At 68.6% G+C, this 52725-nt stretch carries 65 protein-coding genes and 1 pseudogene (2 of these 66 running past the window's edge); 32 read left to right on the top strand and 34 right to left on the bottom strand.

The features are described 5' to 3' along the window. Positions 1-232, bottom strand: the 5' portion of a protein-coding gene (rpsK, locus tag AKJ13_RS08440; protein WP_007557606.1) for a 30S ribosomal protein S11. 158 nt of this gene lie to the left of the window's left edge; only the first 232 of its 390 coding nucleotides appear in the window; the start codon lies at positions 230-232; the stop codon falls past the left edge of the window. Between the two features lie 173 nt (positions 233-405). Further along, positions 406-774 carry a 30S ribosomal protein S13 gene (gene rpsM / locus AKJ13_RS08435; RefSeq protein ID WP_050732928.1) on the bottom strand — a complete coding sequence of 123 codons (369 nt, stop codon included), beginning with the start codon at positions 772-774 and terminating at the stop codon, positions 406-408. 251 nt (positions 775-1025) lie between these two features. Between rpsM and AKJ13_RS08430 the strand changes: the two genes are divergently transcribed. The 3 genes from AKJ13_RS08430 (at position 1026) to AKJ13_RS08420 (ending at position 2999) form a co-directional block, all read left to right on the top strand. Next, the gene (locus AKJ13_RS08430; protein ID WP_050732927.1) at positions 1026-1382 is read left to right on the top strand and encodes a hypothetical protein; all 357 of its coding nucleotides are present in this window, start codon (positions 1026-1028) and stop codon (positions 1380-1382) included. A gap of 546 nt (positions 1383-1928) precedes the next feature. Further along, positions 1929-2663 (top strand): DUF4198 domain-containing protein, encoded by a 735-nt coding sequence (locus AKJ13_RS08425; RefSeq protein WP_200905605.1) that lies wholly within the window; start codon positions 1929-1931, stop codon positions 2661-2663. Between the two features lie 72 nt (positions 2664-2735). Beyond that, positions 2736-2999 (top strand): glycosyltransferase family 61 protein, encoded by a 264-nt coding sequence (locus AKJ13_RS08420; RefSeq protein WP_144426210.1) that lies wholly within the window; start codon positions 2736-2738, stop codon positions 2997-2999. A gap of 272 nt (positions 3000-3271) precedes the next feature. Here the strand turns inward: AKJ13_RS08420 and AKJ13_RS08415 are convergent, their stop codons facing one another. From AKJ13_RS08415 to AKJ13_RS08340, 16 genes are all read right to left on the bottom strand, one after another. Next, positions 3272-3874, bottom strand: a complete 603-nt coding sequence (locus tag AKJ13_RS08415) for an adenylate kinase (RefSeq protein ID WP_050732925.1) — start codon at positions 3872-3874, stop codon at positions 3272-3274. 170 nt (positions 3875-4044) lie between these two features. Beyond that, entirely contained in the window at positions 4045-5391 is a 1347-nt protein-coding gene (gene secY, locus AKJ13_RS08410; protein WP_050732924.1) for a preprotein translocase subunit SecY, read from the bottom strand. A 154-nt stretch (positions 5392-5545) separates the two neighbouring features. Beyond that, positions 5546-6052, bottom strand: coding sequence for a 50S ribosomal protein L15 (gene rplO, locus AKJ13_RS08405; RefSeq protein ID WP_050732923.1), 507 nt, complete (start codon positions 6050-6052; stop codon positions 5546-5548). 10 nt (positions 6053-6062) lie between these two features. Further along, a complete protein-coding gene (gene rpmD / locus AKJ13_RS08400) occupies positions 6063-6254 on the bottom strand; it encodes a 50S ribosomal protein L30 (RefSeq protein WP_007557591.1) in 192 nt (63 codons plus the stop codon). A gap of 12 nt (positions 6255-6266) precedes the next feature. Further along, positions 6267-6854: a 30S ribosomal protein S5 gene (rpsE, locus tag AKJ13_RS08395; protein ID WP_007557588.1), complete on the bottom strand. Its 588-nt coding sequence runs from the start codon at positions 6852-6854 to the stop codon at positions 6267-6269. Positions 6855-6966: 112 nt separating this feature from the next. Continuing rightward, complete coding sequence (gene rplR, locus AKJ13_RS08390) at positions 6967-7329, bottom strand: 50S ribosomal protein L18 (protein ID WP_007557587.1); 363 nt, start codon at positions 7327-7329, stop codon at positions 6967-6969. 10 nt (positions 7330-7339) lie between these two features. Beyond that, positions 7340-7873 (bottom strand): 50S ribosomal protein L6, encoded by a 534-nt coding sequence (gene rplF, locus AKJ13_RS08385; protein ID WP_007557586.1) that lies wholly within the window; start codon positions 7871-7873, stop codon positions 7340-7342. Positions 7874-7895: 22 nt separating this feature from the next. Beyond that, positions 7896-8291, bottom strand: a complete 396-nt coding sequence (rpsH, locus tag AKJ13_RS08380; RefSeq protein ID WP_007557585.1) for a 30S ribosomal protein S8 — start codon at positions 8289-8291, stop codon at positions 7896-7898. 10 nt (positions 8292-8301) lie between these two features. Continuing rightward, positions 8302-8607 (bottom strand): 30S ribosomal protein S14, encoded by a 306-nt coding sequence (rpsN, locus tag AKJ13_RS08375; protein ID WP_007557584.1) that lies wholly within the window; start codon positions 8605-8607, stop codon positions 8302-8304. 40 nt (positions 8608-8647) lie between these two features. After that, positions 8648-9214: a 50S ribosomal protein L5 gene (gene rplE, locus AKJ13_RS08370; RefSeq protein WP_007557583.1), complete on the bottom strand. Its 567-nt coding sequence runs from the start codon at positions 9212-9214 to the stop codon at positions 8648-8650. After that, on the bottom strand, positions 9207-9521 hold the full coding sequence (rplX, locus tag AKJ13_RS08365; RefSeq protein ID WP_007557581.1) for a 50S ribosomal protein L24: 315 nt from the start codon (positions 9519-9521) through the stop codon (positions 9207-9209). The genes rplE and rplX overlap by 8 nt, the downstream gene beginning before the upstream one ends. Beyond that, positions 9521-9889, bottom strand: coding sequence for a 50S ribosomal protein L14 (gene rplN / locus AKJ13_RS08360; RefSeq protein WP_007557579.1), 369 nt, complete (start codon positions 9887-9889; stop codon positions 9521-9523). Before rplN ends, rplX begins: the two co-directional genes overlap by 1 nt. A gap of 447 nt (positions 9890-10336) precedes the next feature. Further along, the gene (locus AKJ13_RS08355; protein WP_007557577.1) at positions 10337-10714 is read right to left on the bottom strand and encodes a hypothetical protein; all 378 of its coding nucleotides are present in this window, start codon (positions 10712-10714) and stop codon (positions 10337-10339) included. A gap of 211 nt (positions 10715-10925) precedes the next feature. Continuing rightward, entirely contained in the window at positions 10926-11621 is a 696-nt protein-coding gene (locus AKJ13_RS08350; RefSeq protein ID WP_050732922.1) for an amino acid ABC transporter permease, read from the bottom strand. Further along, positions 11618-12352, bottom strand: a complete 735-nt coding sequence (locus AKJ13_RS08345; RefSeq protein ID WP_050732921.1) for an amino acid ABC transporter permease — start codon at positions 12350-12352, stop codon at positions 11618-11620. Before AKJ13_RS08345 ends, AKJ13_RS08350 begins: the two co-directional genes overlap by 4 nt. Before the next feature lie 7 nt (positions 12353-12359). After that, entirely contained in the window at positions 12360-13163 is an 804-nt protein-coding gene (locus AKJ13_RS08340; RefSeq protein WP_050732920.1) for an ABC transporter substrate-binding protein, read from the bottom strand. Between the two features lie 953 nt (positions 13164-14116). Between AKJ13_RS08340 and AKJ13_RS08335 the strand changes: the two genes are divergently transcribed. The 17 genes from AKJ13_RS08335 (at position 14117) to rpsQ (ending at position 24573) form a co-directional block, all read left to right on the top strand. After that, positions 14117-14377, top strand: coding sequence for a hypothetical protein (locus tag AKJ13_RS08335; RefSeq protein ID WP_050732919.1), 261 nt, complete (start codon positions 14117-14119; stop codon positions 14375-14377). A 57-nt stretch (positions 14378-14434) separates the two neighbouring features. Then, complete coding sequence (locus AKJ13_RS31855) at positions 14435-14575, top strand: hypothetical protein (RefSeq protein WP_160320597.1); 141 nt, start codon at positions 14435-14437, stop codon at positions 14573-14575. A gap of 358 nt (positions 14576-14933) precedes the next feature. Continuing rightward, a complete protein-coding gene (gene rpsL / locus AKJ13_RS08330) occupies positions 14934-15305 on the top strand; it encodes a 30S ribosomal protein S12 (protein ID WP_007557568.1) in 372 nt (123 codons plus the stop codon). Between the two features lie 133 nt (positions 15306-15438). Further along, positions 15439-15909: a 30S ribosomal protein S7 gene (rpsG, locus tag AKJ13_RS08325; RefSeq protein ID WP_007557567.1), complete on the top strand. Its 471-nt coding sequence runs from the start codon at positions 15439-15441 to the stop codon at positions 15907-15909. A 30-nt stretch (positions 15910-15939) separates the two neighbouring features. Further along, positions 15940-18015 carry an elongation factor G gene (gene fusA, locus AKJ13_RS08320; RefSeq protein ID WP_050732918.1) on the top strand — a complete coding sequence of 692 codons (2076 nt, stop codon included), beginning with the start codon at positions 15940-15942 and terminating at the stop codon, positions 18013-18015. 58 nt (positions 18016-18073) lie between these two features. Next, a complete protein-coding gene (gene tuf, locus AKJ13_RS08315) occupies positions 18074-19264 on the top strand; it encodes an elongation factor Tu (RefSeq protein ID WP_050732917.1) in 1191 nt (396 codons plus the stop codon). Positions 19265-19343: 79 nt separating this feature from the next. Next, a complete protein-coding gene (gene rpsJ / locus AKJ13_RS08310) occupies positions 19344-19652 on the top strand; it encodes a 30S ribosomal protein S10 (RefSeq protein WP_007569268.1) in 309 nt (102 codons plus the stop codon). A 50-nt stretch (positions 19653-19702) separates the two neighbouring features. Beyond that, positions 19703-20428, top strand: a complete 726-nt coding sequence (gene rplC, locus AKJ13_RS08305) for a 50S ribosomal protein L3 (RefSeq protein ID WP_007569270.1) — start codon at positions 19703-19705, stop codon at positions 20426-20428. Further along, a complete protein-coding gene (gene rplD, locus AKJ13_RS08300) occupies positions 20428-21048 on the top strand; it encodes a 50S ribosomal protein L4 (protein WP_007569271.1) in 621 nt (206 codons plus the stop codon). Before rplC ends, rplD begins: the two co-directional genes overlap by 1 nt. Next, complete coding sequence (locus AKJ13_RS08295) at positions 21045-21341, top strand: 50S ribosomal protein L23 (RefSeq protein ID WP_007569272.1); 297 nt, start codon at positions 21045-21047, stop codon at positions 21339-21341. The genes rplD and AKJ13_RS08295 overlap by 4 nt, the downstream gene beginning before the upstream one ends. Positions 21342-21366: 25 nt before the next feature. After that, entirely contained in the window at positions 21367-22203 is an 837-nt protein-coding gene (rplB, locus tag AKJ13_RS08290; RefSeq protein WP_050732916.1) for a 50S ribosomal protein L2, read from the top strand. Between the two features lie 5 nt (positions 22204-22208). Next, a complete protein-coding gene (gene rpsS, locus AKJ13_RS08285; protein WP_007569276.1) occupies positions 22209-22487 on the top strand; it encodes a 30S ribosomal protein S19 in 279 nt (92 codons plus the stop codon). Between the two features lies 1 nt (position 22488). Next, entirely contained in the window at positions 22489-22875 is a 387-nt protein-coding gene (gene rplV / locus AKJ13_RS08280) for a 50S ribosomal protein L22 (RefSeq protein WP_007569277.1), read from the top strand. A 10-nt stretch (positions 22876-22885) separates the two neighbouring features. Then, positions 22886-23632, top strand: a complete 747-nt coding sequence (gene rpsC, locus AKJ13_RS08275) for a 30S ribosomal protein S3 (RefSeq protein ID WP_007569278.1) — start codon at positions 22886-22888, stop codon at positions 23630-23632. Between the two features lie 11 nt (positions 23633-23643). Next, complete coding sequence (rplP, locus tag AKJ13_RS08270) at positions 23644-24057, top strand: 50S ribosomal protein L16 (RefSeq protein WP_007569280.1); 414 nt, start codon at positions 23644-23646, stop codon at positions 24055-24057. Between the two features lie 12 nt (positions 24058-24069). Then, positions 24070-24285: a 50S ribosomal protein L29 gene (gene rpmC, locus AKJ13_RS08265; RefSeq protein WP_050732915.1), complete on the top strand. Its 216-nt coding sequence runs from the start codon at positions 24070-24072 to the stop codon at positions 24283-24285. A gap of 21 nt (positions 24286-24306) precedes the next feature. After that, positions 24307-24573, top strand: coding sequence for a 30S ribosomal protein S17 (gene rpsQ / locus AKJ13_RS08260; RefSeq protein ID WP_007569283.1), 267 nt, complete (start codon positions 24307-24309; stop codon positions 24571-24573). A gap of 369 nt (positions 24574-24942) precedes the next feature. On the opposite strand, the gene recA is transcribed toward rpsQ, so the two are convergent. The 8 genes from recA to flgB all read right to left on the bottom strand — a co-directional run bounded on the left by recA (position 24943) and on the right by flgB (position 32568). Next, positions 24943-26034: a recombinase RecA gene (gene recA / locus AKJ13_RS08255; protein WP_007569285.1), complete on the bottom strand. Its 1092-nt coding sequence runs from the start codon at positions 26032-26034 to the stop codon at positions 24943-24945. 162 nt (positions 26035-26196) lie between these two features. Continuing rightward, complete coding sequence (locus AKJ13_RS08250) at positions 26197-28923, bottom strand: PAS domain-containing sensor histidine kinase (RefSeq protein WP_050732950.1); 2727 nt, start codon at positions 28921-28923, stop codon at positions 26197-26199. Between the two features lie 191 nt (positions 28924-29114). Then, positions 29115-30182, bottom strand: coding sequence for a flagellar biosynthesis protein FlhB (flhB, locus tag AKJ13_RS08245; protein ID WP_050732914.1), 1068 nt, complete (start codon positions 30180-30182; stop codon positions 29115-29117). A 32-nt stretch (positions 30183-30214) separates the two neighbouring features. Beyond that, complete coding sequence (gene fliR, locus AKJ13_RS08240) at positions 30215-30976, bottom strand: flagellar biosynthetic protein FliR (protein ID WP_007569290.1); 762 nt, start codon at positions 30974-30976, stop codon at positions 30215-30217. A gap of 51 nt (positions 30977-31027) precedes the next feature. Then, positions 31028-31294, bottom strand: a complete 267-nt coding sequence (gene fliQ, locus AKJ13_RS08235; protein ID WP_007569292.1) for a flagellar biosynthesis protein FliQ — start codon at positions 31292-31294, stop codon at positions 31028-31030. 56 nt (positions 31295-31350) lie between these two features. Then, the gene (fliE, locus tag AKJ13_RS08230; protein WP_050732913.1) at positions 31351-31665 is read right to left on the bottom strand and encodes a flagellar hook-basal body complex protein FliE; all 315 of its coding nucleotides are present in this window, start codon (positions 31663-31665) and stop codon (positions 31351-31353) included. Between the two features lie 32 nt (positions 31666-31697). Further along, positions 31698-32105, bottom strand: coding sequence for a flagellar basal body rod protein FlgC (flgC, locus tag AKJ13_RS08225; protein ID WP_007569295.1), 408 nt, complete (start codon positions 32103-32105; stop codon positions 31698-31700). A gap of 58 nt (positions 32106-32163) precedes the next feature. Beyond that, complete coding sequence (gene flgB / locus AKJ13_RS08220; protein ID WP_050732912.1) at positions 32164-32568, bottom strand: flagellar basal body rod protein FlgB; 405 nt, start codon at positions 32566-32568, stop codon at positions 32164-32166. 330 nt (positions 32569-32898) lie between these two features. On the opposite strand from flgB, the gene AKJ13_RS08215 reads away from it, so the two are divergent. Then, complete coding sequence (locus AKJ13_RS08215) at positions 32899-34182, top strand: hypothetical protein (protein WP_244471545.1); 1284 nt, start codon at positions 32899-32901, stop codon at positions 34180-34182. 62 nt (positions 34183-34244) lie between these two features. Next, complete coding sequence (locus tag AKJ13_RS08210; protein ID WP_007562590.1) at positions 34245-34466, top strand: hypothetical protein; 222 nt, start codon at positions 34245-34247, stop codon at positions 34464-34466. Positions 34467-34493: 27 nt separating this feature from the next. On the opposite strand, the gene AKJ13_RS08205 is transcribed toward AKJ13_RS08210, so the two are convergent. Then, entirely contained in the window at positions 34494-35804 is a 1311-nt protein-coding gene (locus AKJ13_RS08205; protein ID WP_050732910.1) for an MFS transporter, read from the bottom strand. A gap of 222 nt (positions 35805-36026) precedes the next feature. Between AKJ13_RS08205 and dnaN the strand changes: the two genes are divergently transcribed. The 3 genes and pseudogenes from dnaN to recF all read left to right on the top strand — a co-directional run bounded on the left by dnaN (position 36027) and on the right by recF (position 38825). After that, positions 36027-37148 carry a DNA polymerase III subunit beta gene (dnaN, locus tag AKJ13_RS08200; RefSeq protein WP_050732909.1) on the top strand — a complete coding sequence of 374 codons (1122 nt, stop codon included), beginning with the start codon at positions 36027-36029 and terminating at the stop codon, positions 37146-37148. Between the two features lie 74 nt (positions 37149-37222). Then, positions 37223-37402: pseudogene (locus tag AKJ13_RS31325) on the top strand (type II toxin-antitoxin system ParD family antitoxin); the annotation flags it as partial. A 286-nt stretch (positions 37403-37688) separates the two neighbouring features. Beyond that, entirely contained in the window at positions 37689-38825 is a 1137-nt protein-coding gene (gene recF, locus AKJ13_RS08195) for a DNA replication/repair protein RecF (protein ID WP_050732908.1), read from the top strand. 55 nt (positions 38826-38880) lie between these two features. On the opposite strand, the gene AKJ13_RS08190 is transcribed toward recF, so the two are convergent. Next, entirely contained in the window at positions 38881-39999 is a 1119-nt protein-coding gene (locus tag AKJ13_RS08190) for a metallophosphoesterase (RefSeq protein WP_050732907.1), read from the bottom strand. A 243-nt stretch (positions 40000-40242) separates the two neighbouring features. Between AKJ13_RS08190 and AKJ13_RS08185 the strand changes: the two genes are divergently transcribed. Beyond that, complete coding sequence (locus AKJ13_RS08185) at positions 40243-40953, top strand: L,D-transpeptidase (RefSeq protein WP_050732949.1); 711 nt, start codon at positions 40243-40245, stop codon at positions 40951-40953. 42 nt (positions 40954-40995) lie between these two features. On the opposite strand, the gene AKJ13_RS08180 is transcribed toward AKJ13_RS08185, so the two are convergent. Then, positions 40996-42681 (bottom strand): HAMP domain-containing methyl-accepting chemotaxis protein, encoded by a 1686-nt coding sequence (locus tag AKJ13_RS08180; RefSeq protein ID WP_050732906.1) that lies wholly within the window; start codon positions 42679-42681, stop codon positions 40996-40998. Positions 42682-43133: 452 nt separating this feature from the next. On the opposite strand from AKJ13_RS08180, the gene AKJ13_RS08175 reads away from it, so the two are divergent. After that, a complete protein-coding gene (locus tag AKJ13_RS08175; protein WP_007562573.1) occupies positions 43134-43529 on the top strand; it encodes a VOC family protein in 396 nt (131 codons plus the stop codon). 38 nt (positions 43530-43567) lie between these two features. Then, positions 43568-44155 carry a histidine phosphatase family protein gene (locus AKJ13_RS08170; protein WP_050732905.1) on the top strand — a complete coding sequence of 196 codons (588 nt, stop codon included), beginning with the start codon at positions 43568-43570 and terminating at the stop codon, positions 44153-44155. Here AKJ13_RS08170 and AKJ13_RS08165 read toward each other — a convergent pair whose 3' ends face one another. The 5 genes from AKJ13_RS08165 to AKJ13_RS08145 form a co-directional block, all read right to left on the bottom strand. Next, the gene (locus tag AKJ13_RS08165) at positions 44156-44872 is read right to left on the bottom strand and encodes a hypothetical protein (protein WP_050732904.1); all 717 of its coding nucleotides are present in this window, start codon (positions 44870-44872) and stop codon (positions 44156-44158) included. Positions 44873-45008: 136 nt separating this feature from the next. After that, positions 45009-45998 (bottom strand): nickel/cobalt transporter, encoded by a 990-nt coding sequence (locus AKJ13_RS08160; protein WP_050732903.1) that lies wholly within the window; start codon positions 45996-45998, stop codon positions 45009-45011. Next, positions 45989-46663, bottom strand: coding sequence for a DUF1007 family protein (locus AKJ13_RS08155; protein ID WP_050732902.1), 675 nt, complete (start codon positions 46661-46663; stop codon positions 45989-45991). Before AKJ13_RS08155 ends, AKJ13_RS08160 begins: the two co-directional genes overlap by 10 nt. Before the next feature lie 111 nt (positions 46664-46774). Next, positions 46775-47701, bottom strand: a complete 927-nt coding sequence (locus AKJ13_RS08150; protein WP_050732901.1) for an amino acid ABC transporter substrate-binding protein — start codon at positions 47699-47701, stop codon at positions 46775-46777. A gap of 30 nt (positions 47702-47731) precedes the next feature. Beyond that, positions 47732-49012, bottom strand: coding sequence for a dicarboxylate/amino acid:cation symporter (locus AKJ13_RS08145; RefSeq protein ID WP_050732900.1), 1281 nt, complete (start codon positions 49010-49012; stop codon positions 47732-47734). Positions 49013-49256: 244 nt separating this feature from the next. On the opposite strand from AKJ13_RS08145, the gene AKJ13_RS08140 reads away from it, so the two are divergent. The 4 genes in view from AKJ13_RS08140 to AKJ13_RS08125 are tightly spaced (each overlapping or abutting the next) and all read left to right on the top strand, a layout consistent with a single transcriptional unit that may run on beyond the window. After that, positions 49257-50174, top strand: a complete 918-nt coding sequence (locus AKJ13_RS08140) for a branched-chain amino acid ABC transporter permease (protein WP_050732899.1) — start codon at positions 49257-49259, stop codon at positions 50172-50174. Next, positions 50174-51580: a high-affinity branched-chain amino acid ABC transporter permease LivM gene (livM, locus tag AKJ13_RS08135; RefSeq protein WP_050732898.1), complete on the top strand. Its 1407-nt coding sequence runs from the start codon at positions 50174-50176 to the stop codon at positions 51578-51580. The genes AKJ13_RS08140 and livM overlap by 1 nt, the downstream gene beginning before the upstream one ends. After that, positions 51580-52515 (top strand): ABC transporter ATP-binding protein, encoded by a 936-nt coding sequence (locus AKJ13_RS08130; protein ID WP_050732897.1) that lies wholly within the window; start codon positions 51580-51582, stop codon positions 52513-52515. The genes livM and AKJ13_RS08130 overlap by 1 nt, the downstream gene beginning before the upstream one ends. Next, positions 52512-52725, top strand: the beginning of a protein-coding gene (locus AKJ13_RS08125) for an ABC transporter ATP-binding protein (RefSeq protein WP_050732896.1). It continues 584 nt past the right edge of the window; only the first 214 of its 798 coding nucleotides appear in the window; it begins with the start codon at positions 52512-52514; its stop codon lies beyond the right edge, outside the window. The genes AKJ13_RS08130 and AKJ13_RS08125 overlap by 4 nt, the downstream gene beginning before the upstream one ends.

Genomic DNA, 52725 nt, shown 5'->3' with positions numbered 1-52725 from the left:
CGTGCTCGGAGGCCTTGCGGGCAGCGTCCTCGGCAGCCACCTGGGCGGCGTACGGGGTCGACTTGCGCGAGCCCTTGAAGCCCATGGCGCCGGCGGACGACCACGAGATCGTGTTGCCCTGCGCGTCCGTGATGGTGATCATCGTGTTGTTGAACGAGGCGTTCACGTGGGCGACGCCCGACACGATGTTCTTGCGTTCGCGACGGCGGACGCGTTGGGGTTCCTTGGCCATTCGGGTCTCACTCTTCCTTCAAGCGCGCCCGTAATTCCAGGCGCTCGGGACTCTTCTTGGGACTTGGCCGGCGCGCCCGTGCGGGGCGGTCGAGCCTGCGCCGGGACCCTCGCGGGACACCCGGCGCGACGAACAGAAGGCCGAGCGGAGCACGGCCTTCCAACGGCAAAAAGTTACTTCTTTTTGCCGGCGATCGGCTTCGCCTTGCCCTTGCGGGTGCGGGCGTTGGTGTGGGTGCGCTGGCCGCGGACCGGCAGCTGCTTGCGGTGACGCAGGCCGCGATAGGCGCCGAGATCCATCAGGCGCTTGATGTTCATCGAGACTTCGCGGCGCAGGTCGCCCTCGACGATGTAGTCGCGGTCGATCGTCTCGCGGATCGAGAGAACCTCGGCGTCGGTCAGCTGGTTGACCCGACGCTCGGCGGGAATGTTCACCTTCTGGGTGATCTCTTCTGCCTTCTTGGCGCCGATGCCGTGGATGTACTGGAGCGCGATGACGACGCGCTTGTTGGTCGGGATGTTGACGCCTGCGATACGGGCCATAATCACGCTCCATATGAGGCCCGGAAACCCGGGCAGTTGCCGCGCGCGTCCGGTGGAGGCCGGCCCCTGCGCGCGCCAAACGACAACGTGGCCCGGGGGCGGCCCTGGACAGGGCACCTCGGACCAGCGATCGATTGGACGAAGGACGGCCTGCTAGCGTGCGTGGGCCCAGATGTCAACGACCGGTGAACGATCGGCCGTGCCGCCATGCGTCGCGTGCGGACCAGACACGGCGCCCCGAGGGAACATAGATGTCGGTTCTGACCAGCGACGGCGCCACCCTGCGGGCCTTCGCCGATTCGGTCCTGCGGGCGGCGGAGGAGAATGCCGAAGAGGTCGTCCCGGTGATCCTGGCCGTGACCGGCGGGATCCTCACCGAGGCCGAGCCCGGCTCGATCGCCCTCCAGGACGCGGAGGACGGCCCCGGCCTGCTCTGGGCCACCTTTGCGGATCGCCGCATGGTGTTCCGCTACAACAGCATGACCGCGATGGTCGAGCTGCGCGACGGCCGCACCGATGGCAACCCGTTCCGCCTGTTCGGTCGCCGGGCGCTGCCGATGGACATCGTCAATTTCTTCGGGGGCCTGCGGGCGGAGCGACGCCGGTGACGCGTCTTCGTGGGGCCGCTCAACGGTCCCCGCATGCCGGTTGGGCGGTGAACCGGGCGGGGGCGTCGCCTTCGGCAAGCGAGCCTCCGGGGCGCCTGCTTCTGGTTACGCAGGTTGGACGATTCATCTTCCGAAGAGCGAGGCCCAGGTCCTGATACCCCGCGCGGTCGTTCCGAGATGCCGCCGGCGAGCCCGGGGGCCCGGAGGGGACGCCGATGGCGGCAATCCGGAACCGCTGTCGGTGGCAGAGTTTGACAGGTCGGCGGCTCTGGATCCCGGGCTCCGCTGAGCGGCCCCAGGATGACGCTGCCTGGCTGCATCGGTCGAGCCTTCGATCAAAGAGCAAGCCTGCGCTTTCCGCGGCGAGGCGAGCTGCGAATCCAAACCTGTGTAACCCGTCGGGGCGGGGCCGAGAGGACCGGGCGGCCAAATCCGGCGGTTTGCGGCCCTCGCCTGGTCCGCAACGGGTGAGGCTCCATCATCCGCTTTGAAAAACGAGCGGTTACCAGGTTAGGCTGCCCCTACGCCACCGGAGGACCTGTAACGATGATCCGTATCGCCCTTCTCGCCGCCGCATCCGTCGCCCTCGCCGGACCGGCCGCCGCCCACGATCTGTGGCTCTCGCCCGGTCCGGGCAGCGTGATGGTCCAGTATGGGCATCCGCACGAGCCCGAGATGCCGGCGGCCCGTAAGCTCACCGGCCTCATCGCCTATGAGCCGTCTCGGACGGTCGGGCTCACCGTGCAGGCGGAGCCGGGGGCGGTGCCGGTTCTGCGCGCGACCTTGAGCGGCGACGCGTTGGTCGCGGCGGCCTACGACAACGGCTACTGGGTCCGCTTGGCGGATGGCAGCTATCGCAATGCCAGCAAGCGCATGGTGCCGGAGGGCGAAAAGAGCCAGTGGTCGGTCAAGTACGCCAAGGCGGCGGTTGGCCCGACCGCCCCGTGGGATCGGGTCGTCGGCCAGCCACTGGAGATCGTGCCGCTGGAAGCGCCGAATGCCGCCAAGGGCGCGATCCGGGTCCGTGTCCTGTTCGCGGGGCGCCCGCTCTCCGGGGCTGACGTCGTCGCTACCGACGGTGCGACCTTCAAGAGCGAGGCGGATCAGGCTCGGGCTGCGACGAACGCCGTCGGGGAAGCGACGGTCCCGCTGCGGGCGGCTGGCCCGCAGGTGCTGGCAGTCAATCACCGCGTCGCCCCCTCGCAGACCCCCGCGCTGGCCGACACGGACACCTATTCGGCCACCTTCGCGTTCACGGTCGCCGATCCGAAGACGAACTGATCACGGACGCGCCTCCGAGCTGCCGCCGCGTTCGGCGCGGCTCGGAGGCTGCCTGAGCCGGAGCGGAATCCTATGAGCCGTATGAGCGCCGCGATGGTGAACAGGCTGTTCGGCCGACCGGGCACGCGGATCCTCTATCTCGCTCCGGAAACCTTCACCGATTCGTATTACCTCGACCTCGCGGCGGCGCGCGGTGATCGCTACGGCGTCTGCTACGGCAGGGCCCTCGATCCGACGCGTCCAGCGCAATCGGATTACGTTCTCGATCCCGACCACCTCGCCCGCGCCCTGGCCTGGCTCGACGGGGACCGGGCGATCCGCCGGCAAGCCGCCTGACGCATCCGGCCGACGATGCGACGAGCGCGCCGCTCTTCGCGCCACCGTCAATCAAGCCCGGATAGTCTTTCACGGCTGGCGCGAACGCGGAGGTGCGGACGGCCCGACTCGTCGATGAATGGGCTCGTCCTCGCGGGCCGGCAGCGCCGAGAGCGCCGTTCATCGCGGCTCACCGGCAGCCTGAGGTCTAGGCAACCGAAGGTATGTCCAAACCCATCGAACCCGAGCGAAAAACCGGCGGGCCGCCGTAGCGCGGCCGGCCGGCGATCGCGTCAGGAAGCGACGCGTTCCGCGTGCGGCTCCAGCACCGTCATGATCTCGGCGGTCACGGTATCGATCGGCTGCATGCCGTCGACCGTGTGGAGCAGGCCGGTCTTGGCGTAATAGGCCGAGAGCGGTGCGGTCTGGGCCCGGTAGGCCTCCAGGCGCTGCTTGAACACCTCGGGGGTGTCGTCCTTGCGCACCGCCTCGCCGCGGGCCTGCGTCTCGGCCGCGCGCTTCTGGATCCGCCCGACCAGCGCATCCTCGTCGACCTTGAACTCGATGACCGCGGAGAGGCTCAGCCCCTTGCCGGACAGCATGGTGTTGAGCGCCTCGGCCTGGGCCACGGTGCGGGGGAAACCGTCGAGGATGAAGCCGCGCTTCGCGTCCGGCTCCTCGATCCGGTCGGCGACGATGCCGACCACGATCCGGTCGGAGACCAGGCCGCCCGATTCCATCACGGCCTTGGCCTCGAGGCCGACCGGCGTGCCGGCGGCGACCGCGGCGCGCAACATGTCACCCGTAGACAGCTGCGGGATGCCGAAGCGCTGTACGATCCGCTCGGATTGCGTCCCCTTCCCCGCGCCGGGGGGGCCGAGCAGAATGATGCGCATGGCGTTGTCCTCGTCCGGCCCGACTCTCTACGGGCCCAAGCGGCGGGTGGCGAAGCCTCCCCGGCATCGCCCGTCTCGTGTTTTTCTAGCCGGTCCGGGGCCTGGAGGCACCCGAACCTTTGGGTCAGAGGCGGGGTCGTCGGTGGCTTCGTCCCGCTTCTGTAGCAGGGTCAGCGGCGGCGTTGCGTGGTCGAGGCGCCACGCAGCTTGGCCTTCTTCACGAGGCCTTCGTATTGATGCGCCATCAGGTGCCCGTGGATCTGCGCCACCGTGTCCATGGTCACCGAGACCACGATCAGCAGCGAGGTGCCGCCGAAGCCCAGGCTCGCCGAGGCGTAGGACGACAGGATCTCCGGGCACAGGCAAACCAGCGTCAGGTACAGGGCGCCGATCACCGTGATGCGGGTCAGCACCTTGTCGATGAAGGCCGCGGTGCGCTCGCCCGGACGGATGCCCGGGATGAAGCCGCCATGCTTCTTCAGATTGTCCGCCGTCTCCTGCGGGTTGAACACAACCGCGGTGTAGAAGAACGTGAAGAAGATGATCAGAGCCGCGTAGAGCGCCATGAACAGCGGCGTTCCGTGGCCCAGATAGGCGGTGACGGTACCGAGCCAGCCGGTGCTGCCGCCATTGGCCGAGAAGCTCGCCGCGGTGGCCGGCAGGAGCAGCAGCGACGAGGCGAAGATCGGCGGGATGACGCCCGAGGTGTTGAGCTTCAGCGGCAGGAACGAGGTCTGGCCCTCGTACATCCGGTTGCCGACCTGCCGCTTCGGGTAGTTGATCAGGAGGCGGCGCTGGGCGCGCTCCATGAACACGATGAAGTAGACCAGCACCACGGCGGCCACGGCGACGCCCAGGATGATCACCGGCGAGAGCGCGCCGGTGCGGCCCAGCTCCAGCGCGCCCGCGATCGCCACCGGCAGGTGGGCGACGATGCCCGCGAAGATGATCAGCGACGAGCCGTTGCCGATGCCGCGCGAGGTGATCTGCTCGCCGACCCACATCAGGAACAGGGTGCCGCCGGTCAGCGTGATGACCGTCGAGGCCAGGAAGAACGAGCCGGGATCGATCGCGGCCGAGGAGCTCTGCAGCCCGATCGCGATGCCCCAGGACTGCACCAGCGCCAGCACCACCGTTAGGTAGCGGGTGTACTGGTTGATGACCTTGCGCCCGGACTCGCCCTCCTTCTTCAGCGCCTCCAAGCTCGGGATCACCGAGGTGAGCAGCTGAACGATGATCGAGGCCGAGATGTACGGCATGATGTTGAGGGCGAAGATCGCCATGCGCTCGACGGCACCGCCGGAGAACATGTTGAACAGCCCGAGCACGCCGCCAGCCTGCTGCTGGAAGTTGCGGGCGAACTGCTCCGGATCGATGCCGGGGATCGGGATGTAGGTGCCCAGCCGGAACACCACGAGGGCGCCCAGGGTGAACCAGATGCGCTTCTTCAGCTCATCGGCCTTGGCGATCGCCCCGAAGTTGAGGTTGGCGGCAAGCTGCTCGGCTGCTGAGGCCATAAGCGTCGCGTCCTGGGAGTGTCGCCGGGCCAAGCATGCCCGGATGAAATGAAAACGGCGGCCCGCGTGGTCGCAGGGCCGCCGCTCGGAGGATCGGCTTAAAGGGTCCGCGGAGACCGTGCAACGGGTCCCAGCGTCGCCCCTAGACCGGCCGTCAGGCCGTGGCCTCGGCGGTGGAACCGCCGCGGTGGGACACGCCCGTCGCGAACGCGACCGTGACCGAACCGCCGGCCTTCTCGACCGCCTCGATGGCGGACTTGGAGGCCCGGGTGACCTCGAAGCTGAGCTTCGCGGTCAGCTCGCCGACGCCGAGCAGCTTCACGCCGTCGCGGGGACGGGCGATGATGCCGGCCGCGACGAGGCTCTCGATCGTCACGGTCGCGGCCTTGTCGAGCTTGCCGGCGTCCACCGCCTCCTGGATCCGACCGAGATTCACCTCGTTCAGGTCCTGGGCGTAGAGGTTGTTGAAGCCGCGCTTCGGCAGGCGACGATGCAGCGGCATCTGACCGCCCTCGAAGCCCTTGATGGACACGCCGGTCCGGGCCTTCTGACCCTTCACGCCGCGGCCGGCGGTCTTGCCTTTGCCGGAGCCGATGCCCCGGCCGACACGCATCCGATTCTTGGTTGCGCCGGGATTGTCGCTGATCTCGTTGAGCTTCATCGGAACCTCCTCACGCCACGTCGCCGTGGACGCGCACGAGGTGCGCAACCTTGCGGATCATGCCGCGCACGGAGGGGGTATCCTCCAGCTCGGACACGCGGTGGAGCTTGTTGAGCTTGAGGCCGATCAGCGTCTGGCGCTGGCTGGCCTCCTGGCGGATCGGCGAGCCGATCTGTTCGATACGGACGGTCTTCTGTGCCATCGGACCCTCCCCTTACGCGACCGCAGCTTCGGACTGGTCGGCCGGATCGGCGTCGCGGCGACGGGCCTGGAGACTCGACACCTTGATGCCGCGGCGGGCCGCCACGGAGCGCGGGCTGTCCTCGTTCTTGAGCGCCTCGAAGGTGGCGCGCACGAGGTTGTAGGGGTTCGAGGAGCCGAGCGACTTGGCGACGACGTCCTGCATGCCGAGGGTCTCGAACACGGCGCGCATCGGGCCGCCGGCGATGATGCCGGTACCCTGCGGAGCCGCGCGGAGGATCACCTTGCCGGCGCCGTGACGACCGTTGACGTCGTGGTGGAGGGTCCGGCCCTCACGCAGCGACACCCGGATCAGGCCGCGCTTGGCCGCCTCGGTCGCCTTGCGGATTGCCTCAGGCACCTCACGGGCCTTGCCGTGGCCGAAGCCGACGCGGCCCTTCTGGTCGCCGACGACGACGAGGGCCGCGAAGCCGAAGCGACGGCCGCCCTTCACCACCTTGGCGACGCGGTTGATGTGGACCAGCTTGTCCACGAATTCGCTGTCGCGCTCCTCGCGCTCATCGCGGCGGCCGCGGCCCCCGCCTTCCCGTTCACGTGCCATGTTGCCTAACCTATCTCACTAGCGCGGATCGGACGACCCGCTCGCTCGATTCCCCTCACCGGAAACGGGAGAGGATGGCCGCGCGGGTCTTACGCCGCGCGGAAGGAGTTCCTCAGAACTCCAGGCCGCCCTCGCGGGCAGCTTCGGCCACGGCCTTGACCCGGCCGTGATAGATGTAGCCGGAGCGGTCGAAGATCACCTTCGTGACACCCGCGGCCTTGGCGCGCTCGGCGACGAGCTTGCCGACCGCGGTGGCGGCGGCGACGTCGGCGCCGGTCTTGAGATCACCCTTGAGCGCCTTGTCGATCGACGAGGCGGCGGCCAGCGTCTTGCCGGCGACGTCGTCGATGACCTGCACGTAGATCTGCTTCGACGAGCGGAACACCGAGAGCCGCGGACGGCCGTTGGCGGCCGCCCGCAGCGCGCGACGGACGCGCGCCTTGCGGCGATCGAGGGCTTCGAGCTTGCGAGACATGATGCCCTCCTTACTTCTTCTTGCCTTCCTTGCGGAAGATGAACTCGCCCGCGTACTTCACGCCCTTGCCCTTGTAGGGCTCGGGTCCGCGGTATTCGCGGATCTCGGCGGCGACCTGACCGACCTGCTGGCGGTTGATCCCGGAGATCGTGATCTCGGTGGGCTTCGGGGTAACGATCGTGATCCCGGCGGGGATCGCGTATTCGATGTCGTGGCTGTAGCCGAGCGACAGCTTGAGGGCTTTGCCGGCCATCGCCGCACGATAGCCGACGCCGGTGATCTCGAGCTTCTTCTCGAAGCCCTTCGACACGCCCTCGGCGATGTTGGCGATCTGAGCCCGCGACGTGCCCCAGAGGGAGCGCGCCGGCTTGGACTGGTTGATCGGCTGGACCTCGATGGCGCCGTCCTTCATCGCCACGCTGACCAGCGCGGGAACGTCGAACTGCAGCTCGCCCTTCGAGCCCTTCATCTTCACCGTCTGGCCGGTGACGGTGGCGGTGACGCCGGCCGGCACGGGAACGGGCTTCTTGCCTACGCGAGACATGGGATAACCTCCTCCGTCCCGATCAGAATACGGTGCAGAGCACTTCACCGCCGACGTTGCGCTCGCGCGCCTCGTGATCGGCCATGACGCCCTGCGGGGTGGAGACGATGGTGACGCCGAGGCCGTCGGCCACGTGCGGCAGATCGCCGACGGACGAGTAGACCCGACGGCCGGGCTTCGACACGCGCTTGATCTCGCGGATCACCGGGCGACCGTCGTAGTACTTGAGCTCGATGGCGAACTCGGTGCGGCCGTTGCCCAGGTCGGTCGCCGCGTAATCGCGGATGTAACCCTCGGACTTCAGCACGTTCAGGACGTTGGCGCGCAGGCGCGAGCCGGGCGTCTGAACGACGTTGCGACGGCGCAGCTGGCCGTTGCGGATGCGGGTGAGCATGTCGCCCACGGGATCGTTGACCATGGGGACCTCCTTACCAGCTCGACTTGACCAGGCCGGGGATCAGGCCCCGGTTGCCAAGCTCCCGCAGCGCGATGCGCGAGATGCCCATCTTGCGGTAGAACGCGCGCGGGCGGCCGGTCATGCCGCAGCGGTTGCGGATGCGGGTGGCCGACGAGTTGCGCGGCAGTTCCGCGAGCTTGAGGCGCGCCTCGAAGCGCTCCTCCATCTCGAGGGCGTCGTTGTTGGCGATCTCGAGGAGCGCCTTCCGCTTGGCCGCGAAACGCTTCACCAGCGTCTTGCGGGCCTCATTCTTCTCGACTGAGCTTTTCTTCGACATGTGGTCTATCTCCGGTGTCCGCGTATGAGGCGCGAGGGCCTCACTGCCGGAACGGGAACTGGAAGGCGGCGAGCAGAGCCTTGGCCTCGGCATCGGTCTTGGCGCTGGTCGCCACGACGATGTCCATGCCCCACATCTGCTCGGCCTTGTCGTAGGAGATCTCCGGGAACACGAGGTGCTCCTTGAGACCGAGAGCGTAGTTGCCCCGCCCGTCGAACGAGCGCGGGTTCAGGCCGCGGAAATCGCGGACGCGCGGCAGCGCGATCGTGATCAGGCGATCCATGAACTCGTACATGCGCTGCTTGCGCAGGGTCACCTTGCAGCCGATCGGCATGCCCTCGCGGACCTTGAAGGTCGCGATGGCCTTGCGGGCCCGGGTGATCACCGGCTTCTGACCGGCGATGAGCGCGAGGTCGCCGGCCGCCACGGTCGCCTTCTTGGAGTCCGCGGTGGACTCGCCGACGCCCATGTTGATGACGATCTTCTCGATCTGCGGGACCTGCATCGGGTTCTTATACCCGAATTCCTCGATCAGCTTCTGGCGCACCACTTCGTCGTAGTGCTTGCGCAGGCGCGGGGTGTAGGCGTTCTTGTCGGCCTCAGCCATCGATCTGATCCCCCGTGCTCTTGGCGAATCGGACCTTGCGCCCGTCTTCGAGGATGCGGAAACCCACGCGGGTCGGCTTGCCGTTGGCGTCGGCGACCGCGATGTTCGAGAGTTGGATGGCGGCCTCCTTGGAGATGATTCCGCCTTCCTGGTTCTGCGTCTGCTTCTGGTGCTTCTTGACCAGATTGATGCCGCGCACGAAAGCCCGGCCTTCCTTCGGCAGAACCTGAATGACCTCGCCCGAGCGACCCGAGTCGCGGCCGGTGAGTACGACGACCTTGTCGCCCTTCTTGATCTTGGCGGCCATTACAGCACCTCCGGCGCCAGAGAGATGATCTTCATGTGGTTGCGCGCGCGCAGCTCGCGCGGCACCGGTCCGAAGATGCGGGTGCCGATCGGCTCTTTCTGATTGTTGATCAGGACCGCAGCGTTCTTGTCGAAGCGGATCACCGACCCGTCGACGCGCTTCACGGCCTTGGCCGTGCGAACGACGACCGCCTTCATGACGTCGCCCTTCTTGACGCGACCGCGCGGGATCGCCTCCTTGACCGACACGACGATGACATCGCCAACGCCGGCATATTTGCGCTTCGACCCGCCGAGAACCTTGATGCACATCACACGGCGTGCACCAGAGTTGTCGGCGACGTCCAGATTCGTCTGCATCTGGATCACGTGCGTGACTCCTTGTTTCAGGCGGGTTTCCGCACGCGGGCGGTATTGCCCGGCGGACGACGCCTGATGGGGATCTGATGTCCCCGGCTCATGGTATAGACCGCGCTTGCGGCGTCAGAGACGCCGGCGCGGTCACCGCGTTCACAGGGTGCGAGCACCCATGGAAAATGTCGCGAAGGCCGGGCGGATACTACGGGTGGGCTGCGATGGCAAGCCGATCGCTGCAAAATCGCCGGGCCGGCCGAGCGTTGCCGGGGCGATCCGGGCTCGGGCGCCGCGCCCCGTTCGGTCGCTGCCTGTCAACGGCTTAGCGCCGGGCGCCAGCCGAGTCGATGGCTCGGGCCATCTCTATTCCTCGGCAGCCGCTCGATCATACGGCAGCGGGGCAACGGCGATATCCACCGCGCGCGCACGCGCGGCGGGCGAGTCGGGTGGGGACCGGGCGACTCAGAACGGCTGGCCGGCCGATTCGAACAGGAAATCGTCAAGGCTCGGGATCGTCACCGCGCCGCCGAAGGCCGGCTTCGACAGGCGCCAGGGGCGCTCGGACCGGGCGCGAATCGCCTCGGACGGGCGCAGACGCCGCATCCCGCCATCCTCGGTGACCTCCTCGATCGTCAGGAAGCCGTAGACCTGCAGGCGCGAGGCGGTGAGCTTGATCTCGCGATCCTCGGCGGCGACGATCATGCTGCCGGTGGCGTAGACCGCATCCATCAGCGCGCGCTGCTCGCTGCGACGGCGGTTGCGCGCATCCCGCTCGCCTGCCGCGGAGGCGGGGGCGATCCGCCGGAAGGGGACGACGTTGCTGACCGCGACGCAACCCATACGCAACATCCTCGATACGCACTGAGGCAGCCCGCGGGCCGCCCGACGACCGGGACATTTCGACGGTTCGTTTTAATCTTCCGTAGACCGTGATGCCGGGCCCCTGCCCCGATCCGGCACGCTGCGGGCTCGGCACGTCCTCGGCGGCGGTCGCGCTGCGCCCGCGGCGGCGCATCCGAATCGCGCGGAGACGAGGAGGTGAGGTTCGCTGTCAGGCCCTGCCCGCGCGCGGTAGGCGACGCCTCCTCGTCAGCAGCGCGGCGAGCCGGTCGACCAGCAGGCAGAGGCATCCGTAGACGGCGCCGACAAACAGGAAAATCTCGGTGGGATAGACCATGGCGCGGTTGTTCACCTGCGTCGCCACCAAGGCGAGTTCGGGCACGCCGACCACGTAGGCGAGCGCGGTGTCCTTGATCAGGGCGGTCCACTGATTGACGAAGGACGGTGCCATGGCCGGCAGCGCCCGGGGCAGGATGAGGTACCGCAGGACCTGCCACCGGCCGAAACCCAGCGCCAGCCCGGCCTCCCACTGGCCGCGCCCGATGCTCTCGATACCCGCCGCCACCGCGTAGGACAGGTAGGCACCGCCCACGAGCGACAGGGCGGTGACCACGGTCCCGGTCTCCGGGATCGACACGCCGAACAGGATCGGCAGCAGGAAGTAGCTCCAGAAGATCAGCATCACGATCGGGACGGCCCGGAACAGCCCGAGCCCCAGGGTCAGTGCCCGCCGCGTCCGGCCGCGGCTCATCGCCAGGGCGATCCCCAGGACGAGCCCCAGCATGGCCGAAGCGAGGCCCGACTCGGCGGAGAGAATCAGAGTCAGCATCAGGCCGCCCACCGGGCCGTCCGGCCAGGCGCCGGCCAGCAGGTAGCCGAGATTGTCGGTGATGACGGCGCGATTCACCGGCGGGCGGTTCCCGCCGGGTCGCGGCGCGCGACGGCATGGCCGGCCGCCTCGACCGCCGCCACGGCCCCGACATAGAGGAGCGTCGCGATGCCGAAGGCCTGGAAGGCCAGGAAGGTCTCGGTCTCCACCTCCCGCGTGGCGTAGGACAGCTCGGCGAGGCCAATGGTCATGGTCAGCGACGTGTTCTTGATCGTGTTAAGGTACTGGCCGACCACCGGCAGCCAGGCGATGCGCAGGGCCTGCGGCAGGGCGAGGTGGCGGAAGACCTGGAGATCGGTCAGGCCGAGGGCCAAGCCGGCCTCCCGCTGGGCGGGCCGGACGCCGTTGAGGCCGGCGCGGCACTCCTCGGCGATGTGGGCGGCGGCGTAGAGCGTCAGCCCGAGGAACCCCGCCAGGGTCTCGTAGGCGGGCCATGTCAGGGCCGCCGGCCCCAGGTGCAGGCTGTGCGGGCTGTTCAGCCAGGCGGTGAGCCAGGCCGGCATCAGCGCGGCCGTGCCGAAGTACCAGAAGAACAGCTGCACCAGGAGCGGCGTGTTCCGGACGAGGCCCACGAAGCCCGCAATTCCCGCCCCGGCGAGCCGGCCCCCCGTCTCGCGCAGGCAGCAGAGGGCGAGGCCGAGCCCGGTCCCGGCGACGCAGACCGCGGCCGACAGGGCCAGGGTGACCCCGAAACCCTGCAGCAGCCAGATCAGGTAGCGCGGCGCCAGGAGATCGCCGAAGAGGCTCACCGGGCGGCTAGCTGTGGTCGCCGATCCGGAACAGGCGCGGCAGCGGCTGGGTCGTGTTCGGGCCGAACCAGCGATCGTAGATCGCCGCCGCCTTGCCGCTGGCCTCCAGCTCCCGGAGGGTCTCGTTCACGACATCGCGGAGACGGGTCTCATCCTTCGGGAGGCCGGCGCCGATATAGTCGTTCGAGATCGAGAAGGCCGGAACCTCGTAATTCTCCTTATCCGGGACCTTGGCGAGCAGGCCGACGAGCTTGGGCCCATCTTGCGTGATCGCCTGGACGTTGCCGTTGCGCAGGGCCGCGAAGGCGAAGGGCGTGTCGTCGAACGCCACCACGGTCGCCTTCGGGAAGTCGCGGCGTAGGACGATCTCGTTGGTGGTGCCCTTGTCGGCGCCGATGCGCAGGCCGTTCAGCTGCTCGGCCGCGGTGAGCGTGCCCTTCTTGGCCAGGAATTGCTGACCGGAGGCGAAATACGGGATGCTGAAATCGAGCTGCTTGGCCCGCTCCTCCGTGATGGTGAAGTTCGCTAGCACCAGATCGACCTTGCCGGAGGTCAGGAGCGGAATGCGGTTGGCCGGGTTGGTCGGCCGGAGATCCAGCTTCACGCCGATCTTGTCGGCGATCGCCTGGGCGTAATCGACATCGAGCCCGGCCAGCCGCTTCGTGTTCGGGTCGACGAAGCCGAAAGGCGGGTTGCTGTCGAAGGTGGCGACGCGCAGCACGCCCGCCTTCTTGATGTCGTCGAGGCGGTCGGCCTGTGCGGCGCCGACCGAGAGGAGTGTTGCAAGGGCAAAGGTGAGCAAGCGACGCATGGATGTCTCCGGGTGAAGGGAATTCCGCGCCGGCCAGGGCCGAATCGGGCGCGTTCAGGATCTGGCGGTCGCGTGGCGAAGCCGGTGGCCCCGCCGGAGCCGAGCGATTCGCGCCCCGGACACGGCGCGCCGGTGCGCCCCGTTCCCGCCGGCTTTTCGCGTGGAGCTATGCCGGTGCCGGATCGCCGCGCGCGTGTCTCATCGGGGCGGCCGGCATCCCGATCGCCGCCCGGTCATCCGCCGGGCGGAACGACGCGGCCAGGACATCGAACGAAGAAGGGATCGGTGCGGGTCATGATCGGAAGCAGTTGCGCCATCGAGACGCGTTGCGCCGATGAAGATCCGCCGGACGAACCGGAAAATCAACAGCCGATCATTCTCTTGATTCTGTCGTTTTGAGGATGAAAGCGCAGGAATGTCCCGAACGAAGTGATGAATTTTTTCGGTGGACCGATGAGGTCTTGCGGCCCTTCGCGCCGCTGCTCCGTGATGCAGTCGAGCCTCCAATTGAGCGGCCGTCGCGGCGAGGGCGAGGTCTTCCGTCGCGTGCCAGGTGCCGGATCACGGGTGCAGGTCGTGGATCGCTCCGCGAATATCTTTCATTATTAAAAGATCCGCCTCCCGGCACCGATTATGAGGCTGAACACATCAAGTCGGATCGATTGGGATCTGGGCGTACGCTCGCCAATAGTCCCCTTGGCATAGGCGACCGCCAATCTTCCCCCGGGACATCTTTCGGGTTCCTGCGTCCCGATCGCACCGGGCGCGCGAATGGGAGAGATGGTGGATGCGCGGAAAGGTTTTGGCGGCGCCCGGGGCGAAAGCGCCGGGCGTGATCGCGGGAGACGACGGACAGCGCAATCGCTGCGCCGCCCCGGACCTGGGGGGATCGGCGCTACGCGTCGGGTAGGCGGTCGATTCCGTGGCGGAACAGGGAAACGCGCGCCAGATCTATGCCGTCCCAGGCGCCGAGCGGATTCTCGTTCCCCCTCGCGCAGCTGTCGACCGAGCGGGATTGGCTCGCCTTCCATCTCAGCCCGGAGGGCCGGATCGGGCGCCGCAACGACTGGCTGTTCGGCTTCCTCGTGCTCCTGGTCGTCAATCTGTTCTTGCGCGCCCTCACGCTCATCAACATGATCGGGCCCGTGGCCATCCTGTGGTGCAGCCTCGCTCTGGCGATCGAGTGCTGCCACGACGTGGACCTGTCCAGGTGATGGCACCTCATATTCCTGGCGCGGCTGCCGACCGCGCTGATCGGGATGGTTGCGGGGATGACGTCGGGCATCGCGTTGCTCGCCGCCTGCCGCCTCGCAAAATTCGCGCACTGGATCCGGTTCGTCGCCGTGCTCGCCCGCCGAGGCGATACCGGCCCGAATCGATTCTGGCTGCCCTCAGTCGACGAGACCACCTGACCGAATTGCGCTAAGCTTCGCCGCAGGCTGCAAGATATCAGGCGCGCCGATCGCAAGAATATCGCGCCGGACGCATTGACCTGCGCGTTAACCGAGGCTAGAAGCGCGCCACTTCGGACGGCCATTGGCTGCCGACGGCCCTTGGGTATGACCCCGGGCGCCGCCATCGCCCCGAGCGATCCGAAGGCTCAAATCGCCTGACGCTCTAAGTCAGATCCGTAGGTACGAGCGCGTTCGTTTCGGGCGTGCTCCTCTGCCCACACCGCGCCGAGGGTCTGTGACAGGACCTCCGGCGCATATTCGTTTTGCGGACTGCTCAACGCAGTCCGACCAAGGTGACCGAGGAAGAGGGCACAGGATGCCGACGATCAACCAGCTGATCGCCCAGCCGCGGAAGATCCAGCGGAGCCGCAACAAGGTTCCGGCGCTTGACGCTTGCCCGCAGAAGCGCGGCGTCTGCACCCGGGTCTACACGACGACCCCGAAGAAGCCGAACTCGGCCCTTCGTAAGGTCGCCAAGGTCCGTTTGACCAACGGCTTCGAGGTGATCGGCTACATCCCGGGCGAGGGTCACAACCTCCAGGAGCACTCGGTCGTCATGATCCGCGGCGGCCGCGTGAAGGATCTTCCGGGTGTGCGCTACCACATCCTGCGCGGCGTGCTCGACACGCAGGGCGTCAAGAACCGGAAGCAGCGTCGGTCGAAGTACGGCGCCAAGCGTCCGAAGTAAGATCGCCGGCCGGACTTTATCCGGTCGCGCAACGGCCTTTCCACGGCCTCGTAAGGATGTCGCCGGCTTCATCAAGAGAGCCAAGGCGGCCTGCGCGAGGTGCTTAAAAACTACTCGTTTGAGAGTTTAAGAGATGTCCCGTCGCCACTCTGCCGAGAAGCGTGAGATCATCCCCGACCCGAAGTACGGGGACGTGGTGCTGACGAAGTTCATGAATTCGATCATGTACGAGGGCAAGAAGTCGACCGCCGAGCGGATCGTCTACGGCGCCTTCGACATCGTCGAGAACCGCGCCCGCGCCAACCCGATCGAGGTGTTCCGCGCCGCGCTCGACAACGTCGCCCCGATGATCGAAGTGCGCTCCCGGCGCGTCGGCGGTGCGACCTACCAGGTCCCCGTCGAGGTCCGGACCGAGCGCCGCCAGGCCCTCGCCATCCGCTGGCTGATCCAGGCCGCCCGGTCGCGCAACGACCGCACCATGATTGAGCGTCTCTCTGCCGAGCTGCTCGACGCCGCCAACAACCGCGGCAACGCCGTCAAGAAGCGGGAAGATACGCACCGGATGGCTGAAGCCAACCGCGCCTTCTCGCACTACCGCTGGTAAGCGGTTCCGCCGTCTCTCAGGAGCAATCCGATGCCCCGCACGCACGCGATCGAGGACTACCGCAACTTCGGCATCATGGCCCACATTGATGCCGGGAAGACCACGACGACGGAGCGGATCCTCTACTACACCGGAAAGTCGCACAAGATCGGCGAAGTCCATGACGGCGCCGCCACCATGGACTGGATGGAGCAGGAGCAGGAGCGCGGCATCACGATTACGTCCGCCGCGACGACGTGCTTCTGGCGCGAGAAGCGCCTGAACATCATCGACACCCCCGGCCACGTCGACTTCACCATCGAGGTCGAGCGCTCCCTGCGCGTGCTCGACGGTGCGGTGTGCGTGCTCGACGGCAACCAGGGCGTCGAGCCCCAGACCGAGACCGTCTGGCGCCAGGCCGACAAGTACGACGTTCCGCGCGTCGTCTTCGTCAACAAGATGGACAAGATCGGCGCCGACTTCTTCAAGTGCGTTGCCGACATCATCGACCGCGTCGCCGGCAAGCCCGTCTGCCTGCAGCTGCCGATCGGTGCCGAGTCCAGCTTCAAGGGCGTCATCGACCTCATCAAGATGAAGGCGATCGTCTGGTCCGGTGAGACCCTGGGCGCCGACTTCTCCGAGGTCGAGATTCCCGAGGAGCTCAAGGACCAGGCCGTCGAGTATCGCGCCAAGCTGGTCGAGGCCTGTGTCGAACTCGATGACGAGGCCATGATGGCCTATCTCGACGGCACCGAGCCGGACGCCGCCACGATGCACAAGCTCGTGCGTCGCGCCGTGCAGCAGCGCGCCTTCCATCCGGTGCTCTGCGGTTCGGCCTTCAAGAACAAGGGCGTGCAGCCTCTGCTCGACGCGGTGGTGGATTACCTCCCCTCGCCGGCTGATCGCGGCGACGTGGAAGGCATCGACTTCAAGACCGAGGAGCCGGTCGTCCGTCACCCGACGGATACCGATCCCTTCTCCATGCTCGCCTTCAAGATCATGGACGATCCCCACGTCGGCACGATCACCTTCTGCCGCGTGTACTCGGGCAAGATCGAGTCGGGCGCCAACGTCATCAACTCGACGCGCGACAAGAAGGAGCGCGTCGGCCGCATGCTCCTGATGCACGCCAACAACCGTGAGGACGTCAAGGAAGCCTTCGCGGGCGACATCGTCGCCCTCGCCGGCCTCAAGGACACCCGCACCGGCGACACCCTGTGCGACCCGAGCAAGGCCGTGATCCTGGAGCGCATGGAGTTCCCGGAGCCGGTGATCGAGATCGCCGTCGAGCCGAAGTCGAAGGCTGACCAGGAGAAGCTCGGCATCGCTCTGGCGAAGCTGGCCGCTGAGGATCCGTCCTTCCGGGTCTCCACGGACCAGGAATCCGGCCAGACCATCCTCAAGGGGATGGGCGAGCTGCACCTGGACATCAAGGTCGACATCCTGCGCCGCACCTACAAGGTCGACGCGAATATCGGCCAGCCGCAGGTGGCCTACCGCGAGAAGCTGACCCGTCGTCAGGAGATCGACTACACCCACAAGAAGCAGACCGGTGGTACCGGCCAGTTCGCGCGGGTGAAGTTCGTCGTCGAGCCGAACGAGCCGGGCGCTGGCTTCTCGTTCGAGTCGAAGATCGTCGGCGGCGCGGTGCCCAAGGAGTACATCCCGGGCGTCGAGAAGGGCCTCAATTCGGTCCTCGGCGCCGGCGTGCTCGCGGGCTTCCCGGTGGTCGACATCAAGGTCGAGCTCATCGACGGCGCCTACCACGACGTCGACTCGTCGGCGCTCGCCTTCGAGATCGCGTCCCGCGCCGCTCTGCGCGAGGCGCTCCAGAAGGGCGGCTCGGTGCTGCTCGAGCCGGTGATGAAGGTCGAGGTCGTCTCGCCGGAAGAGTATACCGGCTCGGTCATCGGCGACCTGAACTCCCGCCGCGGCCAGATCCAGGGCCAGGACATGCGCGGCAACGCCAACGTCATCAACGCGATGGTGCCGCTGGCAAACATGTTCGGCTACGTGAACAACCTGCGCTCCATGTCGCAGGGCCGGGCGAACTTCACCATGCAGTTCGACCACTACGAAGAGGTGCCGCGCGGCGAGGCCGACAAGGTCATCGCCAAGTACGCCTAAGGCTCCGGCCTGAGGCACCCCTTCTTCCGCAACGCGATTTCGAATTTAGGAGGCTCTGATGGGCAAGGAAAAGTTCTCCCGCACCAAGCCGCACTGCAACATTGGCACGATTGGCCACGTCGACCACGGCAAGACGTCGTTGACGGCGGCGATCACGAAGGTTTTGGCGGAGACGGGCGGGGCGACGTTCACGGCCTACGACCAGATCGACAAGGCGCCTGAGGAGAAGGCGCGCGGGATCACGATCTCGACGGCGCACGTGGAGTACGAGACGCAGAACCGGCACTACGCCCACGTCGACTGCCCCGGCCACGCCGACTACGTGAAGAACATGATCACGGGTGCCGCCCAGATGGACGGCGCGATCCTGGTGGTGTCGGCGGCCGACGGCCCGATGCCGCAGACCCGCGAGCACATCCTGCTGGCCCGCCAGGTCGGCGTTCCGGCGCTGGTGGTGTTCCTGAACAAGGTCGACATGGTCGACGACGAGGAGCTCTTGGAGCTGGTCGAGCTGGAGGTGCGCGAGCTTCTGTCGAAGTACGACTTCCCGGGCGACGACATCCCGATCACCAAGGGCTCGGCGCTGATGGCGCTTGAGGACAAGGAGCCCAAGATCGGCAAGGACGCGGTCCTGAAGCTGATGGAGACGGTGGACGCCTACATCCCGCAGCCGGAGCGTCCGATCGACCTGCCGTTCCTGATGCCGATCGAGGACGTGTTCTCGATCTCGGGCCGCGGTACGGTGGTGACGGGTCGCGTCGAGCGCGGCATCGTCAAGGTCGGTGAGACGGTGGAGATCGTCGGCATCCGGGCGACCACGACCACGACGGTCACGGGCGTGGAGATGTTCCGCAAGCTGCTCGACCAGGGGCAGGCGGGCGACAACGTCGGCGTGCTGCTGCGCGGCACCAAGCGCGAGGACGTGGAGCGCGGCCAGGTCGTGTGCAAGCCGGGTTCGGTGAAGCCGCACACCAAGTTCAAGGCCGAGGCCTACATCCTGACCAAGGAGGAGGGCGGTCGCCACACGCCGTTCTTCACCAACTACCGGCCGCAATTCTACTTCCGGACCACGGACGTGACCGGGGTGTGCGAGCTGCCGGAAGGCACCGAGATGGTGATGCCGGGCGACAACGTGACCATGGACGTCACGCTGATCGTGCCGGTGGCCATGGAGGAGAAGCTGCGCTTCGCCATCCGTGAAGGCGGCCGCACCGTCGGCGCCGGCGTCGTCGCCGCCATCAACGACTAAGCCAGGACAGCATCCTTAGCAGGGCGCGGCGGGGACCTGTCCTCGCACTCCCCGCCGTCCCTCTCTAGGTTTCAGGATTATGAACGGTCAGAACATCCGCATCCGCCTCAAGGCGTTCGATCACCGCATCCTCGATGCGTCGACCAAGGAGATCGTCTCCACGGCCAAGCGCACCGGCGCGACCATCCGGGGTCCGATCCCGCTGCCGACGCATATCGCGAAGTTCACCGTGAACCGCTCGCCGCACATCGACAAGAAGTCGCGCGAGCAGTTCGAGATGCGCACGCATAAGCGAGTGCTCGATATCGTCGATCCGACGCCGCAGACCGTGGACGCGCTGATGAAGCTCGACCTCGCCGCCGGCGTGGACGTGGAGATCAAGCTCTGAGTCCCGCCGGGACTTAGGGCTTACCGTTTCATCGCGCGAGGGAGAGACCTATGCGCTCAGGCGTCATCGCACAGAAGGTCGGCATGACCCGCGTCTTCACAGACGCGGGGGAGCATGTCCCCGTCACAGTGCTTAAGATCGATCAGTGCCAGGTGGTGGCCCACCGCACGGTTGAGAAGAATGGCTACGTCGCCCTCCAGGTCGGCGTCGGCAAGGCCAAGGTGAAGAACGTGTCGGCTGCGGAGCGCGGCCGCTTCGCGATCGCCAAGGTCGAGCCGAAGAAGAAGCTCGCCGAGTTCCGCGTGTCCGAGGACGCGCTGATCCCGGTCGGCGCCGAGATCACCGCGGACCACTTCATCCCGGGCCAGTTCGTCGACGTGACGGGCACGACCACGGGTAAGGGCTTCGCCGGCGGTATCAAGCGCTGGAACTTCGGCGGTCTGCGCGCCACCCACGGCGTGTCGATCTCGCACCGTTCGATCGGTTCGACCGGCGGCCGTCAGGACCCGGGCAAGACCTTCAAGAACAAGAAGATGCCGGGTCACCTCGGTGTCGAGCGGGTCACCACCCAGAACCTGCGCGTCGTGCGCACCGATCCCGAGCGCGGCCTGATCCTGGTCGAGGGCGCGGTTCCGGGCGTCGCCGGCGGCTGGATCCAGATCCGCGATGCGGTGAAGCGCAAGCTCCCCGCCGACGTTCCGCTGCCGGGCAAGTTCCGTGAGAACGGCGCTTCGACCTCGGCCCCCGAAGCCGCCGCGTCTGAGGAGACCGTGTGATGAAGCTCGATGTCACCACCCTCGACGGCGCCGGCGCCGGCTCGGTCGAGCTGAACGAGACGATCTTCGGCCTCGAGCCGCGGGCCGATCTCCTGCAGCGCATGGTCCGCTGGCAGCTCGCCAAGCGGCGCGCCGGCACCCACGCCGTGCAGAATCGCTCGGACGTGAACCGGACCCGCAAGAAGCTGTACAAACAGAAGGGCACCGGCAACGCGCGTCACGGCGCAGCCTCGGCCCCGCAGTTCCGCGGCGGCGGACGCGCCTTCGGGCCGGTCGTGCGCGACCACAGCCACGACCTTCCGAAGAAGGTCCGTGCGCTGGCCCTGCGTCACGCCCTGTCGGCCAAGGCCAAGGCCTCGACCCTGATCGTCGTCGACGACATCAAGATCGAGGATCACAAGACCAAGGGTCTCATCGAGCGCTTCGGCAAGATGGGCCTCTCCAACGCGCTGATCATCGGTGGTGCCGAGGTCGACGTGAATTTCGGCCGCGCCGCGCGTGCCATCCCGCAGATCGACGTGCTTCCCGTGCAGGGCATCAACGTCTACGACATCCTGCGCCGTAACACGCTCGTCCTGACCAAGGCCGCCGTCGACGCGCTGGAGGAGCGTTTCAAATGAGTGCCGATCCGCGCCACTACGACATCATCGTCTCCCCGGTCATCACCGAGAAGGCGACGAACCTGACCGAGCAGAACAAGGTCGTCTTCCGGGTCGGCCCCAAGGCGACCAAGCCTCAGATCAAGGAGGCGGTCGAGAAGCTGTTCGACGTGAAGGTCACGGCGGTGAACACCCTCGTGACCAAGGGCAAGAAGAAGATTTTCCGCGGTCTCCGCGGACAGCGCTCCGACGTGAAGAAGGCGATCGTGACCCTGGCCGAGGGCCACACGATCGACGTCACGACCGGGCTCTGAGGACGGGTTTTAGGGATCCAAGCCGATGGCCTTGAAGACATTCAAACCGGTCACGCCGAGCCTGCGCCAGCTCGTGCTCGTCGACCGCCGTGAGCTCTACAAGGGCAAGCCGGTGAAGGCGCTGACGGAGGGCAAGAGCTCCTCCGGCGGCCGTAACAACCTGGGTCGCATCACTGTCCGCTTCCGCGGCGGCGGCCACAAGCGTGTCCTGCGCAACGTGGACTTCAAGCGCCGCGAGCAGCCGGGTGTCGCCGCGACGGTCGAGCGGATCGAGTACGATCCGAACCGCACCGCGTTCATCGCCCTGATCAACTTCCCCGATGGGAAGCAGAGCTACATCCTCGCTCCGCAGCGCCTGCAGCCGGGCGACAAGGTCGTGACCGGCGACAACGTCGACATCAAGCCGGGCAATGCCGGTCCGGTCGGCTCGATGCCGGTGGGTACGATCGTCCACAACGTCGAGCTGAAGATCGGCAAGGGCGGCGCGATCGCCCGCTCGGCCGGGAACTACGCCCAGATCGTCGGGCGCGACCAGGGCTACGTGACGCTGCGCCTGAATTCGGGCGAGCAGCGCCTCGTGCACGGCCAGTGCTTCGCGACCGTCGGCGCGGTCTCGAACCCGGACCACATGAACATCTCGCTCGGCAAGGCCGGGCGCAACCGGTGGCTTGGCAAGCGCCCGCACAACCGCGGCGTGGCCATGAACCCGGTGGATCACCCGCACGGCGGCGGCGAGGGCCGTACCTCGGGCGGCCGCAACCCGGTCACGCCGTGGGGCGTGCCCACCAAGGGGAAGAAGACCCGGTCCAACAAGCGGACCGACGTGTTCATCCTGTCCAGCCGCCACAACCGCAAGAAGTAATCGCTATGGCACGCTCTCTCTGGAAGGGGCCGTTCGTCGACGGCTACCTCTTCAAGAAGGCCGAAGCGGCGCGGGGCTCCTCGCGCTCAGAGGTCATCAAGATCTGGAGCCGCCGCTCCACGATTCTCCCGCAGTTCGTCGGGCTCACCTTCGGTGTGCACAACGGGCAGAAGCACATCCCGGTCTACGTCTCCGAGGAGATGGTGGGGCACAAGTTCGGCGAGTTCTCGCCGACCCGCACCTTCCACGGGCACGCGGCCGATAAGAAGGCGAAGAGGCGCTGAGATGGGCAAGCAAGCCACCCCCCGCGCGCTCCCCGAGAACGAGGCCAAGGCGGTCGCGCGCATGCTGCGCGTGAGCCCGCAGAAGCTGAACCTCGTGGCGCAGATGATCCGCGGCAAGAAGGTCGACACCGCGTTGGCCGATCTGGAGTTCTCGCGCAAGCGCATCTCGACTGAGGTCAAGAAGTGCCTCGAGAGCGCGATCGCCAATGCCGAGAACAACCACGACCTGGACGTCGACGATCTCGTCGTCTCCCAGGCGTTCGTGGGCAAGGCCCTCGTGCTCAAGCGCTTCCACGCCCGCGCCCGCGGTCGCGGCGCCCGTATCCTGAAGCCCTTCTCGAACCTCACCATCGTGGTTCGTGAAGTCCGCCAGGCCGAAGCGGCTTAAGGAGGATCTCATGGGCCAGAAAGTCAATCCGATCGGTCTCCGTCTTGGTATCAACCGGACCTGGGACTCCCGCTGGTTCGCCGGCAAGGGCGAGTACGCCAAGCTGATGCATGAGGACGTCGCGATCCGCGCCGCCCTCATGAAGCAGCTGAAGCAGGCCGCCGTCTCGAAGATCGTCATCGAGCGTCCGCACCGGAAGTGCCGCGTCACCATCCACTCGGGTCGTCCGGGCGTGGTGATCGGCAAGAAGGGCGCGGATATCGAGAAGCTGCGCAAGCTCGTCGGCACGATGACCAAGGCCGACGTGACGATCAACATCGTCGAGGTGCGCAAGCCCGAGATCGACGCCACCCTGGTGGCCGACTCGATCGCGCAGCAGCTCGAGCGTCGCGTCGCCTTCCGTCGCGCCATGAAGCGCGCCGTTCAGTCGGCGATGCGTCTCGGCGCCGAGGGCATCCGCATCAACTGTTCGGGCCGTCTCGGCGGCGCCGAGATCGCCCGTCAGGAATGGTATCGTGAGGGCCGGGTCCCGCTGCACACGCTGCGTGCGGACGTGGATTACGGCACCGCCACGGCGTTCACGACCTACGGCACCTGCGGCATCAAGGTGTGGGTGTTCAAGGGCGAGATCCTTGAGCACGACCCGATGGCCCAGGACAAGAAGGCCCAGGAAGAGGGCGGCCGCTCCGGCGGACGCCGTGAGCGCGATGGCGAGGGCGGCCGCGAGCGCGGACGCCGCGAGCGCGAGCACGCGTAAGGTAGGAAGCCATGCTGCAACCGAAAAAGACTCGCTTCCGTAAGCAGTTCAAGGGCCGCATCCACGGTGCGGCCAAGGGCGGCTTCGAGCTGAACTTCGGCCAGTTCGGCCTGAAGGCGGTGGAGCCCGAGCGCGTCACCGCCCGGCAGATCGAGGCGGCCCGCCGCGCGATCACCCGCGAGATGAAGCGCCAGGGCCGCGTCTGGATCCGGGTGTTCCCGGACGTTCCGGTCTCCTCGAAGCCAACCGAAGTCCGCATGGGCTCCGGTAAGGGCGCCCCGGATTACTGGGCCGCTCGCGTCCATCCCGGCCGGATCATGTTCGAGGTCGACGGCGTTGCCGAAGACATCGCCAAGGAGGCCCTGCGCCTCGGCGCCGCCAAGCTCCCGATCCGCACGCGGGTCGTCCAACGCATCGCCGACTGAACGGAGGCTATCGTGAAGTCGACCCAGAGAGTGTCTGATCTGAAGGCGTTGTCGCCGGATCAGCTCAGTGACGAGTTGCTGAACCTCAAGAAGGAGCAGTTCAACCTGCGCTTCCAGGGGGCCACCGGCCAGCTCGAGAACGTCGCCCGCGTCCGTGAGGTCCGCCGCGACATCGCCCGCGTCCGCACCCTGCAGCGTTCAAAGACGCTGCAGGCGTCCAAGAGCTGACGAAGGGCTTAGGAGAACACCATGCCGAAGCGCGTCCTGCAGGGCACCGTCGTCAGCGACAAGGGCGAGAAGACCATCGTGGTGAAGGTGGAGCGCCGCTTCACCCACCCGGTGATGAAGAAGACCGTGCGTCGCTCGAAGAACTACCATGCTCATGACGAGGCGAATGTCGCCAAGGTCGGGCAGACGGTGTTCATCGAGGAGTGCCGTCCCTTCTCGAAGACCAAGACTTGGAAGCTGGTCGAGGACCAGGCTGCCGCGGTCGCCGAGACCGGCGAAGCCGCCTGATACAAGGGAAGCGGCGGCTGCGGGTTTCCGTGTCCGCCTCAACGTGGCTGGAAGTCTGCAGCTTGGGCTGATGCACCGTTGATGGTGCCTTCCCGATCTCAGCGACCTCCAGAACGACGAACGCCCGGACGAAGTTCGACCCTGACGGGGCCGGATTCGTGCCGGGCGTTGTCGTTTCTGAGGTCGGTCGTGAAGCGAACGCTTCGGGTTGGATTCAGACCCTAGACGGCCGTAACTTCAAAAGGTGGGTGATCTCTTGCGGGTTCGAGGCAGGGTCCTGCTGCTGGGTTTCCCCACCGTGTCAGGACCTGTCCCGAACTCTGCCGAAGGGCCTTGAGCCCTCTGGAAACCCGCGATGCGCCGAAGCTCTTAGGCCTCGCCCTCGTCGAGCTCGTCGTCGGTCGGCTTGGCGTTCTCCAGGATCTTCTCGGCCACGAGGCCGGAATTCTGGCGGATCGAGGCTTCGATCTTGCCGGCAATCTCGGGGTTGTCCCGCAGGAAGCCCTTCGAGTTCTCGCGGCCCTGGCCGAGGCGCTGGCTGTTGTACGAGAACCAGGCGCCGGACTTCTCGACGATGCCGGCCTTCACGCCGAGATCGATCAGCTCGCCCACCTTCGACACGCCCTCGCCGAACATGATGTCGAACTCGACCTGCTTGAACGGCGGCGCGACCTTGTTCTTCACGACCTTGACGCGGACCTGGTTGCCGATCGCCTCATCCCGGTCCTTCAGGGTCGAGATGCGGCGGATGTCGAGGCGCACCGAGGCGTAGAACTTCAGCGCGTTGCCGCCCGTGGTGGTCTCCGGGCTGCCGTACATCACGCCGATCTTCATCCGGATCTGGTTGATGAAGATCACCATGCAGTTCGAGCGCGAGATCGAACCGGTGAGCTTGCGCAGGGCTTGGCTCATCAGGCGGGCCTGGAGGCCGGGCTGGCTCTCGCCCATCTCGCCCTCGATCTCGGCCCGTGGGGTCAGCGCGGCGACCGAATCCACCACCAGCACATCGATGGCGCCGGAGCGCACCAGCGTGTCGGTGATCTCCAGGGCCTGCTCACCGGTATCGGGCTGCGAGATCAGCAGGTCGTCGAGATTGACGCCGAGCTTGCGGGCATAGACCGGATCGAGCGCGTGCTCGGCATCCACGAAGGCGCAGACGCCGCCCTTCTTCTGGGCCTCGGCGATGGTGTGCAGCGCCAGCGTCGTCTTGCCGGAGGATTCGGGGCCGTAGATCTCCACGACCCGGCCGCGGGGCAGGCCGCCGACGCCGAGGGCGATGTCGAGGCCGAGCGAGCCGGTGGAGATCGTCTCGACCTCCTGCACCTTGTCGTTCTTGCCCAGACGCATGATCGAGCCCTTGCCGAAGGCGCGCTCGATCTGGGACAGGGCGGCGTCGATCGCCTTGGACTTGTCCTTGTCCACCGGGGGCATGTCGACCACTTTCAATGCAGGCTGGGCCATCTGGCGGGCTCCTTATGAAGGGGTTGCGCGCCATTCACAACGCGCGGCAACACCGCGCCTATGTACCTGTTTTGTTCTATTTCGGCAAGGGTGCGGGATACGAGAACGCCGCCCCGAGGGGGCGGCGCGCCGGTTCTCCACCGGGTCGTCGCCGATACCGTGTCAGTCGGCAGCCATGGTCTTCTTCACGGTCTCGACCAGCTGCTTGAGGCTGAAGGGCTTGGGCAGGAAGTTGAAGGCCTCGCCCTCGGGCAGGTTCTTGCGGAACGCGTCCTCGGCGTAGCCGGAGACGAAGATCACCTTCAGGTCCGGCTGGTGCTTGCGCACCTCGCGCAAGAGGGTCGGGCCGTCCATCTCCGGCATCACGACGTCGGAGACGACGAGGTCGATCGGCTGGCTGCCCTCGCGCACGATCGCCAGGGCCTCCAGGCCGGAGGCCGCTTCCAGCACCGTGTAGCCCCGGGCCGAGAGCGCCCGGCTGTTGACCGCCCGGACGGGATCCTCGTCCTCGACCAGCAGGATCGTCCCCTGCCCGGTATGGTCGGCCGCGGGCTTGCGCGGGGCCGGCTTCTCCGGGGTCTTCGTCGTGGCGGGCCGCTCGGCGGCCTTGCCGGTTCCGGTGGGCTTGGCCGGCGCCTGGCCCGGCGTCGGCATGTCGGCCCGCGGCAGGGCCGGGATCGCGGGCACGGCCTCCTCGGGCTCCGCCACGGGCACGTGCCGCGGCAGGTAGATGCGGAAGGCGGTCCCCTCCCCGATCTTCGACTGCACGTCGATGGTGCCGCCGGATTGCTTGACGATGCCGAACACCGTCGAGAGGCCGAGGCCGGTGCCCTTGCCGATCTCCTTGGTGGTGAAGAACGGCTCGAAGATCTTCTCCATCAGCTCGGGCGGGATGCCCTGGCCGGTATCGCGCACCTCGATCAGCACGTGGTCGCCCGCGGGCGCCCCGCCCCGCCCGTCCACGGTCGCGGCCGGGCCCGGATCGGTCACGTTCTCGGTGCGGATCATCAGCTTGCCGCCGTCCGGCATCGCGTCGCGGGCATTGACCGCGAGGTTCACGATCACCTGCTCGAACTGGTTGACGTCGGCCTTCACCGGCCACACGTCGCGGCCGTGCTTCAGCTCCAGGGCGACGCGCTCGCCCAGCAGCCGCTTGAGCAGCAGGGTCAGCTCCGAGAGCCCCTCCCCGACATTCATCACCTCCGGGCGCAGGGTCTGGCGGCGGGAGAACGCCAGGAGCTGGCGGACGAGGCCCGCTGCCCGGTTGGCATTCTGCTTGATCTGCATGATGTCCTGGAAGGCCGGATCGGTCGGCCGGTGGCTCGCCAGCAGCAGGTCCGAGTAGCCGATGATCGCCTGCAGGACGTTGTTGAAGTCGTGCGCGATGCCGCCGGCGAGCTGGCCGACCGCGTTCATCTTCTGCGCCTGGGCGACCTGCTGCTCCAGCTGGCGCTGCGCCGTGGTGTCGAGGGCGTACAGGATCACGCGCTCGGCCTCGTCGGCCTGGTGGGTGGCGTCGCTGCTGTCGGCCGGGCTGAGCCAGAGCCGCGCCGAGCGCCCGCCCGGACCGCTGAGCTGGACCTCGATCGGCTCCGGGTCGGACAGGCCGCTGGCGGCCCGGGCGAGGCCGGCCTCCAGGGAGGCGCGGTCGACCACCGAGTCGGCGACGTTGGGCTCGGCCCCCTGATTGCCCTCCCCCTCGGGGCCGCCCTCGTCGGCCTGGCGCGGCACCGTGCCGAACAGCCGGGTGAACGAGGTGTTGGCCCGGGCGATCCGGCCGGACCGGTCGAGGGTAGCGATGGCAATCGGCGAATTGTTGAGGAAGCGGGCGAGCCGCACCTCGGCGGCGCGCTGCGGCTCGTCGGTCTCGGCCCCGGCCGAGCGGTTGATGACGAAGGTCCGCGAGGAGCCGGGCTTGCCGTCCTTGCCGAAGGCGACCCGGTGGTAGAGCCGCACCGGCAGGGTGTGGCCGTTGCGGCGGCGCAGGTCGAGGTCGAACCGGTCGGTGCGGACCTCGCCGGGCAGGCCGGCGGTGCGGACCAGGACGTCGGCCTCCGGGGCGATCTCGGTGAGGTGCGGGCCGCCGGGGCCGACGCTCGCCAGGTCGTAGCCGAGCCAGGCCGCCAGCGTCGCGTTCATGTAGACGATCGCGCCGGCCGGATCGATCGACAGGAACCCCGCCGGGGCGTGGTCGAGATAGTCGATCGCGTGCTGGAGTTCCTGGAAGACGTTCTCCTGGCGCTCGCGCTCGGCGGTGATGTCGGCCACGGTCCAGAGCGAGGCGGCCCGGCGCGGGCGCGCCAGGGGGCGCACCGAGACCCGGTACCAACCGAAGCCGCGCTCATGCGCCTGCGGCCCCAGCGGCGGCGACATCCGGATCTCTTCGGTGTGCGCCCGGCCGTCGCGCGAGGCCTGCGACAGGCGGTAGACCGCCTCCGAGACTTCCGGCGAGCCGACCAGGATGCGCTCGACGGGCACGAGGTTCGAGAAGGCGTCGCCGCCGGCCACTCGGAGATAGGCCTCGTTGGCGTAGATCAGCCTCCCGCCATCCTCGACCACCAGCGCCCCGTCCGGCGAGGCGTCGACGATGCCCTTGGTTATGTCGTCCCGGGTGGCGGTGCCGCTGAGCTGGAGCGCCCCGATGGCGAGCGCGAACAGGAAGAACACGCCGGCCATCGCCAGCAGGGCAAGCAGCCAGACGATCAGCGACTGGGCCTGCTCGTTGGCCACGAAGGACAGGCCGATCGCGGCTCCGACCAGCAGGCCCGCGAGCACGAGCAGCAGCCCGACCCGGCCCGGCTGCTCCGAGCGGTCGATCGCGCCGTTCCCGTGAGAACCCGAGATCTGCGTGCCCGTCGCGGGCGCCGGAGGTCCAGTGACGTCGGCCATCGGCATCATTCCAGAACAATCACCCGGTTAGGCCCGCCGGCCATAGCAGGGCTCGGGCAGCACGGCATCACTCTCGTCGCGTCGGTCGTGTCGCGCCAAGCCGTGGTGCAGCCTCGCAAAAAAAGGTGGAGGAAGCGTGGCTTTTCCGCGCTGTGTCATGCGATCGGCGCGCTGAATACCAGCCCTTGCTGTTACGCCGCCCGTCGGCGCAGGCGCAGGACGAAGCCGATGACTTCCGCAACCGCCCGGTAATGCTCGGCGGGGATCTCTCGGTCGATCTCCACGGTGGCGTGCAGGGCGCGGGCGAGCGGCGGGTTCTCGATCACCGCGACGCCGTGCTCGGCCGCCACGCTGCGGATCCGCAGGGCCAGGGCATCGACGCCCTTGGCGACGCAGATCGGCGCGGCCATGCCGGCCTCGTAGCGGAGGGCCACCGCGTAGTGGGTCGGGTTGGTCACCACAACGGTGGCGGTCGGGACGGCGGCCATCATCCGCTTCTTCACCCGGGCCATGCGGAGCTGCTTCATCCGGCCCTTGACCTCCGGGTTGCCGTCCGCCTCCTTCATCTCCTGCTTCATCTCCTCCTTCGACATGCGGTGGCGCCTGCGCCAGCGGAAGCGCGCGTAGAACGCGTCGCCGAGCGTGATGGCGAGGTGCATGCACAGCATGCCGGCGAGCAGCCGGAGGCTGAGGGAGAGGATCGCCGACAGGCTCCCGGCCGGGTCGAGCCGGGCGAACACCTCGAGCCGGTCGCGGTCGTTCCAGAGCAGCACCGCGCCGACGATGCCGACCGCGCCGATCTTGGCGAGTCCCTTGCCGAACTGGAACAGGGCCTCGATCCCCATGAGCCGCTTGACCCCGGCCATCGGCGAGATCCGATCGAATTTCGGCATCAGGGTTTCGGTGGTGAGCACCAGCGGGTGCTGGAGCAGCCCGGCGGCGAGGCCAGCCGCCGCCGCCATCCCGACCGGCACCGCCACGGCCTGCAGCCATAGCCAGAGGCCGCGGGTCGCCGCCTGCTTCATGGCGGTGGCGTCGTCCGGCAGGGTGTGGGCGTTGGCGAGGTAGGCCTTCAGGCCCTGGGTCAGGCTCTGGGCGATGCTGGGGGCCGCGATCACCAGGGCCAGCGTGAAGGCGCCGAGGATCGCGAAGGTGTTGATCTCGGCACTCGTCGCGACGTCGCCGCGCTCGATCGCCTGATCGAGCCGCCGCTGGGTCGGCTCTTCCGTCTTGTCTTCCTGCTCCGCGCCCTCGGCCATCTTGTCTGCTCGACCTCAGTGCACAGGGACGCTCAGCGACCGACGAACTCGCCGAGATACCGGCCGAGATCGTCCAGGAAGACGCCCATCATGACGCCGAGCGAGCCCATCAGGATCAGCATGCCGACGAGCACCGAGGCCGGGACCGCGAGAAAGAACACCTGCAATTGCGGCATCAGCCGCGAGAGCACGCCCAGCCCGAGGTTGAACAGCAGCCCGAAGGCGATGAACGGCCCGGAGATCTGCACGGCCAGGGTGAAGCCCCGGGTCAGCGCCTTGAGTGCCAGCATCAGCGCGTCCGAGAAGGCCGGGACCCCGTCCGGCGGCAGCACCACGTAGCTCTGCGCAAGCCCCTCGATGGCGAGATGGTGCAGATCGGCGGCGAAGATCAGCGTGACGCCGAGCAGCGACAGGAAGTTGCCCAGCGCGGCCTGCTGCCCGCCGTAGCTCGGATCCACCGTCATGGCGTAGGCTAGGCCGAGCTGCTGGGAGATGATCAGGCCGGCGGTCTGCAGGGCGGCCAGCACCATCCGGACCGACAGGCCCAGCACCAGCCCGACGATCGTCTCGGCGAACAGCAGCCCGATCAGCCGGGGGCCGGCCAGGCCCTCGGTGCCGCCGAGCAGCGGCCGCACGCTCGGGAACAGCACCAAAGTGGTCAGCAGCGCGAAGGCCAGCCGCATCCGCGGCGACACCATCTGCTCGCCGACGCCGGGCATCAGCATGATCAGCGTGCCGACCCGCGCGAAGGTGATCAGATAGGCCGAGGCGATGCCGGGCAGGAGCAGGTTCATCGCCGCCCCTATGGCATGCGCGCGCCGCCCCTGTCCCGCCGCCGGCCGCCATCAGCCGCCGGCCGCGATACGGGCGGCGATGCGGGTCATGTAGCCGGCCATGGCGTCGCCGATGAACGGCAGCATCAGCAGCAGCGCGGCGAAGACCGACACGATCTTGGGCACGTAGATCAGGGTCTGCTCCTGAACTTGCGTCAGCGCCTGGATCAGCGAGACGATCAGACCGACCGCGAGGGCGACGAGCATCAGCGGCCCGGCGACCTTGAGGAAGACGAAGATGCCGTCGCGGGCGACGTCGAGGATGGCCAAGCCGGTCATGGGGCGTGTTGCTCAAAGGGGAGGCAGGGGAAATCCGGTATCCGGCTGGCCCATGCTCAAATCTGCATCCGCATGATCTCTTCGTAGGCTGAGATCATGCGGTCGCGCACCGCCACCATGGTCTGCAGGGCGGTCTCGCTCTCGGCCACCGCGGTGACCACGTCCACGACGTTGGCCTTGCCGGAGGCCGCCGAGATCGCCTGGCCGTCGGCCCGTCGCCCGGCATCCCCGACATTGTCCAGGGCGTTGCCCAGGAGCTGCATGAAGTTGCCGCCGGCCTCGCTGGTCGACTGGACCTTGGGGGCCGGGCGGCCGCTGGCCATGCCCTGGACGGCGGCGTAGGCACCGGCCGCGAAATTGCTCGTCGCCATCGACTAGGCTTCCTTCGCGTTCACTTGCGCGCTCACTTCAGGATCGACAGCGTCTGCGACAGCATCTTGCGCGTTGATGTCACCATGTTGAGGTTCGCCTCGTAGGAGCGCTGGGCCTCGCGCAGGTCCATGTTCTCGATCAGCGCGTTGACGTTGGGCATCTGCACCTCGCCCCGGGCGTTGGCCGCGGGGTTGCCGGGCTCGAACTTGGTCCGGAACGCGGAGGGGTCGCGCCGGACGCGGCCCGCCTCCACCAGCTTCGCCCCGGTCTCCGGATCCATGTGGCTGGTGAAGGACGGGATCTTGCGGCGATAGGGCTCGGTCCCGGGCGAGGCCGGGGCGGAATCCGCGTTGGCGATGTTCTCGGCGATGATCCGCATCCGGCCGGACTGCGCCTTGAGGCCGGCGGCCGCCACTGTGAGCGACTTGCTGAATTCCATGGCTCAGGGCCCTCTTCCGCCGCTTGTCGACGACACGTCCGGTTCGGTCGCGATGCGGTCAGCTCTTGCCGATGGCGATCTTCAGGGTGGTCAGGCTGTGCTGGTAGAGCGAGGCGGCGAGCTGGTAGTCCGACTGGTTGTCGCCGGCCTTCATCATCTCGTCCTCGAGGTTCACCGCATTGCCGTTCGGGCGGATCTCGAAGCGCTTGGCGCCCTTGGCATCGGCCCCGGCCTCGGATTGACCGGAGGGCGCGAGATGGGCGGGGCTGGTCAGCGCCAGGCTCGGCGAGGCGTTGATGGCGGTGCCGGTGGCCCGGTCGAAGCGCAGCTCCGCCAGGTCGCGCGGCTTGAAGCCCGGCATGTCGGCGTTGGCGACGTTCTCGGCGATCAGACCCTGGCGTGCCTGCGCCCACTGCATCCGGGTGCGCAGCATCCCCAGGATGGGCAGGTCGGTCAGGGCCACGTTCGCCTCCGGTCTCGCTACGCCGCGCGGGATCGGGCGGGCTCGGCAAAATCTGCCGCCTGCTTGGTTAATGCATGGTTAAGCGCGGGCGAGGCCGGCTCCGGCCCGCACCCCCACCGCGCGGTTGGCCGGCCATGTTCCTGGGGACCGCGGCGGACGGTGCTTCACAACCTCTTGTCTTGATGGCGCTAAACTTAAGGGCCTGTTAACGAAGTCTTAACGTCGTTTGCCGTGCAGGCCCGCCGGCGTGGTATGAGCGAGGCTCGTGCCGGGCGCGGCCCTGCGGCGGCCGAAACGTGCGAGTGCGTAACCTTGCAATGGCTGCAATCCGTGTTCGGTTCTGAGGGCTCCCCCATCGTCCAGTATGTCGTGATCTTCGCCGTCATCTTCACGGCGTTGGCCGCGATCGTGTTCACGGTGCGCCGCCTGACCGGTCGCAGCCTGGCCCTGCCCGGGCGCACGCCCGCCCGCGGGCGCCAGCCCCGGCTCGGGATCGTCGACGTGTACGAGCTCGACCGCGCCCGGCAGCTGATCCTGCTGCGCCGGGACAATGTCGAGCACCTGCTGTTGGTCGGCGGCCCGAACGACGTGGTGGTCGAGCGCAACATCCAGCGCACCCAGCGCCCCCTGCCCGAGGCCACCCTGCGCTCCGACGCCGGGCCGGAGCCGATGGCCGAGCCGCTGCCGGACCCGCTTGCGCAGGGCGGACGCCTGGCCGAGCCGCCCCGGGCCCTGGCCGAGATCGCGGGGCGCCGCTCCGAGCCGCGGTTCGATCCGGGCTTCGAGATGCCGGTCGTCGTGCCGCCGCCGGTCCCGCGCTCGGCCGCCGCGCCGCCGGTGACCTTCCCGCTCGACGTCAACCTGCTGGGCGGCGACGAGCCGGGACAGGAGGTCTCGACCCCCGCCGCACCGCAGCCCCGCGCCGCCGAGCCCCGCCCTGTCGAGCCCGCGCCGCCGGCCCCACCGCCGCTGCGGGAGACGCTCTCGCCCCGGCGGATCCTGAGCCGCACCGCACCGCCGCTCGCCGAGCCGCGGCCCAATCCAGCTTCGGAGCGCAAGCCGGAACCCGTGCCCGAGCGCGACGAGCCCGCCCGGGCGGCGCCGAGCCTGACCGTGCCGTCCGAGCGCCGGTCCGTCGATCCGGCGGTGCTGTCCGACATGGCCCGGCAGCTTCAGGCCGCCCTGTCGCGCCCGTCCTCGGCGGTGACGCCCGCGCCGCCCCCCGCCTCTCCCCCTGCAGCCGCGCCTGAACCCACGCCCGGGCCCGAGCCGGTGGACCCGGTGGCGGCGATGATGGCCTCCGCGCCGCCGCTTCCGCCCGCTCCGCCGCCCGCGCCTGTGTCCCCTGCCCCGCCGCCGCGCCCCGCGCCGTCATCCCCGCCAGCGGCGTCGGCCGAGCCGTCTCCGGTCGCGCCGCCGGTGCTCAAGCCGCCGGCCCCCCGGACCTCCGCGCGCGTGACGCCGCCCGCTCCGCCGCCTCCGGTTGAACCGCCCGCCGAGCCCGCGCCGGCTCCGCGGCCGGAGCCGAAGGCCGCCGGCAACCCGTTTTCCGTGGAGGAGATCGAGGCCGAGTTCGCGCGCCTGCTGGGCCGGCCTCTCGACAAGCGGAGCTGACATCGGCCGTTTACGGACGGTTAACCGAATGCCGGAAGGCTCGGACCTCAGAGGAGGATCCGATGCTTAACCTGGATGCACAGACCGCTCAGCGAAGCCGCGCCTATCGGGCGTTCAAGCTCGACCGCGCCGGACGCGTATTCTCGGCCGAGGTCGTTCCGGCCCAGGACGACACGCAGGCGCGCCGCCGCGCCCGGGCCATGGCCACGGACGAAGCGATCGAGCTGTGGGATCGGACCCGGTTCCTCGGCCGCTACGAGCCGGCCGCCCCGATCCGCGCCTGACTGATCCGTCTCTGCGGGCCGGGGCCGTCAGTCGTGCGCGGTCTCGCGCATGACCAGGACGGCGACGAAGCTCAGCAGCGCGGCAACCGCCAGGTACAGGCCGACGAACCCGATCCCGCCATAGGAGGCCAACTCCTGGGCGATGTAGGGCGCGCCCGAGGCGCCCAGGATCCCGGCGAGGTTGTAGGTCACCGACGCGCCCGTGTAGCGGACCCGGGTCGGGAACAGCTCGGGCAGCACGGCGCCCATGGGGCCGAACACCCAGCCCATGGTCAGGAGGCTGAGGCACAGGAAGCCCAGCACCGGCGGCCAGGTCCCGGCGGCGGCGGCGTTCCCGAGCATCGGCCCCATCAGGAAGCCGAGCAGGAAGACCGCGACCATGCCGGAGAGCAGCACCGGCTTGCGCCCGAGCCGGTCGGCCGCCGCCCCGGAGATCACGGTCCCGATCGCCATGAAGCAGACCGCGATGCACTCGAACAGCAGGAAGGTCGGGCGGGTGTAGCCCAGCGTCCCGGTGCCGTAGCCCAGGGCGAAGACCGTCGAGAGGTAGAACACCGCGTAGACCGCCACCATGGCGAAGGTGCCGATCAGGACCGCGCGGCCGTGATGGGTCAGCATCGTCGCGAAGGGCACGCGCTCGGGCCGCGCCTCCGTCAGCGCCGCCTTGAAGGCCGGCGTCTCGGTGAGCTTGAGGCGGACATAGAGCCCGACGCCGACCAGGGCGGCCGAGGCCAGGAACGGCAGGCGCCAGCCCCAGGCCTGGAAGCTTTCGGTCGTCAGGCCGAAGCTGAGGCACAGGAAGCCGAGATTGGCCAGGATGAAGCCGACCGGTGCGCCGAGTTGCGGGAAGATGCCGTACCAGGCGCGCTTGCCCGGCGGCGCGTTCTCCACCGCCAGCAGGGCCGCCCCGCCCCATTCGCCGCCGAACCCGATGCCCTGGCCGCAGCGCAGGACGCACAGGGCGGCGGGCGCCCACCAGCCGGCGGTGGCGTAGGTCGGCAGGCAGCCGATCAGCACGGTGGACACGCCCATGATCAGCAGCGACGCCACCAGGGTCGCCTTGCGGCCGACCCGGTCGCCGAAATGCCCGAACAGGGCCGCCCCGAACGGCCGGGCGATGAACGCGATCGCGAAGGTCGCGAACGCGCTGAGCTGCTGCACCCCGGGGGCCCCCGGCGGGAAGAAGACCGGGCCGATCACCAGGGCGGTGGCCGTGGCGTAGATGTAGAAATCGAAGAATTCGATCGCCGTGCCCACGAAGCTCGCGGCCAGGATGCGACCGGGGCTGGCACTCGGTGCGGCGCCGCCCGGGCCAGCGGTCTCGACAGTCTGCAGCATGATCTGTTGGTGCTCGGGCGGTACGGTGCCGCTTCAGATTGAACGCGGCGCTTTCGCACGGGGCGGCCCCGGCGGGAACCCTGAATCCGCCCCGCGGACGGCGTAGCTGTGTGAGGCCCGCGCTGCGGCCTTGCGTTCGCCCGCCCCGTTCGCCAAGCTGATCGGCCTGTTTTCGTGAGGGATGCCGGCCGCGGCGCCCTCCCCCATCACTTGAGTACTGCGATGAGAGTCACCGTCGAGCGCGCGGCCCTGCTCAGGTCGCTCGGCCACGTGCACCGGGTCGTCGAGCGCCGCAACACGATCCCGATCCTGTCGAACGTGCTCCTGCGTTCGGAAGGCTCGAGCTTGCAGCTGCGCGCGACCGACCTCGATATCGAGGTCACCGAGAGCGTGCCGGCCGACGTGGCCGATCCCGGCGCCACCACGGTGCCGGCGCACGTGATCTACGACATCGTGCGCAAGCTGCCCGACGGCGCCCAGGTCTCCCTGGAGACCGGCGGCGAATCCGGCCAGATGACGATCCGCTCGGGCCGGTCGCGCTTCGCCCTCGGCGCCCTGCCGGAGGGCGATTTCCCGGATCTCGCCGCCGGCGAGATGCCGCACGGCTTCGAGGTCGCCGCCGCCGACCTCAAGCGGCTGATCGACAAGACGCAGTTCGCGATCTCCACCGAGGAGACGCGCTACTACCTCAACGGCATCTACCTGCACACGCTGGAGACCGAGAGCGGCCCCGTGATGCGGGCGGTCGCCACTGACGGACACCGCCTCGCCCGGGTCGAGATCCCGGCCCCGCAGGGCAGCGTCGGCATGCCCGGCGTGATCGTGCCCCGCAAGGCGGTCGCCGAGATCCAGAAGCTCCTGGACGACGGCGGCGAGACCGTCGCGGTCGACCTGTCGCCGGCCAAGATCCGCCTGCGTTTCGCCGGCGGCCTGACCCTGATCTCGAAGCTGATCGACGGCACCTTCCCCGACTACCAGCGGGTGATCCCGGCCAACAACGACAAGCGGCTGACCGTGGAGCGCGACGCCTTCGCCAAGGCGGTGGACCGGGTCTCGACGATCTCGTCCGAGCGCGGCCGCGCCGTGAAGCTCGGGCTCACCGAGGGACGCCTGGCGCTCTCGGTCAACAACCCGGATTCGGGCAGCGCCACGGAAGAGCTCGACGTCGATTACGAGGCGGCGGGCCTCGATATCGGCTTCAACGCCCGCTACCTGCTCGACATCACCGCGCAGCTCGAGGGCGACACCGCCCTGTTCAAGCTCGCCGACCCGGGCTCGCCGACCCTGATCCAGGATCGCGAGGGTGCGCCGGCCCTGTACGTGCTGATGCCGATGCGGGTGTAGTCGTAGGCCGCCATGCCGAAAGCCGTCATCCTCGATCCCGTTCAGGAAGCCTCGCTCGATCGTCTGGTCGCGGCGGGTCGCCGGAGGAGGCGGTCGCCGCCGGTGTCGCGTTGCTGCTTCAGCACGAGGATCGCCTTGGGACGATGCGCGAGGCTTGGCGGGAGGGCGTCGAGAGTGGAGATCACGAGCCGCTCGACGCCACGCTGGATGCCTTGGAAGCGCGCTATGCCGCCAAGGAGAAGGCTGCTCCTTGAAGCCTGTCGTCGTGTCGCGACGCGCCCGAACCGATCTGCGCGAGATCGGTGAGGTCATCGCGGCTGACAATCCCGCCCGCGCTCGCAGCTTCGTCGCGGAGCTGCGCACCCGACTGTCAGGCGCTCGGTCGGCAGCCGATGATGGGCAGGCCCGCGCCGGAGATTGCTCTCAACGTACGGATCCTCATATTCCGATCTTACCTGATCCTTCATCGCGTCCGCGACGACCGAATCTTGATCGATCGCGTGCTGCACTCAGCGCGCGATCGGTCCATCGTGCCGCCTTATGAGTGAACTCGACACCGCTGGATCCACACGCCTTACCCGGTTGATCGCCCGCGACTTCCGCAATCACGCCGATCTCGAACTCAACCCCGGCGCCCGCTTCGTGGCCCTGGTCGGCGAGAACGGCGCCGGCAAGACCAACCTGCTCGAAGCGATCTCCCTGTTCGTGCCGGGGCGGGGCCTGCGCCGGGCCGAGTTCGCCGCCATGGCGCGCGCGGACGGCCCGGGGGGCTTCGCCGTGTCGCTCACCCTGGATCGGGACGGCGCCGAGCATCGCCTCGGCACCGGCCTTGAGCCGCCGGGGCCGGACGGGCGCTCGAGCCGGCTGTGCCGGATCGACGGCGCCCCCGCCCCCTCGCCGGTGGCGTTCAGCGAATTCGTTCGGGTGGTCTGGCTGACCCCGGATCTCGACGGCCTGTTCCGCGGGGCTGCCGGCGACCGGCGCCGGTTCCTCGACCGGCTGGTCCTGGCGGTGGATGCCGGCCACGGCGCCCGGGTCTCCGCCATGGAGCGGGCCCTGCGCTCGCGCAACCGGCTGCTGGAGGACCGGCCCGATGACGGCCGCTGGCTCGATGCCGTAGAGCGGGAGGTGGCCGAACTCGGCGTCGCCGTGGCTCTGGCCCGTCGCGAGACCGCCGAGCGCCTGGACCGGCTGATCGCCGAGACCCGGGACGACGCGCAACCCTTCCCCTGGGCGTCGATCCGCCTGGAGGGCGACCTCGACGACCTCGTGGCGGTCTGGCCGGCGATCGAGGCGGAGGACCGCTTCCGGCTGGCCCTCCGCAACGGCCGCCACCGGGACCGGGCAGCGGGCCGCACGCTGATCGGGCCGCAGACCAGCGATCTCGTGGTCCGGCACGGCCCCAAGGACGTGCCGGCGGGCACCGCGTCGACCGGCGAGCAGAAGGCCCTGCTGATCGGCCTGGTCCTGGCCCATGCCCGGCTGGTGCGGGCGATGAGCGGCATCGCACCGATGATCCTGCTCGACGAGGTCGCGGCGCATCTCGACCCCCGCCGCCGGGCCGGCCTGTTCGAGGCCCTCGACGCACTGCCTGGCCAGGTCTGGATGACCGGCGCCGACCCGGCCGCCTTCGCGCAGGCGGGCGACCGGACCGAGGTGCTGCGGATCGGGGGGTGACGGGAGGCGACCGGGCAATCGGCCGCCTCACCCGGCCATCAGCATCGGATCCGCGTCACGACGCCCGCCGCAGGGTGATCCGCGTCAGCTCGGACGGGCGACCCAGCCGAAGGGCGAAGCCGGGCCACAGCGCGGTGCCGTTGCTGACGTAGAGCAGCATGCCCCCGACCCGGTACGCCCCGGAGACGAACCCGGCATTGCCGCGCGCCACCAGCCGGTCCAGGCCGCGGATCATCCCGCCATGGGTATGCCCCGACAGTTGCAGCGCCACCCCGCGCGATGCGGCCCGCGCGGCCCGGGCCGGCTGGTGATCCAGCAGCACGATCGGCACGCTCGCCGGCGCTCCCGCCAGGGCGGCCTCGAGATCCGGTCCCGGGTGGCCGGTGGCGGGGGCCGAGCGGTCGGTGACGCCCGCCAGCACCAGCGCATTGCCGTCGCGCCGCAGGACCGTGTGGGCGTTGGCCAGGATGCGGATCCCCAGCCCGCTGAGGTGGCGCATCCAGGCATCGTGATCGAAGAAGTATTCGTGGTTGCCCGGCACGGCCCAGACGCCGTCCCGTGCCCGCAAGGCGCTCAAGGGCTCGACATCGTCCCGCCGGGACGCGAGCGAACCGTCGATGAAGTCGCCGGTCACCGCGATCAGGTCGACCCTGAGGTCGTTGGCGCGCACGACGACGGCCCGCGCCCAGGCGGCCGGGAAGAGCCGGCTGATATGCAGGTCGGTGAGGTGCAGGATCGTGTAGCCGTCGAAGCCGGGGGGCAGGTCCGCGATCGCGACGGTGAGGTCCTTCAACGGCGGCACGCGCACGGCCTGCCGCACCGCGATCGCCGCGAGGAGCGCTGCCGCAAGGGCAGCCGCGTAGCGCCAGCCGGCGGGGATCGCCCAACCGCCGCCGGGAAGGGCCAGGGATGCCAGCGCCACGACGTCGAGGGCGAGCAGCATCAGGGCTGCCAACGCGATCGCGCCGAACGCCCAGTTGAACAGCACCACCACCGGGCGGGGGAACTCGGGCGCGAAGACCGAGCCCGAGGAGATCCGGCTCCACAGGTGGTACTGGGACGCGACCAACAGGACACCGGCCAAGCCCAGCTTGAGCGCGAGCGGCCATGGCAGGGGCCACGCCCCCCGCGCGATGACGTAGAAAGCGGGCAGGCTGGGGATGAGGCGGATCATGGGTCGCTACATGGACCGGGCGAAGGCCCGGAGGCAAAGCTTGCTGCAATCCCGGGGATCTGCGGTGCCCCATTCGGATCGGCGCCTGAACCGGACGCCGAACAGCTTCGGCCACACTCGCGACGTAAAGGCCGAGCTTGCCTAGGGAGATCGGCCTTGCCAATCTCAGCTTAGCCGTATGCGCGACTGATATCGCCCGGAGCGTTACCGCATCGGGCCGCGGGTCATAGGAAGTCCGGGATGATGGTCAGGGACGGTTGGAACGCCGGTGCCGGCGACAGGGACGAGGCGGCTCTGCGCGGGCGCCCTGCGGGGCTTCTCAGCCGCCGGTCGTTTCTGGCCGGATCGGCCGCCGGTCTCGGCGCGCTGGGACTGGCTGGCTGCGCGACATCCGACGGCCTGCTCCTCGCCGAGGCGGCGAAGGTCTACGGGCCGATGCCCGACGAGAAATTCCCGATCCCGGCGGTCGACATCAACAAGGTCAATCCGAAGTATTATCGTCGGACGGTCCGCTACGACACCAAGGAAGCCGCCGGCACGATCATCGTCGATCCCAGCAACTACTACGTCTACCGCGTCGAGGGCGACGGATCCGCCACCCGGTACGGCGCCAATGTCGGCCGCGACGGGTTCCTGTGGAGCGGCGACGCCTATGTCGGCCGCAAGTCCGAATGGGCGACCTGGACGCCGCCCAAGGAGATGATCAAGCGCCAGCCCGAGGCGGCGAAATACGCCCGCGGCATGCCGGGCGGCCTCGACAACCCGCTCGGCGCCCGCACTCTGCATCTCTACCAGAACGGCGCCTATACGCTCTACACGATCTACGCCAGCAGCGACCCCGAATCGATCGGCTCGGGAATCACGAGCGGCTGTGTCGGCCTGCTCACCCAGGACATGATCCACCTCTACGCGCGCACGCCGGTCAAGACGAAGGTGGTCGTCCTGCCGGCGTAGAAGGCGGATCTTCGGATCACCGCACGTCGATGATGGCGCGGATCACGCCGCCCGCACGGTGGCGAGGAAGCGCGAGACCTCGGCGCCGAGATGCTCCGACTGGCGCGACAGCTCGCCGGCCGCATCGAGCACCTGGCTGGCGGCGGAGCCGGTCTCCTCGGAGGCCTGGGCGACGCCGGCGATGTTGGTCGTGACCTCGTTGGTCCCGATGGCCGCCTGGGCGACGTTGCGGACGATCTCCTGCGTGGCCGCCCCCTGCTCCTCGACGGCCGCGGCGATCGAGGTCGCCACCGAATCGATCTCCCGGATGCGTGCCGTGATCCCTTCGATGGCCGAGACGGCCTGGCCGGTCACGCCCTGGATCTGGCCGATCTGCTGGCTGATCTCCTCCGTCGCCTTGGCGGTCTGCGCGGCCAGCTCCTTCACCTCGGACGCCACCACGGCGAAGCCCCGACCCGCCTCCCCGGCGCGGGCCGCCTCGATGGTGGCGTTCAAGGCCAGCAGGTTGGTCTGCCCGGCGATGTTCGAGATCAGCCCGACCATGTCGCCGATGCGGGTGGCCGCCTGGCTGAGCGCCTGGACGAGATGATGCGTCTCGTCTGCCTCGCCCACCGCAGCCTGGGCGAGGTTGGCCGAGCCAAGGACCTGCCGGCCGATCTCCTGGACCGACGAGCCGAGCTCCTCGGCGGCCGCCGCGACGGTTTCGACATTAGCGGCGGCCTCCTCGGCGGCGGCCGCCACCGTGGTCGACTGGCTGGCGGTCTCGGTGGCGCTCGCCGTCATGGTCTGGGCGGTCGCCTGCAGCTCGGTGGCCGAGGATGAGACCAGGCCGACGATGCCGCCCACGGCGCGCTCGAACCCGTCGGCGAGTTCCAGCATGGTCCGGGTCCGCTCGGCGGCGGCGTCGGCGGCGCGCCGGATCTCGGCCTCCTCGGCGGCCTTGCGGGCTACCATCGCCTTGATGCCCTCGACCGCCTTGCCGACCGCGCCGATCTCGTCCTTGCGGGCGGCCTCCGCGATCTCGGCGTCGATCTCGCCCCGGGCCATCCGCTGCAGCACGGAGACGAGGCGGTCGAGCGGGCGGGTGATACCGATGGCGGAGATGAACACGGCCGTGATCAGGCCGGCCAGCATCCCCAGGGCGCTGAACAGGATCAGGCTGAAGCAGGTCGCGTCGGTCTGGACCGACAGGTCGTCCGAGCCCTTCGCCATGTAGGCGGTGATGTCGTCGGCGAGCGTGTTGCCGTTCTCCACCAGCTCGGAGAAGACCGGATCCAGCGCGGTGTGGACCAGCGCGACGGCCCTGTCGTTCTGGTTGCTGGTGCCGAGCCGGCGCACCTCGCCGACATCGCGCATGAACCGCTCGACACGCCCGTTTTGCTGGTCGATCCGGGCGGTGAAAGTCGGAGCTTTCTTGCGCAGGGTTTCGAGCGTCGGCTTCACCTTGAGCACGGCGGCCTCGAAGCCGCGATTGGCGCTCTGCATCTGCGAATCTTCGGTCTCGGCGATGATCCGGTAGACCCAGTAATTGAGTTCGAACACCAGCCGGTTGAGCCGGCGGGCCTCGGCGACTGCGACCGCCTCGTTGTCGATGAAGGCGCTGTAATCCTGGTCGATCTGGCGCATCCGCGACTGGGCGTACCAGACGCAGCCGCCGACGATGACGCCGATCAACGTGAGGATCACCATCAGCTTGGTGAAGATCCGGATGTTGGACAGGCGCAGCATGGAACTTCCGTTTTGTTTGGCCCGGCCGGGCAGCGCAGATTTGATGTCTATCAAGATTGCGGCAAACGCGTTAAGAGCGCGCTAAAATCTGCACGCCGCGGGTGAGGTTGGTCAGTTCTTTCCGCAAAGGCAATGTCTGATGCTTCTGAATCCACATTCGACCGCATGATATCGCAATTCGACGTTCGAGATGAGCGTATAAATGCAGGTAAACAAAACGAATACAAACTATGACTTGAACATGATGGGAAAAATGGTTTTATATTGGAGATCATCCGATATTGGGCGTATCTGTCTTGGTCCCTGCGGGCAGACATGAGCGGACGCCGCCGAGGCGCTGTGCAGCCGCCGATCAGATGGGCATGGCGGCAGGCCGGCCCTTTCCGCGGCAGCGGGCCGGCGCCACATAGGCCGCGTCCGACATACTTCGCACGATCCGGAACCGCCGCCGCATGTCCAAGCCTGTCCACGCCATGATCCGCGTCCGCGACGAAGCGCGCGCGCGGGATTACTACGCGCGCGCCTTCGGCTTCGAAGTCGCGGACCGCTACGATTTCGACGACTTCACCCTGATCTATCTGCGCGACCCGGCCTCGCCGTTCGAGCTCGAGCTCACGGTGAACAAGGGCCGCGACAAGCCCTACGATCTCGGCGACGGCTACGGCCACATCGCCGTCGTGGTCGACGACGTCGAGGCCGAGCACGCCCGGCACGTCCGCGAGGGCTTCCCGGCCACCGACGTGAAGACGCTCAAGCATGGCGAGACCGTGCTGGCGCGGTTCTTCTTCGCCACGGACCCGGACGGCTACAAGATCGAAGTCATCCAGCGCGGCGGCCGCTTCGCCTGAGCGTTCCGCCCTCCCGCCACACGCCACAGCCGAGCCTCATGCCCGAGACCACCCGCATCATCTGCATCCGCCACGGCGAATCGACCTTCAACGCCGCCCGACGGCTGGGCGGCAGCGATCCCGGCCTCCTCGACGCCCGGCTGACCCCACGGGGCCAGGCCCAGGCCCGGGAGGCGCGGGAGCGCCTGAAGGACATCCCGTTCGAGCTCGTGGTGGTCTCGCCGCTGACCCGGGCGATCGAGACCGCCGCGATCCTGTTCGGCGAGCACCCGAGCCAGCCGCGCGTGCTGGTCGAGGTTCTGCACCGGGAATGCCAGGAGAGCAGCTGCGACGTTGGTCGGGCGGCCTCCGAGATCGCCGCCGAGTTCCCGCATCTCGATGTCGGGCACTTGCCCGAAGTGTGGTGGCATGCCGAGCCCGGCTGCGAGGTCGGCGGCTACCCGGTGGAGCCGCGTCACCTGTTCGATGCCCGCGTCGCCGGATTCCGGGACTGGCTGCGGGCGCGCCCCGAGACGACCATCGCGGTGGTCGGCCACGGGACGTTCTTCTACCACCTCACCGGCACGTTCCTGGAGAACTGCGCCTCCGTCGAGCTGGACCTGGCCGCCGAGCCCGTCCTGGCCTGATCAGGCCGGGACCCGGCCCCGGGCGGCATCGAGGCGCGCGCGGGCGCCGCGGAGGTCGATCTCCGGCGCCTGCCGGCCGATCGCTAGGGCATCGTCGAGGATTGCGCAGGCCCGCACCCAGACGTCCGGCACGAACGGGGCCGCGCCCTCGGCGACCTCGGCGGCGCAGCGGGCATCCTCGGCGGCGCGCTGGGCCGCCGTCGCGGTGCGGGCGACCGCGGATTGCAGGGCGCCGTCCCGCCAGCGCCGCGCCCGGGCCGCCTCCTGCGCGAGCGCGCCGCCCTGCCACGCAGCCGACCGCGCCGCCGCTAGAGCCAGGGGCAAGTCCGGCGCGCCGGCGCAGGCTTCTTCATGCTCGGCCATGCCGGCGCGGGCGCAGAGCGGCGCCAGGATCCGCCGGATGCCCTCGAGCGCGAGGCGCCGGGTTCGGGCGGCCTCGACCTCCGGCCGGTCGGCGCTGCCCGACAGCCGCAGCACGAAGGCGATGAGCTGCATCCGGGCCGCGTCCGGCATCGCGTCGTTGAGCCCGAGCGCGTAGGCCGCGATCGGCCGGGAGAAGCAGGGCGGGCAATCGGCGCTGGAGCGGATCGCCCGGTAGGGCAGCCCCGCGGCCACGATCGCCGCCTCGTTGATGCAGGTCCCGCCATCGGGGCCTGGGAAGGGATGCGATCCGGCCAGCAGGCGCCAGTTCAGGATCGTCTGGAAGTCGGCGTGCATCCGCGCTCCTCCACCTCAAGACCGCAGCGTGACACGCGCAAGTCCCGTTGGCGAGACGCGATTTCGCGTCCGGCCCCCCAGATGCCAGGGCTCTGCCCTGGACCCCCAAAAGGTCTCGCCCTTTTGAATCCGGGATTCAGCCGCCGAGATTCAGCGCGAGGCCGGACAGCATCGCCACGCCCAGCACCAGCACGAAGGCGGCGGCCAGCAATTCCAGGCCGCCAATCGCCAGCACGCCCCCCCGGCCGCGGCCGCCCGCGAGTTGCAGGGCCGCGCGCTTGGCGAAGACCGCGAGGCAGGCGAGGGCCGTTGTGGTCAGCGCCGTGCCCAGAGCCATGGCCAGGACCGCCAGGATCCCCGCCCCCGGCACCCCCTGCGAGACCGCGAAGACCAGGACGAGCACGGCCCCGGCGCAGGGCCGCGATCCCGCCGCCAGGACCACGCCGGCCCGCGCGCGCCAGCCATCGAGGGCGTCAATGGTCCGGGCGTCGGGCAGGTGGGCGCAGCCGGGGCCGCAGGGCGTCCCGAGCTGGACGAGTTGCCCCGCCTTGCGCCAGGTCAGCGCCAGCCCGACCAGGGCGACGAGGGCGAAGCTCACGGTCTCGATCAGGGTTCCGGCCCGGGTCACGCTCGCCGCGGTGGCGTTGAGCACCACGGTGCCGATCCCGACGATCGCCCCCGCGACGAGGGCCTGGAGCAGGGCCGCGCAGGCGCTGAGCGCGCAGCCCCGGCGCAGGGCCCGCTCCCCGGCCAGGATGTAGCCGGCGATCACCGCCTTGCCGTGGCCGGGGCCGGCGGCGTGGAACACGCCATACGCGAAGGCCAGGCCGATCAGCGGCGTCCAGTCGCCGCCGCCCTTCAGCGCCACGACGGCGGCGTTGAGGCTGCGGGAAAAGCTCGCCTGCAGGGCCAGGATCACGCCGCCGAGGCCGGTGGCGGCCGGGGCCGCCTCGCGGAAGCCGATGCCGAAGGGCGAGCGCGGCGGTGGTGCCGCGATCCCGGGGGCGATGAGCCAGGCCAGCCCGGCGGCCACGCCGGCAGCCAGCACGATGGCGCCGGCCATCAGCCCCAGCCGCAGCCCGAGCCGCCCGAACCGGGGCGGCGCGATGCCGATCCCTACGGACACGCGACCAGGACCCGGCTGGCGAACTGGACGCCGTAGGACGAGGCCGCCGTGAGCGCCTCGAAGAATGCCTCGGTCATGCCCGGGGAGCCCGCCTCGGCGGTCTTGGGCTGCTCCGTCTTCGGCCGGGTCACGGTGGCGGCGCAGCCCTGCGGTGCGCCCGCGAGGGTGGCGGCGTCCGAGCCCTCCGCGAACGAGAAGGCGACGAAATAGGTTGGGTCGTAGACCTCCAGGGCGGCGACGCCCCGTCCCTGCTGGATCGGCGCCTTGAGCGGCAGCAGGAAGCTCAGCACCAGGGCCTTGCCGTCCAGGCGCATCGCCGGCTCCTTTGGGTCGGCGAAGGCCTGGTCCTTGCCGCCGACCTTCAGCTTTGTGAAGTAGCCGAATTCGGCGAGGTTCGCGGTGTTCTCCGCGGCGAGCCCGGCCAGCTCGTCGGGCGCCAGCTTGCCGTCCTTGTTGGCGTCGAGGCCCTGGGTGACGAAGGCCGTGTATTCCGGGTCGAAGCTCCAGGTGTCGCGCACGCCGACGAGCTTGCCGTCCTGGTAGACGAGCTGTGCCTTCGCGGTGACCCAGACATGGGGATGGGCGGACGCGGCGGTGGGCGCGCAGGCGAGGCCGGCGGCCAGGAGCAGGGCGGCCGTCTTGGGGAAAGGCGCGGCGATCGGCATGGGGCGGCGGCACGCTCGCTGCAGAGGGGGGACCACGAGAAACGCGGCCCCTTCCTCATCCGCGGGTTGGGCGAAAGCGAGGCACCCGGCGCGGGTGGCGGCCCGAAACGATCACTCCTGCGCGTCCAGCCCCATCAGCTGGAAGCTCGTGCGCAGGTCGTTCGACATCGGGATGTCGAGGCGCTCGCCGTTGGGCAGGCGCTTCAGGAACCAGCGCTCGTAGGTCCAGCGCAGTTCGCGCGATTCCGCGAGCCGGGTGAAGGTCTGGGTGACGATCCCGGCGAGTTCGGGATCGTCCTTGCGGAACATGATGCCGTAGGGCTCGTAGGAGAGCTTGTCGGGCAGGACCGTGTAGTTCGCCCCGTCCTGGCTGTCGGTGGCGATCAGCCCGTAGAGCAGCACGTCGTCGGTGGCGAAGGCCTCCGCCTGGCCGGCCTTCACCATCGCGTAGGACGCCGCATGGTCGGGCGCCGTCACGATCTGGACCTGGATCTTGAGCTTGGCCAGGAGGTCGCGCACCGCCTTCTCGTTGGTGGTGCCGGCCGTGACCACGACGGTCTTGCCGCCGAGATCCCGATAGGAGGCGATGCCGGAGCCCTTCTTCACCAGCAGCTGCGTGGCGCTGATATAATCGACCGGCGAGAAGGCAACGCTCCGGCGCCGCTCGGCATTGGCGGTGGTCGAGCCGCATTCGAGGTCGATCTTGCCCGAGGTCAGGGCCAGGATACGCGTCTCCGCGGTGACCGGCTCGAACCGGATGGTCACCTTCCGGCCGATCGCGGCCTGGATGTCGTCGGCGATCTCACCGCACAGGTCGATGGCGTAGCCGATCACCCGGGGGCTGCCGTCCCGGTGCTTGCCCTCCACGAAGGAGAACGGCACCGAGCTCTCCCGGTAGCCGAGCACGATCTCGCCCCGCTCGGCCACGCGCTTCAGCGTGCCGGTGAGTACCTCGATGGCGGCGGCGGGGCGCGGGACGCCCGCCAGCGCCAGGGCGAGGACGCCCGCCAGGACCGAGCCGCACCGCATCGCCGACATCCCGTGTCCTCCGCGTGACCCCGTGCCGTCCTATTCAGCCGGCGAGGGGACCGTGCCGATATGGTCGAGGCGCTGGTCGGTGGCGGTGAGCTGGCCCTCCCACTTGGCCACCGCCACGGTGGCGATACTGTTGCCGAGCACGTTGGTCGCCGAGCGGCCCATATCCAGGAACTGGTCGATGCCGATGATCAGCAGCAGGCCGGCCTCGGGGATGTTGAACTGCGCCAGCGTCGCCGAGATCACCACCAGCGAGGCGCGCGGCACGCCGGCCATGCCTTTCGAGGTGACCATCAGCAGGAACAGCATCGTGAGCTGCTGCCCCCAGGAGAGCGGGATGTTGTAGGCCTGGGCGATGAACATCACCGCGAAGGTGCAGTACATCATCGAGCCGTCGAGGTTGAACGAGTAGCCCATCGGCAGCACGAACGAGGTAATGCGGTTGGGCACGCCGAACTTCTCGAGGTTGGTCAGCATCTTCGGGTAGGCCGCCTCGCTCGACGCGGTCGAGAAGGCGAGCACGAACGGCTCCTTGATCAGGTTGAACAGCCGCATGATGCCGCTGCCCCCGAGCATCAGGAAGCCGACGCCCATCAGCAGCGCCCAGAGCACCGCGAGCCCGGCATAGAACTCGACCAGGAACTTGCCGTAGGTGACCAGGACGCCGATCCCCTGCGTGGTGATCGTCGCGGCGATGGCGGCGAACACCGCCACGGGGGCGAACAGCATCACGTAGCCGGTCACCTTGAGCATGACGTCGGCCAGGCCCTCGATGCCCTGGGCCAGGAAGTGCCCCTTCTCGCCGAGCGCCGCCAGGGCGACGCCGAAGAAGATCGAGAACACCACGATCTGCAGGATCTCGTTGTTGGCCATCGCCTCCACGGCGCTCTTGGGCACCAGGTGAGTGACGAATTCCTTCAGCGACAGCGAGGCGGTCTTGAGGCCGGTGCCGGCACCGACATCGGGCAGCGGCAGGTTCAGGTTGTGGCCCGGCTGCATCAGGTTGACCAGGATCAGCCCCAGCATCAGCGAGCAGAACGAGGCGCCGACGAACCACAGCAGCGCCTTGCCGCCGACCCGTCCCACCGCGGCGGTATCGCCGAGATGCGCGATGCCGACCACCAGGGTCGAGAAGACCAGCGGCGCGATGATCATCTTGATGAGGCGCAGGAAGATGTCCGACACGAGGGCGATGTAGCCGGCGATCTCCTTGGCGGTCTGCGGATCCGGCCAGGTGATGCTGCAGGCGTAGCCCACCGCGATCCCGAGCAGCATACCGATGAAAATCAACGTGGTGAGCCGTGAACCCGTCATCGGTACTGCTCCTCGTCGCCGCCCGGGATGGACCAGCATTGATTTTCGTTAACGTGAAGCACGAACTACGCCAGGCGCAAGCCCATTCGGAGCTTGTTACTGACCCGGCCGACTGTTTTCTCGGGACGTTCGCCCGGGGTTGAAACCTGTGGCCGGACCGACGCAGCTGCGGTACGGGACTTGCTCTCCCGGCTCGCCTGCCGTCTCTGCGGGCTGGACGAAAAACCTGCGCCCGCGAGAATACATGGACGTCTTCGTACAGCAGCTGATAAATGGGCTGACGCTCGGCTCGATATACGGTCTGATCGCGATCGGTTACACGATGGTGTTCGGTATTATTGGAATGGTGAACTTCGCCCACGGCGATGTATTCATGGTGTCGTGCTTCATCGCGCTGATCACCTTCCTTCTTCTGACGACCTGGCTGGGCGTTAGTTCGATCGCCCTGGCGTTCCTGGTCGTCCTCGTGGTCGCCATGGTTCTGACCGCCCTGTGGGGCTGGGCGATCGAGCGCATCGCGTATCGGCCGCTGCGCGGCTCGTTCCGGCTGGCGCCGCTGATCTCGGCGATCGGCGTCTCGATCTTCCTCTCGAACTTCGTCCAGGTGGTGCAGGGCGCGCGCAACAAGCCGACGCCGCCGATGCTCTCGGGCGGCATCACGCTGTTCGAGCGTGACGGCTACGCGGTGTTCCTGGCCTACAAGCAGATCCTGATCATGGCGGTCACGGCGGTGCTGCTCACCGGCTTCTGGTACCTCGTGCAGCGGACCCCGTTCGGCCGGGCGCAGCGCGCCTGCGAGCAGGACCGCAAGATGGCCGCGCTGCTGGGCATCGATGTCGACCGGACGATCTCGCTGACCTTCGTGCTCGGCGCCGCGCTGGCCGCCGTCGCGGGCGTCCTCTACCTGATGTATTACGGCGTGGTGTCGTTCTCGGACGGGTTCGTGCCCGGCGTGAAGGCCTTCACCGCGGCGGTGCTCGGCGGCATCGGCTCGCTCCCCGGCGCCGTGCTCGGCGGGCTGATCATCGGGCTGATCGAGACCTTCTGGTCGGCCTACTTCTCCATCGAGTACAAGGACGTCGCCGCGTTCTCGATCCTGGCCATCGTGCTGATCTTCATGCCGTCTGGCATCCTGGGCCGGCCGGAGGTCGAGAAGGTCTGATGGCGAACTCCAAGCCCGCGACCCTAGCCGCCATCCCCGAATCGGCGATGGCCGGCATCCTGCGCGACGCCGCGCTCTACGCGCTCGTCGCCTTCGGCCTCTGCGTCCCGATCATCGCCTACCGGACCGATCCCGGCCCGGGCAGCGACCTGCTGCTGACCCCGCGCTGGGGCCTGGTGGCGTGCCTGTGCGCGGCGATCTTCGCCGCCCGCATCCTCCAGCGCCTGGTGCTCCTGCGTCGGGACGCGCGGCGCGCCCTGACCCCCTCCCCGGCCCAGGCCACCGAGGCGGTTCACGGCGAGCCCGATGCCGGCCAGAAGACGTCGAAGCTCGGCCTCTGGCTGTTCGTCGGCATTGCCCTGACCCTGCCGGCGATCGCCGCGGCGGCCACCGGCGGCCTGTCCTCGGCCCGCTACTGGATCGATCTCGGCATCCTGATCCTGACCTACGTGATGCTCGGCTGGGGCCTGAACATCGTGGTCGGCCTCGCCGGCCTGCTCGACCTCGGCTACGTCGCGTTCTACGCGGTCGGCGCCTATTCCTACGCGCTCCTGTCGACCACCTTCGGCCTGTCCTTCTGGATCTGCCTGCCGCTGGCGGGGGTGTTCGCCGGCCTGTGGGGGATGCTGCTCGGCTTCCCCGTGCTGCGCCTGCGCGGCGACTATCTCGCCATCGTGACGCTGGCCTTCGGCGAGATCATCCGCCTGGTGCTGATCAACTGGACGGATGTCACCGGGGGCGGCGCCGGCATCTCGTCGATCCCGCGGGCGACCTTCTTCGGCATCCCGTTCAGCGCCGGCGAAGACGGCTTCGCCGCCCGGTTCGGCATCCCGTATGATTCGATGCACCGGCTGGTGTTCCTCTACTACCTCATCTTGGCGCTTGCCCTGTTCACCAACTTCGTCACCCTGCGCCTGCGCCGCCTTCCGATCGGGCGGGCCTGGGAGGCTTTGCGCGAGGACGAGATCGCGTGCCGGTCGCTCGGGATCGACACGACGGCGACCAAGCTCACGGCCTTCGCCCTGGGGGCGGCGTTCGGCGGCATCGCCGGCTCGTTCTTCGCGGTGCGCCAGGGCTTCATCAGTCCGGAGAGCTTCAACTTCCTGGAGAGCGCGATCATCCTGGCGATCGTGGTGCTGGGCGGCATGGGCAGCCAGGTCGGCGTCGCCATCGCGGCGGTGGCCATGGTCGGCGGCCCGGAGATGCTGCGCAATCTCGGCTTCCTGAAAGCCGTGTTCGGCGAGGGCTTCGATCCCAACGAGTACCGCCTGCTGCTGTTCGGCCTCGCCATGGTGGCGATGATGGTCTGGCGGCCGCGGGGGCTGATCTCGGTGCGCCTGCCCTCGGTGTCGCTGGGCGAGCGCCGCGCCGTCTCGGGTGCCCATGTCAGCGAGGGGCACGGCTGATGGCGACGCATCCGGAACCCCGGGCGCAGGCGCAGGCGCAGGCCTCCGCCCCGCCGGTGCTCGCCGTCGAGCACCTGACCATGCGGTTCGGCGGGCTCACCGCCGTCTCCGACCTGTCCTTCGAGGCCAGGCGCGGCGACATCACCGCCCTGATCGGCCCGAACGGGGCCGGCAAGACCACGGTGTTCAACTGCATCACCGGCTTCTACAAGCCGACCGAGGGCATGCTGCGGCTCGCTCATGCCGACGGCACCACGCACCTGCTGGAACGGCTGCCCAACCACGCGGTCAACAGCACCGCCCGGGTGGCCCGGACCTTCCAGAACATCCGCCTGTTCCAGGGCATGACGGTGCTGGAGAACCTCCTGGTCGCCCAGCACAAGCCGCTGATGCGCGCCTCCGGCTACACCCTGTTCGGGCTGCTCGGCCTCAAGGCCTATCGGGATGCGCAAGGGGAGGCGATCGAGCGGGCCAAGGCCTGGCTCGACCGGATCGACCTGATGGCGCGGGCCGACGACCCGGCGGGCGCCCTGCCCTACGGTGCCCAGCGCCGGCTGGAGATCGCCCGAGCGATGTGCACCGATCCGGTGCTGCTCTGCCTCGACGAGCCGGCCGCGGGCCTCAACCCGCGCGAATCGGCCGAGCTCAATGCGCTGCTGCGCCACATCCGCGACGCGCACGACACCTCCGTGCTGCTGATCGAGCACGACATGTCGGTGGTGATGGAGATCTCGGACCACGTGGTCGTGCTGGATTACGGCCAGAAGATCGCCGACGGTACCCCGACCGAGGTGCGGGCGGACCCGAAGGTGATCGCCGCCTATCTGGGCGTCGAGGATGACGAGGTGGAAGCCGTGGAAGCCGAGGTCGGCATCACCGTGCCGCACGGGGACCCGACCCTTCCGGACGTGAACCGCTCGGAGGCGTCGCTATGAGCGTGGCCGGGATCAACGTCCTGGTCGAGGAGACCCGGGCGATCCAGGCGGGGAGCAAACCCCCGCTCCTCGCGGTGCGCGACGTCTCGACCTATTACGGCAGCGTCGCCGCCCTTCGGGGCGTCGATATCGACGTCGCCGAGGGCGAGATCGTCACCCTGATCGGCGCCAACGGCGCCGGCAAGTCGACCCTGATGATGACGATCTTCG

The organism is Methylobacterium sp. ARG-1, from assembly GCF_001262595.1.
GTDB lineage: Bacteria > Pseudomonadota > Alphaproteobacteria > Rhizobiales > Beijerinckiaceae > Methylobacterium > Methylobacterium brachiatum.
Note: the sequence above shows the minus strand (reverse complement) of the source record. Positions and strands in the feature narration are given on the sequence as shown.

Excerpts from the sequence above, each read along its gene's own strand:
- rpsM (WP_050732928.1), bottom strand. The coding sequence starts at position 774 with ATGGCCCGTATCGCAGGCGTCAACATCCCGACCAACAAGCGCGTCGTC.
- AKJ13_RS08430 (WP_050732927.1), top strand. The coding sequence starts at position 1,026 with ATGTCGGTTCTGACCAGCGACGGCGCCACCCTGCGGGCCTTCGCCGAT.
- AKJ13_RS08425 (WP_200905605.1), top strand. The coding sequence starts at position 1,929 with ATGATCCGTATCGCCCTTCTCGCCGCCGCATCCGTCGCCCTCGCCGGA.
- AKJ13_RS08420 (WP_144426210.1), top strand. The coding sequence starts at position 2,736 with ATGAGCCGTATGAGCGCCGCGATGGTGAACAGGCTGTTCGGCCGACCG.
- AKJ13_RS08415 (WP_050732925.1), bottom strand. The coding sequence starts at position 3,874 with ATGCGCATCATTCTGCTCGGCCCCCCCGGCGCGGGGAAGGGGACGCAA.
- secY (WP_050732924.1), bottom strand. The coding sequence starts at position 5,391 with ATGGCCTCAGCAGCCGAGCAGCTTGCCGCCAACCTCAACTTCGGGGCG.
- rplO (WP_050732923.1), bottom strand. The coding sequence starts at position 6,052 with ATGAAGCTCAACGAGATCAGCGACAATCCCGGCGCAACCAAGAATCGG.
- rpmD (WP_007557591.1), bottom strand. The coding sequence starts at position 6,254 with ATGGCACAGAAGACCGTCCGTATCGAACAGATCGGCTCGCCGATCCGC.
- rpsE (WP_007557588.1), bottom strand. The coding sequence starts at position 6,854 with ATGGCACGTGAACGGGAAGGCGGGGGCCGCGGCCGCCGCGATGAGCGC.
- rplR (WP_007557587.1), bottom strand. The coding sequence starts at position 7,329 with ATGTCTCGCAAGCTCGAAGCCCTCGATCGCCGCAAGGCGCGCGTCCGT.
- rplF (WP_007557586.1), bottom strand. The coding sequence starts at position 7,873 with ATGTCTCGCGTAGGCAAGAAGCCCGTTCCCGTGCCGGCCGGCGTCACC.
- rpsH (WP_007557585.1), bottom strand. The coding sequence starts at position 8,291 with ATGGTCAACGATCCCGTGGGCGACATGCTCACCCGCATCCGCAACGGC.
- rpsN (WP_007557584.1), bottom strand. The coding sequence starts at position 8,607 with ATGTCGAAGAAAAGCTCAGTCGAGAAGAATGAGGCCCGCAAGACGCTG.
- rplE (WP_007557583.1), bottom strand. The coding sequence starts at position 9,214 with ATGGCTGAGGCCGACAAGAACGCCTACACCCCGCGCCTGCGCAAGCAC.
- rplX (WP_007557581.1), bottom strand. The coding sequence starts at position 9,521 with ATGGCCGCCAAGATCAAGAAGGGCGACAAGGTCGTCGTACTCACCGGC.
- AKJ13_RS08355 (WP_007557577.1), bottom strand. The coding sequence starts at position 10,714 with ATGGGTTGCGTCGCGGTCAGCAACGTCGTCCCCTTCCGGCGGATCGCC.
- AKJ13_RS08340 (WP_050732920.1), bottom strand. The coding sequence starts at position 13,163 with ATGCGTCGCTTGCTCACCTTTGCCCTTGCAACACTCCTCTCGGTCGGC.
- AKJ13_RS08335 (WP_050732919.1), top strand. The coding sequence starts at position 14,117 with ATGCCGTCCCAGGCGCCGAGCGGATTCTCGTTCCCCCTCGCGCAGCTG.
- AKJ13_RS31855 (WP_160320597.1), top strand. The coding sequence starts at position 14,435 with ATGACGTCGGGCATCGCGTTGCTCGCCGCCTGCCGCCTCGCAAAATTC.
- rpsL (WP_007557568.1), top strand. The coding sequence starts at position 14,934 with ATGCCGACGATCAACCAGCTGATCGCCCAGCCGCGGAAGATCCAGCGG.
- rpsG (WP_007557567.1), top strand. The coding sequence starts at position 15,439 with ATGTCCCGTCGCCACTCTGCCGAGAAGCGTGAGATCATCCCCGACCCG.
- fusA (WP_050732918.1), top strand. The coding sequence starts at position 15,940 with ATGCCCCGCACGCACGCGATCGAGGACTACCGCAACTTCGGCATCATG.
- tuf (WP_050732917.1), top strand. The coding sequence starts at position 18,074 with ATGGGCAAGGAAAAGTTCTCCCGCACCAAGCCGCACTGCAACATTGGC.
- rpsJ (WP_007569268.1), top strand. The coding sequence starts at position 19,344 with ATGAACGGTCAGAACATCCGCATCCGCCTCAAGGCGTTCGATCACCGC.
- rplC (WP_007569270.1), top strand. The coding sequence starts at position 19,703 with ATGCGCTCAGGCGTCATCGCACAGAAGGTCGGCATGACCCGCGTCTTC.
- rplD (WP_007569271.1), top strand. The coding sequence starts at position 20,428 with ATGAAGCTCGATGTCACCACCCTCGACGGCGCCGGCGCCGGCTCGGTC.
- AKJ13_RS08295 (WP_007569272.1), top strand. The coding sequence starts at position 21,045 with ATGAGTGCCGATCCGCGCCACTACGACATCATCGTCTCCCCGGTCATC.
- rplB (WP_050732916.1), top strand. The coding sequence starts at position 21,367 with ATGGCCTTGAAGACATTCAAACCGGTCACGCCGAGCCTGCGCCAGCTC.
- rpsS (WP_007569276.1), top strand. The coding sequence starts at position 22,209 with ATGGCACGCTCTCTCTGGAAGGGGCCGTTCGTCGACGGCTACCTCTTC.
- rplV (WP_007569277.1), top strand. The coding sequence starts at position 22,489 with ATGGGCAAGCAAGCCACCCCCCGCGCGCTCCCCGAGAACGAGGCCAAG.
- rpsC (WP_007569278.1), top strand. The coding sequence starts at position 22,886 with ATGGGCCAGAAAGTCAATCCGATCGGTCTCCGTCTTGGTATCAACCGG.
- rplP (WP_007569280.1), top strand. The coding sequence starts at position 23,644 with ATGCTGCAACCGAAAAAGACTCGCTTCCGTAAGCAGTTCAAGGGCCGC.
- rpsQ (WP_007569283.1), top strand. The coding sequence starts at position 24,307 with ATGCCGAAGCGCGTCCTGCAGGGCACCGTCGTCAGCGACAAGGGCGAG.
- recA (WP_007569285.1), bottom strand. The coding sequence starts at position 26,034 with ATGGCCCAGCCTGCATTGAAAGTGGTCGACATGCCCCCGGTGGACAAG.
- AKJ13_RS08250 (WP_050732950.1), bottom strand. The coding sequence starts at position 28,923 with ATGGCCGACGTCACTGGACCTCCGGCGCCCGCGACGGGCACGCAGATC.
- flhB (WP_050732914.1), bottom strand. The coding sequence starts at position 30,182 with ATGGCCGAGGGCGCGGAGCAGGAAGACAAGACGGAAGAGCCGACCCAG.
- fliR (WP_007569290.1), bottom strand. The coding sequence starts at position 30,976 with ATGAACCTGCTCCTGCCCGGCATCGCCTCGGCCTATCTGATCACCTTC.
- fliQ (WP_007569292.1), bottom strand. The coding sequence starts at position 31,294 with ATGACCGGCTTGGCCATCCTCGACGTCGCCCGCGACGGCATCTTCGTC.
- fliE (WP_050732913.1), bottom strand. The coding sequence starts at position 31,665 with ATGGCGACGAGCAATTTCGCGGCCGGTGCCTACGCCGCCGTCCAGGGC.
- flgC (WP_007569295.1), bottom strand. The coding sequence starts at position 32,105 with ATGGAATTCAGCAAGTCGCTCACAGTGGCGGCCGCCGGCCTCAAGGCG.
- AKJ13_RS08210 (WP_007562590.1), top strand. The coding sequence starts at position 34,245 with ATGCTTAACCTGGATGCACAGACCGCTCAGCGAAGCCGCGCCTATCGG.
- AKJ13_RS08205 (WP_050732910.1), bottom strand. The coding sequence starts at position 35,804 with ATGCTGCAGACTGTCGAGACCGCTGGCCCGGGCGGCGCCGCACCGAGT.
- dnaN (WP_050732909.1), top strand. The coding sequence starts at position 36,027 with ATGAGAGTCACCGTCGAGCGCGCGGCCCTGCTCAGGTCGCTCGGCCAC.
- recF (WP_050732908.1), top strand. The coding sequence starts at position 37,689 with ATGAGTGAACTCGACACCGCTGGATCCACACGCCTTACCCGGTTGATC.
- AKJ13_RS08190 (WP_050732907.1), bottom strand. The coding sequence starts at position 39,999 with ATGATCCGCCTCATCCCCAGCCTGCCCGCTTTCTACGTCATCGCGCGG.
- AKJ13_RS08185 (WP_050732949.1), top strand. The coding sequence starts at position 40,243 with ATGGTCAGGGACGGTTGGAACGCCGGTGCCGGCGACAGGGACGAGGCG.
- AKJ13_RS08180 (WP_050732906.1), bottom strand. The coding sequence starts at position 42,681 with ATGCTGCGCCTGTCCAACATCCGGATCTTCACCAAGCTGATGGTGATC.
- AKJ13_RS08175 (WP_007562573.1), top strand. The coding sequence starts at position 43,134 with ATGTCCAAGCCTGTCCACGCCATGATCCGCGTCCGCGACGAAGCGCGC.
- AKJ13_RS08170 (WP_050732905.1), top strand. The coding sequence starts at position 43,568 with ATGCCCGAGACCACCCGCATCATCTGCATCCGCCACGGCGAATCGACC.
- AKJ13_RS08165 (WP_050732904.1), bottom strand. The coding sequence starts at position 44,872 with ATGCACGCCGACTTCCAGACGATCCTGAACTGGCGCCTGCTGGCCGGA.
- AKJ13_RS08155 (WP_050732902.1), bottom strand. The coding sequence starts at position 46,663 with ATGCCGATCGCCGCGCCTTTCCCCAAGACGGCCGCCCTGCTCCTGGCC.
- AKJ13_RS08150 (WP_050732901.1), bottom strand. The coding sequence starts at position 47,701 with ATGTCGGCGATGCGGTGCGGCTCGGTCCTGGCGGGCGTCCTCGCCCTG.
- AKJ13_RS08145 (WP_050732900.1), bottom strand. The coding sequence starts at position 49,012 with ATGACGGGTTCACGGCTCACCACGTTGATTTTCATCGGTATGCTGCTC.
- AKJ13_RS08140 (WP_050732899.1), top strand. The coding sequence starts at position 49,257 with ATGGACGTCTTCGTACAGCAGCTGATAAATGGGCTGACGCTCGGCTCG.
- livM (WP_050732898.1), top strand. The coding sequence starts at position 50,174 with ATGGCGAACTCCAAGCCCGCGACCCTAGCCGCCATCCCCGAATCGGCG.
- AKJ13_RS08130 (WP_050732897.1), top strand. The coding sequence starts at position 51,580 with ATGGCGACGCATCCGGAACCCCGGGCGCAGGCGCAGGCGCAGGCCTCC.